Source organism: Variovorax sp. FG153, assembly GCF_057809595.1.
This window is the reverse complement of sequence record NZ_JBMDKG010000005.1, coordinates 55779-111375: the sequence shown is the minus strand read 5'-3', so window position 1 is coordinate 111375 and position 55597 is coordinate 55779. Positions and strand designations below refer to the sequence as shown.

53 protein-coding genes (2 of these 53 only partly in view) are annotated in these 55597 nt (G+C 70.9%); 36 read left to right on the top strand and 17 right to left on the bottom strand.

All coding sequences use genetic code 11. The features are described from left to right. A protein-coding gene (locus ACODT0_RS08415) for an FAD-dependent oxidoreductase (protein WP_489041054.1) crosses the window boundary here: on the bottom strand, positions 1–1675 show its 5' portion. It extends 26 nt beyond the left edge of the window; only the first 1675 of its 1701 coding nucleotides appear in the window; the start codon lies at positions 1673–1675; the stop codon falls past the left edge of the window. A gap of 101 nt (positions 1676–1776) precedes the next feature. Between ACODT0_RS08415 and ACODT0_RS08410 the strand changes: the two genes are divergently transcribed. Further along, the gene (locus ACODT0_RS08410) at positions 1777–2676 is read left to right on the top strand and encodes a LysR family transcriptional regulator (protein ID WP_489041053.1); all 900 of its coding nucleotides are present in this window, start codon (positions 1777–1779) and stop codon (positions 2674–2676) included. Positions 2677–2680: 4 nt separating this feature from the next. Here ACODT0_RS08410 and ACODT0_RS08405 read toward each other — a convergent pair whose 3' ends face one another. After that, positions 2681–3598: a LysR family transcriptional regulator gene (locus ACODT0_RS08405; protein WP_057592759.1), complete on the bottom strand. Its 918-nt coding sequence runs from the start codon at positions 3596–3598 to the stop codon at positions 2681–2683. A 112-nt stretch (positions 3599–3710) separates the two neighbouring features. Here ACODT0_RS08405 and ACODT0_RS08400 point away from each other — a divergent pair, with 112 nt between their 5' ends. The 5 genes from ACODT0_RS08400 (at position 3711) to ACODT0_RS08380 (ending at position 8814) form a co-directional block, all read left to right on the top strand. Further along, entirely contained in the window at positions 3711–4484 is a 774-nt protein-coding gene (locus tag ACODT0_RS08400) for a class II aldolase/adducin family protein (RefSeq protein ID WP_203203739.1), read from the top strand. Between the two features lie 37 nt (positions 4485–4521). Next, positions 4522–5523, top strand: a complete 1002-nt coding sequence (locus tag ACODT0_RS08395; protein ID WP_422099611.1) for a Bug family tripartite tricarboxylate transporter substrate binding protein — start codon at positions 4522–4524, stop codon at positions 5521–5523. Then, complete coding sequence (locus tag ACODT0_RS08390) at positions 5520–6473, top strand: D-2-hydroxyacid dehydrogenase (protein ID WP_489041052.1); 954 nt, start codon at positions 5520–5522, stop codon at positions 6471–6473. The genes ACODT0_RS08395 and ACODT0_RS08390 overlap by 4 nt, the downstream gene beginning before the upstream one ends. A gap of 52 nt (positions 6474–6525) precedes the next feature. Next, on the top strand, positions 6526–7917 hold the full coding sequence (radA, locus tag ACODT0_RS08385; protein WP_057592763.1) for a DNA repair protein RadA: 1392 nt from the start codon (positions 6526–6528) through the stop codon (positions 7915–7917). A 465-nt stretch (positions 7918–8382) separates the two neighbouring features. Continuing rightward, positions 8383–8814, top strand: a complete 432-nt coding sequence (locus tag ACODT0_RS08380) for a glycerate kinase (RefSeq protein ID WP_489041051.1) — start codon at positions 8383–8385, stop codon at positions 8812–8814. Here the strand turns inward: ACODT0_RS08380 and ACODT0_RS08375 are convergent. After that, entirely contained in the window at positions 8811–9758 is a 948-nt protein-coding gene (locus tag ACODT0_RS08375; RefSeq protein ID WP_057592765.1) for a LysR family transcriptional regulator, read from the bottom strand. The two genes, ACODT0_RS08380 and ACODT0_RS08375, sit on opposite strands and share 4 nt — an antisense overlap. 16 nt (positions 9759–9774) lie before the next feature. Then, positions 9775–10833, bottom strand: coding sequence for an asparaginase (locus tag ACODT0_RS08370; protein ID WP_261211936.1), 1059 nt, complete (start codon positions 10831–10833; stop codon positions 9775–9777). Between the two features lie 283 nt (positions 10834–11116). Here ACODT0_RS08370 and ACODT0_RS08365 point away from each other — a divergent pair, with 283 nt between their 5' ends. Together ACODT0_RS08365 and ACODT0_RS08360 are read left to right on the top strand one after the other, a co-directional pair. Next, positions 11117–12436 carry an MFS transporter gene (locus ACODT0_RS08365; protein WP_296738446.1) on the top strand — a complete coding sequence of 440 codons (1320 nt, stop codon included), beginning with the start codon at positions 11117–11119 and terminating at the stop codon, positions 12434–12436. A gap of 44 nt (positions 12437–12480) precedes the next feature. After that, complete coding sequence (locus ACODT0_RS08360; protein ID WP_489041050.1) at positions 12481–13692, top strand: M20 aminoacylase family protein; 1212 nt, start codon at positions 12481–12483, stop codon at positions 13690–13692. Positions 13693–13912: 220 nt separating this feature from the next. On the opposite strand, the gene ACODT0_RS08355 is transcribed toward ACODT0_RS08360, so the two are convergent. Next, positions 13913–14890: a recombination-associated protein RdgC gene (locus ACODT0_RS08355; RefSeq protein WP_489041049.1), complete on the bottom strand. Its 978-nt coding sequence runs from the start codon at positions 14888–14890 to the stop codon at positions 13913–13915. 214 nt (positions 14891–15104) lie between these two features. Here ACODT0_RS08355 and ACODT0_RS08350 point away from each other — a divergent pair, with 214 nt between their 5' ends. The 3 genes from ACODT0_RS08350 to ACODT0_RS08340 are packed head-to-tail and all read left to right on the top strand — an operon-like array spanning position 15105 to position 17440. Continuing rightward, positions 15105–16058, top strand: a complete 954-nt coding sequence (locus ACODT0_RS08350; RefSeq protein ID WP_057592769.1) for a branched-chain amino acid transaminase — start codon at positions 15105–15107, stop codon at positions 16056–16058. A gap of 5 nt (positions 16059–16063) precedes the next feature. Then, the gene (locus tag ACODT0_RS08345) at positions 16064–16273 is read left to right on the top strand and encodes a zinc-finger domain-containing protein (RefSeq protein ID WP_057592770.1); all 210 of its coding nucleotides are present in this window, start codon (positions 16064–16066) and stop codon (positions 16271–16273) included. Between the two features lie 42 nt (positions 16274–16315). Then, a complete protein-coding gene (locus tag ACODT0_RS08340) occupies positions 16316–17440 on the top strand; it encodes a DUF2827 family protein (RefSeq protein WP_489041048.1) in 1125 nt (374 codons plus the stop codon). On the opposite strand, the gene ACODT0_RS08335 is transcribed toward ACODT0_RS08340, so the two are convergent. The 9 genes from ACODT0_RS08335 to ACODT0_RS08295 all read right to left on the bottom strand — a co-directional run bounded on the left by ACODT0_RS08335 (position 17437) and on the right by ACODT0_RS08295 (position 27865). Next, the gene (locus ACODT0_RS08335; RefSeq protein WP_489041047.1) at positions 17437–18474 is read right to left on the bottom strand and encodes an NADP-dependent oxidoreductase; all 1038 of its coding nucleotides are present in this window, start codon (positions 18472–18474) and stop codon (positions 17437–17439) included. The genes ACODT0_RS08340 and ACODT0_RS08335 overlap by 4 nt on opposite strands. Positions 18475–18583: 109 nt before the next feature. Further along, positions 18584–19207: a TetR/AcrR family transcriptional regulator gene (locus ACODT0_RS08330; RefSeq protein WP_489041046.1), complete on the bottom strand. Its 624-nt coding sequence runs from the start codon at positions 19205–19207 to the stop codon at positions 18584–18586. 53 nt (positions 19208–19260) lie between these two features. Then, positions 19261–20532, bottom strand: a complete 1272-nt coding sequence (locus ACODT0_RS08325) for an O-antigen ligase family protein (protein ID WP_489041045.1) — start codon at positions 20530–20532, stop codon at positions 19261–19263. A gap of 80 nt (positions 20533–20612) precedes the next feature. Then, positions 20613–21797, bottom strand: coding sequence for an ATP-binding protein (locus tag ACODT0_RS08320; RefSeq protein ID WP_261211925.1), 1185 nt, complete (start codon positions 21795–21797; stop codon positions 20613–20615). An 85-nt stretch (positions 21798–21882) separates the two neighbouring features. Then, positions 21883–22605, bottom strand: coding sequence for a response regulator transcription factor (locus tag ACODT0_RS08315; protein ID WP_057592776.1), 723 nt, complete (start codon positions 22603–22605; stop codon positions 21883–21885). A gap of 66 nt (positions 22606–22671) precedes the next feature. Then, positions 22672–24321: an NAD(P)/FAD-dependent oxidoreductase gene (locus tag ACODT0_RS08310; protein WP_489041044.1), complete on the bottom strand. Its 1650-nt coding sequence runs from the start codon at positions 24319–24321 to the stop codon at positions 22672–22674. A 13-nt stretch (positions 24322–24334) separates the two neighbouring features. Then, the gene (locus tag ACODT0_RS08305; protein WP_413761785.1) at positions 24335–25156 is read right to left on the bottom strand and encodes a beta-ketoacyl synthase chain length factor; all 822 of its coding nucleotides are present in this window, start codon (positions 25154–25156) and stop codon (positions 24335–24337) included. Next, a complete protein-coding gene (locus ACODT0_RS08300; protein ID WP_261215284.1) occupies positions 25153–26358 on the bottom strand; it encodes a beta-ketoacyl-[acyl-carrier-protein] synthase family protein in 1206 nt (401 codons plus the stop codon). The genes ACODT0_RS08305 and ACODT0_RS08300 overlap by 4 nt, the downstream gene beginning before the upstream one ends. A gap of 127 nt (positions 26359–26485) precedes the next feature. Next, positions 26486–27865 carry an AmpG family muropeptide MFS transporter gene (locus tag ACODT0_RS08295; protein ID WP_489041043.1) on the bottom strand — a complete coding sequence of 460 codons (1380 nt, stop codon included), beginning with the start codon at positions 27863–27865 and terminating at the stop codon, positions 26486–26488. Between the two features lie 89 nt (positions 27866–27954). On the opposite strand from ACODT0_RS08295, the gene ACODT0_RS08290 reads away from it, so the two are divergent. The 16 genes from ACODT0_RS08290 (at position 27955) to ACODT0_RS08215 (ending at position 43846) form a co-directional block, all read left to right on the top strand. Then, complete coding sequence (locus ACODT0_RS08290; RefSeq protein WP_057592780.1) at positions 27955–28809, top strand: M48 family metallopeptidase; 855 nt, start codon at positions 27955–27957, stop codon at positions 28807–28809. Between the two features lie 273 nt (positions 28810–29082). Next, a complete protein-coding gene (atzF, locus tag ACODT0_RS08285) occupies positions 29083–30798 on the top strand; it encodes an allophanate hydrolase (RefSeq protein ID WP_489041042.1) in 1716 nt (571 codons plus the stop codon). Between the two features lie 38 nt (positions 30799–30836). Next, the gene (locus ACODT0_RS08280; RefSeq protein WP_489041041.1) at positions 30837–31838 is read left to right on the top strand and encodes an ABC transporter substrate-binding protein; all 1002 of its coding nucleotides are present in this window, start codon (positions 30837–30839) and stop codon (positions 31836–31838) included. 4 nt (positions 31839–31842) lie between these two features. After that, on the top strand, positions 31843–32673 hold the full coding sequence (locus ACODT0_RS08275) for an ABC transporter permease (RefSeq protein ID WP_489041040.1): 831 nt from the start codon (positions 31843–31845) through the stop codon (positions 32671–32673). Continuing rightward, a complete protein-coding gene (locus tag ACODT0_RS08270) occupies positions 32670–33503 on the top strand; it encodes an ABC transporter ATP-binding protein (protein WP_422099627.1) in 834 nt (277 codons plus the stop codon). The genes ACODT0_RS08275 and ACODT0_RS08270 overlap by 4 nt, the downstream gene beginning before the upstream one ends. A gap of 14 nt (positions 33504–33517) precedes the next feature. Beyond that, positions 33518–33724 carry a DUF4089 domain-containing protein gene (locus ACODT0_RS08265; protein ID WP_296732973.1) on the top strand — a complete coding sequence of 69 codons (207 nt, stop codon included), beginning with the start codon at positions 33518–33520 and terminating at the stop codon, positions 33722–33724. Next, positions 33721–35148, top strand: coding sequence for an AtzE family amidohydrolase (locus tag ACODT0_RS08260; protein WP_489041039.1), 1428 nt, complete (start codon positions 33721–33723; stop codon positions 35146–35148). Before ACODT0_RS08265 ends, ACODT0_RS08260 begins: the two co-directional genes overlap by 4 nt. Before the next feature lie 22 nt (positions 35149–35170). Continuing rightward, positions 35171–35557, top strand: a complete 387-nt coding sequence (gene hpxZ / locus ACODT0_RS08255) for an oxalurate catabolism protein HpxZ (protein WP_489041038.1) — start codon at positions 35171–35173, stop codon at positions 35555–35557. A 45-nt stretch (positions 35558–35602) separates the two neighbouring features. Then, positions 35603–36721, top strand: a complete 1119-nt coding sequence (locus ACODT0_RS08250) for a BMP family ABC transporter substrate-binding protein (protein ID WP_489041037.1) — start codon at positions 35603–35605, stop codon at positions 36719–36721. A gap of 117 nt (positions 36722–36838) precedes the next feature. After that, a complete protein-coding gene (locus ACODT0_RS08245; protein WP_296732960.1) occupies positions 36839–37915 on the top strand; it encodes an ABC transporter permease in 1077 nt (358 codons plus the stop codon). Further along, entirely contained in the window at positions 37912–38835 is a 924-nt protein-coding gene (locus tag ACODT0_RS08240) for an ABC transporter permease (protein WP_057592790.1), read from the top strand. Before ACODT0_RS08245 ends, ACODT0_RS08240 begins: the two co-directional genes overlap by 4 nt. Positions 38836–38878: 43 nt before the next feature. Then, the gene (locus ACODT0_RS08235) at positions 38879–39880 is read left to right on the top strand and encodes a formamidase (RefSeq protein ID WP_489041036.1); all 1002 of its coding nucleotides are present in this window, start codon (positions 38879–38881) and stop codon (positions 39878–39880) included. After that, the gene (gene biuH / locus ACODT0_RS08230) at positions 39877–40587 is read left to right on the top strand and encodes a biuret amidohydrolase (RefSeq protein WP_489041035.1); all 711 of its coding nucleotides are present in this window, start codon (positions 39877–39879) and stop codon (positions 40585–40587) included. The genes ACODT0_RS08235 and biuH overlap by 4 nt, the downstream gene beginning before the upstream one ends. A gap of 202 nt (positions 40588–40789) precedes the next feature. Further along, complete coding sequence (locus tag ACODT0_RS08225; RefSeq protein WP_489041034.1) at positions 40790–42364, top strand: ABC transporter ATP-binding protein; 1575 nt, start codon at positions 40790–40792, stop codon at positions 42362–42364. A gap of 13 nt (positions 42365–42377) precedes the next feature. Beyond that, the gene (locus ACODT0_RS08220; protein WP_489041033.1) at positions 42378–43046 is read left to right on the top strand and encodes a cysteine hydrolase family protein; all 669 of its coding nucleotides are present in this window, start codon (positions 42378–42380) and stop codon (positions 43044–43046) included. Between the two features lie 29 nt (positions 43047–43075). Beyond that, positions 43076–43846, top strand: a complete 771-nt coding sequence (locus ACODT0_RS08215) for a GntR family transcriptional regulator (RefSeq protein ID WP_479671324.1) — start codon at positions 43076–43078, stop codon at positions 43844–43846. Positions 43847–43981: 135 nt separating this feature from the next. Here ACODT0_RS08215 and ACODT0_RS08210 read toward each other — a convergent pair whose 3' ends face one another. Both ACODT0_RS08210 and ACODT0_RS08205 read right to left on the bottom strand, forming a co-directional pair. Then, positions 43982–44944 (bottom strand): tripartite tricarboxylate transporter substrate binding protein, encoded by a 963-nt coding sequence (locus ACODT0_RS08210; RefSeq protein ID WP_261215322.1) that lies wholly within the window; start codon positions 44942–44944, stop codon positions 43982–43984. Between the two features lie 35 nt (positions 44945–44979). Continuing rightward, positions 44980–46230, bottom strand: coding sequence for a flavin-dependent oxidoreductase (locus ACODT0_RS08205; RefSeq protein ID WP_489041032.1), 1251 nt, complete (start codon positions 46228–46230; stop codon positions 44980–44982). A 72-nt stretch (positions 46231–46302) separates the two neighbouring features. Here ACODT0_RS08205 and ACODT0_RS08200 point away from each other — a divergent pair, with 72 nt between their 5' ends. Then, complete coding sequence (locus ACODT0_RS08200) at positions 46303–47202, top strand: LysR family transcriptional regulator (RefSeq protein ID WP_479671326.1); 900 nt, start codon at positions 46303–46305, stop codon at positions 47200–47202. 1 nt (position 47203) lies between these two features. Here ACODT0_RS08200 and ACODT0_RS08195 read toward each other — a convergent pair whose 3' ends face one another. Further along, positions 47204–48109, bottom strand: a complete 906-nt coding sequence (locus tag ACODT0_RS08195; protein WP_413761773.1) for a LysR family transcriptional regulator — start codon at positions 48107–48109, stop codon at positions 47204–47206. Positions 48110–48264: 155 nt separating this feature from the next. On the opposite strand from ACODT0_RS08195, the gene ACODT0_RS08190 reads away from it, so the two are divergent. The 8 genes in view from ACODT0_RS08190 to ACODT0_RS08155 are tightly spaced (at most 38 nt apart) and all read left to right on the top strand, a layout consistent with a single transcriptional unit that may run on beyond the window. Then, the gene (locus ACODT0_RS08190) at positions 48265–49110 is read left to right on the top strand and encodes a cysteine hydrolase family protein (RefSeq protein ID WP_489041031.1); all 846 of its coding nucleotides are present in this window, start codon (positions 48265–48267) and stop codon (positions 49108–49110) included. Between the two features lies 1 nt (position 49111). Beyond that, the gene (locus ACODT0_RS08185; protein ID WP_489041030.1) at positions 49112–50152 is read left to right on the top strand and encodes an ABC transporter substrate-binding protein; all 1041 of its coding nucleotides are present in this window, start codon (positions 49112–49114) and stop codon (positions 50150–50152) included. Positions 50153–50190: 38 nt separating this feature from the next. Next, a complete protein-coding gene (locus tag ACODT0_RS08180) occupies positions 50191–50982 on the top strand; it encodes an SDR family NAD(P)-dependent oxidoreductase (protein ID WP_489041029.1) in 792 nt (263 codons plus the stop codon). A gap of 17 nt (positions 50983–50999) precedes the next feature. Continuing rightward, a complete protein-coding gene (allB, locus tag ACODT0_RS08175; protein WP_489041028.1) occupies positions 51000–52469 on the top strand; it encodes an allantoinase AllB in 1470 nt (489 codons plus the stop codon). Next, positions 52466–53620, top strand: a complete 1155-nt coding sequence (gene atzD, locus ACODT0_RS08170; protein ID WP_489041027.1) for a cyanuric acid amidohydrolase — start codon at positions 52466–52468, stop codon at positions 53618–53620. Before allB ends, atzD begins: the two co-directional genes overlap by 4 nt. Before the next feature lie 8 nt (positions 53621–53628). After that, positions 53629–54513: an ABC transporter ATP-binding protein gene (locus tag ACODT0_RS08165; RefSeq protein WP_413761769.1), complete on the top strand. Its 885-nt coding sequence runs from the start codon at positions 53629–53631 to the stop codon at positions 54511–54513. Continuing rightward, complete coding sequence (locus tag ACODT0_RS08160) at positions 54510–55292, top strand: ABC transporter permease (RefSeq protein WP_261215336.1); 783 nt, start codon at positions 54510–54512, stop codon at positions 55290–55292. Before ACODT0_RS08165 ends, ACODT0_RS08160 begins: the two co-directional genes overlap by 4 nt. A 17-nt stretch (positions 55293–55309) precedes the next feature. Then, positions 55310–55597: the 5' portion of a DUF3830 family protein gene (locus ACODT0_RS08155; protein WP_489041026.1), read on the top strand. The gene runs 129 nt beyond the window's last position; 288 of the gene's 417 nt are visible here — the first part of the coding sequence; it begins with the start codon at positions 55310–55312; the stop codon falls past the right edge of the window.

Here is a 55597-nt window from a genome sequence, read left to right as displayed (position 1 = left end):
TGGATTCGGAAGCAGCGGCTGGCGTCGCGCCACGCAGCAGGTCGACCAGCGCCTCGGGATCGGCCGGCACGGCATCGCCGCGCCAGGCCACGTGCTGGTCGGGGCGCGAGATCACGAGCGCGCGGTCGTAGAGCGCGGCGGCCTCGGGACCGTCGATGTCGAGCACGCGCAGCGGCAGTCCGCGCGCGGCGGCCGCTGCCACGAGCGGCGCGGTATCGATTGCCGGATCGCGGCGCAGCAGCACGTAGCCCTCGCCGAGCGCGGCCATCGCGTCGTAGAGCGAGCGGCCGTCGGCCAGCCACAGGTGCGGCACGCGGCAGCCGGGCACGGTGGACGGCTTGAAGTCGTACATGGTGTAGGCCGGCGCGGCCTCGCCGTCGTAGGCGATCAGCGGCGAGGCGTCGTAGAAGTAGCCGAAGTTGAGCCCGCCGCAGCAGTACTGCTGCACGTTGAGGTCGTACAGCGCCTGGCCGCGCGCGGCGCGCAGCGCGTCGCCCTCGGGGCCCGGTGCCTCGATGCCCTCGGGCACGCCCTCGCGCTGCTTCTGCAGGGCCAGCGCATGGTTCATCGCGAACTTCGAGACCTGCTCGGTGATCGGCTGGCGCTCGGCCTCGTGCGCGCCGAGCGCGGCCTCGGCGAGCCAGCCGCGCAGGTGGCCCGCGAGCAGCCACGACAGGTTCATCGCGTCGGCGATGCCGGCGTTCATGCCGTAGCCCGCCATCGGGATCCACAGGTGGGCCGCGTCGCCGCAGATGAAGACGCGGCGGTCGCGGAAGCGCTCGGCCACCAGGCGGCGGCCGATCCAGTCCTCCTTCGAGATCACCTCGTACTCGAAGTCCGGCCCCACGCCGAGGATCTGGCGGATCGCCCAGTCGCGGTCGATCGATTCGAAGTCGGTCTCGTCGGCCAGCAGGTAGTTGTGCAGCAGCCAGGTCTCGCGCCCGTCGATCGCATAGACGTTGCCGCAGCGCCGCGGATTGAGCGCGAAGGTGGCCCAGGCCGGCTTGTTCTTCAGCAGGCCCAGCAGCGCGGGCGCGCGGAAGTAGGTCGACTGCACGCGGCCCACCACGTCGGTGCCGCGCAGGTTGGCGCCGATCTTCTTGCGCACTGTCGAGCGCCCGCCGTCGCAGCCGATCAGGTAGCGGCAGCGGATGCGCACCGCGCTGCCGTCGTCGAGGTCGACGCCGGTCGCCCACACGCCCTCGTCGTCCTGCTCGAAGTCGTCGATGCGCGTGCGGTTGCGGATGCGCAGGCCCGGCGTGGCCTCGGCATGCGCGAACAGCACCGGCTCGAGGAAGATCTGGTTGATGCGGTGCGGCGGTTCGGCCGTGGGCCACCAGGTGTCGGGGCCGCCGGTGGCGGTGTAGCGCTCGCGCCGCGCGGGGATCGGGATGCGCGAGAGCTCGGGCCCCGTCACCGTGGTGCGGTAGGCCACGTCGTTCGGATAGTCGGCCGGCAGGCCCGCGTCGCGCAGTGCCTGCGCCACGCCGAGCCGGCGGAAGATCTCCATCGAGCGGGCCGACACGTGGTTGCACTTCACGTTCGGCGGCTCGCCGCGGTGGCGGATCTCGGTGACCAGCACGTCGATGCCGCGTTGCGCCAGGTCGATGGCCAGCGTGAGGCCGACCGGCCCGCCGCCGACGATCAGCACCTGCGCCTGCAGTGGTTCTGTCATGGGTTCGTTTGTCTCTCGTTGTGGACGGCGGCCATTACAGTGCCGAAGTGCCATCCGACAGAAGTGAAACTTTCATGGCCATTCATAAAAAGCCTTTATCAATGCGCGGAGTGCCCTCGGTGCGCCAGCTGCGCGCCTTCGCGGCCGTCTACCACAGCGGCCAGCTGTCGAGCGCCGCCGCGGCGCTGTCGCTCACCCAGCCGGCGGTCAGCGTGCTGCTGCGCGAGCTCGAGGACCGGCTCGGCGTGCGGCTGTTCGACCGCACCACGCGCAGCCTGCATCGCACCGCCGCGGCCGACGAGGCCATCGGCCATGCCGAGCGCGTGCTGGCCGAGCTCGACGCGCTGGGCAGCGGCATGGCCGAACTCGCGGCCGGGCGGCGCGGCCGCCTGCGCATCGCCGTCACCTCGACCATCGCGCAGACGCTGATGCCGCGCGCGCTGCGCCGCTACACGCAGCAGCATCCCGAGGTGAAGGTCGCGATCGACGATTGCGCGCCGAGCCAGTTCGTCGAGACCGTGCTGAGCGGCCAGGTCGACTTCGGCGTCGGCACCTTGCAGGCGCGCACGCCGGGCCTGGACGAGCGCGTGTTCGTGCACGACCACCTCGCCGTGATCGCCGACCGCGACCTGCCGCTGCCCGGCGGTGCCGCCGGCATCACCTGGCGACAGCTCGCGGCGCTGCGGCTCATCACGGTCAAGCCCGGCTACGGCGTGCGCAACAGCATCGATGCCGCGGCCGCCGAGGCCGGCGTGCGGCTCGAGATCGCCTACGAGGTGACGCTGCTGACCACCGCGCTCGCGATGGCCGCGGGCGGGCTCGGGCCGGCGCTGCTGCCGGCCTCGATCCTCGCGCATGCCGATCCCTCGCGGCTGGTCGCGCGCCGGCTGATCCGGCCGACCGTGGCACGCAACATCGCAGTGGTCACGCGGCAGGGCCGTTCGCTGTCGCCGGCCGCGGCGGCCTTCGCCGACCTGCTGGCGAGCGAATTCGCGATCTGAAGTTTCAGGCGCGCGGCCGCGCGAGATAGGCCTGCATGGTCTCGATGAAGGTCTTGGCCGCCACCGAGAGCGTGCGGTCGCGCTTGGCGACCACCGAGATGTTGCGCGTCACCACCGGCGCGTGGATCTTGCGCGCCACCAGTTCCTTGAAGCCGCACTGCGCCACCAGCTCGGCCGGCACGATCGACGCGCCCAGGCCCGAGGCGCTCATCGCGAGCGCGGTGGTCAACAGCGACACCTCCTGCTGGATGTCGAGTGCCACGTTGGCCGCGCGCGCGGTGCGGTCGATGGCATTGCGGATGCCGTAGCCGGCCTTCACCGTGATCAGCGCATGGCCCGCGAGGTCGCTCCAGCGCACCTGGCGGCGCCGCGCCAGCGGATGGCTGGGCAGGCACACCAGCGCGAGGTGGTCGTGGATCAGCGTGCGCTGGCTCAGCGCCGCCACCTCCTGGTCGGGCGAGCCGATGCCGAAGTCCACCTGCTCCGAGAGGATGCGCGGCACGAACTGCTCGGTCTCGCAGTCGACCAGCTGCACGCGCACGCCCGGATGCAGGTCGTTGAAATGCCGGATCACCGGCGGCACCAGCGTCAGCGCGATGGTCGGCGTGACCGCGATGCCGATGCGCCCGCTGGGCGCGGCCTGGCCGCGGAAGCCGGTCTCGAGCGAACGCACGTCGCGCAGGATGCGCTCCGCGATCGGCAGCATCTCGTGCGCGGCCTCGGTCGGGCTCAGCGAGCGCGTGGTGCGGTCGAACAGGCTGGTGCCGGTGGCGGCCTCGAGCTGGCGCACCAGCACGCTGACGGCCGAGTGCGTGAGGTAGAGCCGGTCGGCCGCGGCGCTGAGCTTGCGCCAGCGGTAGACCTCCACGAAGGCGCGCAGCTGGCGCAGGCTGGTGCCGGGGATCGAGCCATCGTGATTCATGAATTTATTTCGACGCTTGCAAAATAAGTTTCGATTCTCTCGCGCTGCGTCCTCCGCTCCAATCGCGCCCATGCCCTGCATCCGGAGGGCGCCAACGACAACAGGAGACTCGATGAACGGCTCGGGCTTTTCATTCGCGCACACGCGCGCCGCCGTGTCCGACGCGGAGTGGCAGCAGCGCGTCGATCTGGCGGCGGCCTTCAGGCTGGCCGGCTACTACCGCATGACGGACCAGATCTACACCCACCTCACGGCCAAGGTGCCGGGCACGCAGGCGCATTTCCTCATCAACCCCTACGGCGTGCTGTTCGACGAGGTCACGGCCTCCTGCCTGGTCAAGGTCGACATCGACGGCGAGGTGGTGTTCGACCCGACCGGCATCGGCATCAATCCCGCGGGCTTCCTGATCCACAGCTGCATCCACCGCGCGCGGCCCGACCTGCATGCGGTGCTGCACACCCACACCGCGGCCGGCATCGCGGTGGCGGCGCAGCGGCGTGGGCTGCTCAACCTGTCGCAGCACGCCATGCGCTTCCACCGCCGCATCGGCTACCACGACTACGAGGGCGTGGCGCTCGACTTCAGCGAGCAGGACCGGCTGGTGCGCGACCTCGGCCCGCACAACGTGATGATCCTGCGCAACCACGGCCTGCTGGCCGCGGGCGACACCATCCGCGAGGCCTTCGAGCGCCTCTACTACCTCGAGCGTGCCTGCGAGGCGCAGGTGCGCGCGCAGTCGGGCGGCGCCGAGCTCATCGAATGCAGCGACGAGATCGCCGAGAAGGTGGCGCAGGCGCTCGACCGGCCCGGCCGCTCGGCGCGCGACAACGACTGGCCGGCGCTGCGCCGGCTGCTGGACCGCATCGATCCGTCGTACGCGACCTGAAGCCGGCAGCCCCAACGAGAACGACAGGAGACACACGATGACGAAGAAGAAGACCGTTGGATGGCCGCGCCGCGCGGCCGCGCTGCTGGGCATGGCCGCCGTGGCCTTGCAACTGGCCGCGGGCGCCATGACTGCGAGCGCGCAGGCCGCCTGGCCGAGCAAGCCGATCCGCTGGGTGGTGCCCTACACGCCCGGCGGCGGCACCGACCAGAGCTCACGCATCATTGCCGAGAAGCTCTCGGTGGCGCTGGGCCAGCCGATCGTGATCGACAACCGGCCCGGCGGCAACACGGTGATCGGCGCGGCTGCTGCTGCTTCCGCGGCGCCCGACGGCTACACCGTGTTCTTCGCGGCGCTGTCGACCATGGCCGTGATCCCGAACCTCTACGACAAGCTGCCCTATGCGAGCGATGCGCTGACGCCGGTGACGCAGCTGGTGCACTTCCCGCTGTTCCTGATGGTCGAGGCCGGCGGGCCGCTCGACACCATGCCCAAGTTCCTCGCGGCGGCGCGCAGCCAGCCGCTGCTGTTCGCGATCGGCGGCAGCGGCAGCGGCGGCCACCTGGGCTCGGAGCTGATGAAGCGCCAGCTCAAGGCCGACATGACGGCGGTGCCGTTCAAGGCCATGGTGCAGGCCGCGCCCGAGGTCGCCACCGGCCGCGTCTCGTTCATGTTCGCCGACCTGCCGGCCGCGCTGCCGCACGTGCAGGGCGGCCGCGCGAAGATCATCGCGACCGCGGGCAAGACGCGCTCGGCGCTCTATCCCGAGGCGCCGACCCTGGCCGAGGCGGGCGTGGGCGAGATCGACTTCGACACCTGGGCCGGCCTGGCCGTGCCCAAGGGCACGCCGCAGCCCATCGTCGACCGGCTGGCGCTGGAGCTCAACAAGGTCATCGCCGATCCGGCCGTGCGCGCGAAGCTGGCGCTCATCGGCGTCGAGCCCGCGCCGTCATCGCAGGCCCGGTTCACCGAGTTCATCGCCTCGGAGAATGCCAAGTGGCGCGCCGTGATCCAGGCCGCCGGCATCAAGCTCGAATGACGGCGCCGCCGCTGCGCTCGCTGCTGGTTTTCAACGGCGAGGCCGGGTTCTATGCGCAGGCCCTGCGCGCGCGCTGCCCGGCGCTGGAAGTGCACGCCACCACCGAGCGGGCCGAGGCCCTGCGCCTGCTGGCCGAGGTCGAGGCGCTGGTCGTCTCGGGCCCGTGGGTCGACGACGCGATGCTCGCGGCCGGACCCGCGCTGCGCTGGGTCCACGCGCTGACCTCGGGCACCGACACCATCACCGGCTCGTCCGCGCTGCGGCCCGGCACGCTCGTGACCTCGTCGCGCGGCGTGCATGGGCCGCAGATGTCCGAGCTCGCGCTGTTGATGATGATGGCGCTGGCGCGCGACCTGCCGCGCATGCTGCGCGACCAGCGCGAAGGCGCCTGGAACCGATGGGCCCAGCCGCTGCTGTGGCGCCGGCACGCGGTGCTGGTCGGCACCGGCCACGTCGCGCGCGAGCTGGCGCGGCGCTGCCAGGCGATGGGGATGCGGGTCAGCGGCATCTCGGCCACGCCAGCGGCGATCGACGGCTTCGACGAAGTGCATGGGCGCGAGCGGCTGCAGCAGGTGGTGGCACAGGCCGACTTCGTGGTGGTGCTGACCGCGCACGATGCGCGCACCCATCACCTGATCGATGCGCCGGTGCTCGCGGCGATGCCGGCGCATGCGTTTCTCGTCAACCTCTCGCGCGGCGGCGTGGTCGACGAGCACGCGCTGCTCGCGGCGCTCGAGAACGGGACCATCGCCGGCGCCGGGCTCGACGTGTACGAGACAGAGCCGCTCGCGGCCGGCCATCCGCTGCGCCGGTTGCCGAACGTGATCGCCACGCCGCACATCGGCGGCCTGAGCGACGTCTATGCGCGGCAGGTGCTGCCGATGCTGCTCGACAACGCGGCGGCCCTGGCCGCGGGCGACGTGGGCGCGCTGGTCAACCGCGTGTGCTGAGCGAGCGTCCCCGCGCCCGGACGGCGCGGGGCCACGCCCTAAACTCCCGGCCATGGCCAAGGACAAATCCATCTACGTCTGCAGCGAATGCGGCGGCACCAGCGCGAAGTGGCTCGGCAAGTGCCCGAGCTGCGGCGCCTGGAACACACTGATCGAACAAGCGGCCGGCGGCGCGAACGCCCCGGCCAACAACCGCTTCGGCACGCAGTTCGCGTCGCTCGCCGGGGCTTCCGAACTCGCGGTGCTCTCGGAGATCGAGGCCAGCGACGTCGCGCGCACGCCCACCGGCCTCGACGAGCTCGACCGCGTGCTCGGCGGCGGCGTGGTCGCCGGCGGCGTCACGCTGATCGGCGGCGACCCGGGCATCGGCAAGTCGACCCTGCTGCTGCAGGCGGTCGATGCGCTGCAGCGCGCGGGGCAGAACGCGCTCTACGTCACGGGCGAGGAGAGCGGCGCGCAGGTGGCGCTGCGCTCCAAGCGGCTGGGCCTGGACCACTCGCAGGTGCAGGTGCTGGCCGAGATCCAGCTCGAGAAGATCATCGCCACGCTCGATGCCACGCGCCCGGCCATCGCGGTGATCGACTCGATCCAGACCGTCTACTCCGACCAGCTCACCTCGGCGCCGGGCTCGGTGGCGCAGGTGCGCGAATGCGCGGCGCACCTCACGCGCTTCGCCAAGACCAGCGGCACGGCCGTGGTGCTGGTGGGCCACGTCACGAAGGAGGGCGCGCTCGCGGGCCCGCGCGTGCTCGAGCACATGGTCGACACGGTGCTGTACTTCGAGGGCGACACGCACTCGAGCTTCCGGCTGGTGCGCGCGATCAAGAACCGCTTCGGCGCGGTCAACGAGATCGGCGTGTTCGCGATGACCGAGCGCGGCTTGAAGGGCGTGGCCAACCCGAGCGCGATCTTCCTGAGCCAGCACACCGAACCGGTGCCCGGCAGCGTGGTGCTGGTCACGCTCGAGGGCACGCGGCCGATGCTGGTCGAGATCCAGGCGCTGGTCGACGACGGCGGGCCGAGCCCGCGCCGGCTGTCGGTGGGCCTGGACCGCGACCGGCTCGCGATGCTGCTGGCGGTGCTGCACCGCCACGCGGGCGTGGCCTGCATGGACCAGGACGTGTTCGTCAACGCGGTCGGCGGCGTGCGCATCAGCGAACCGGCGGCCGACCTCGCGGTGATGCTGGCCATCACCTCGAGCCTGCGCGGCAAGCCGCTGCCAAAGGGTTTCATCGCCTTCGGCGAAGTGGGCCTGGCGGGCGAGGTGCGGCCCGCGCCGCGCGGCCAGGAGCGGCTGCGCGAGGCCGCCAAGCTGGGCTACAGCATCGCGGTGGTGCCCAGGGCCAATGCGCCGCGCAAGGGCTCGAAGGACATCGAGGGCCTGACGATCCACGCGGTGGACCGGATCGAGGAGGCGATGGACGTGGTGCGCGAGCTCGAGTGAGCGAGCGCCCCAAAAAAAAACGGGCCGCAACGGCCCGTGAAAAAACGCCTGGCGCATCGGTGGCGGCGCGCCCGGCGAGCTCCCAACCTCCTACCCCCTGATTCGTGCGTCGCTGCGTGGCGTGAACGCCGGGCCGCCGTCGCGTCGGCATTGGCCGCCGGGCGACGGGGCCGGGTTCATCGCGTTCCGGCCGCCGACGGCGGCCTCTCCCTAACAACGTGGGCCGCCGCGGCCGCCTTGTTCGTGCCGGGGGTCGCCGCTGCCGCGCAGGGCGGCGAGGCTGAGCCGGACGAAGGTGACGGAGCGTGGAATGTTCATCTGTGGTGTCTGCGGGGCCCGGGCCGATGCCCGTGCGGCGAAATGTGCCCGCGACGGCCCGCGGCGCGGGCGGCTTTGTGGCCCGGTAGCGCGAGATGCGCCTGGCGGTAGCCGGGCTCGCTACCCCGCCGCGCCGGCGCGGCGACAATGCGGGCCATGAATTTCCAGAAGTTTCTCGTGCCCGTGGGGGCGCTCGTCGTGCTGGGCGTGGCCTGGCGCAGCTATGGCTGGGGCGGCGTGGCCCTGGCGGCCGGCGCGATCGTGATGTTCCTGCTGATGCATTTCAATCGCGCGATGCAGGTGCTCAAGCGCGCGGCCGACCGGCCCGTGGGCACGGTGGCCAGCTCGGTGATGCTCAACGCCAAGCTCAAGCCCGGCGTGACGCTGATGCACGTGATCGCGATGACGCGCGCGCTCGGCGAACTGCGCTCGCCGCAGGACGAGCAGCCCGAGCACTACCGCTGGACCGATGCCGGCGGCTCGTACGTCGACACGGTGTTCAACGGCGGCAAGCTCCAGAGCTGGACGCTGACGCGCCCGCCGGCGCAGGACGACGAGGCCGAGACTCCCGCGGTCTAATCCGAGGCCTTGCGCGCGCCGCGTGGCGCGCGCCACGGCGGATTGGTGCGCGCATGGTGGCGCGCCTCCTTCGCGAACTCGGTGCACGCGTGCGTCATCAGGTCGGCCGAGCGGTAGACCAGGTAGACCTCGAAGTCGGGCAGCTCGTCGGTGATCGGCAGCCGCTCGAGCGCGTCGCCGCTCAGCCGCAGCGGCCCGGCGCCGTGGAACACCGCGTCCGACCACATGCTGACCAGGTCGGTCTGCGTGGCGAGCTGCAGGCCCAGCAGGTTCGAGGCGCTCTGCACCATGCGCCGCGGCATCTCGAGCCCGTGCAGGCGCATGGTGCTGACCAGCGGGCTGAACGGATCGTCGACCGGGTCGAGCACCAGCCAGTCGGCATCGAGCAGCGGCCGCAGCTTGCGCACGCGGCGCAGCGGATGGCCGGCGCGCACCGAGATGTGCATCGCCACCGAGAACAGCGGCTCCCACTGGAACACGTTCGAGCCGGGCCCGCTGCAGGTCGAGATCAGGCCGAGGTCGAGCCGGCCCTCGCGCAGGCCCTCGAGCATCTGCTGCGGCCGCATCTCGAAGGCGCGCAGCGCCACGTTCGGAAAGCGCTGGCGGAACGCCGCCATGGCCTCGGGCAGCGGGCCGTTCGAGGCCACCGCGGTGAAGCCGATGTCGAGCCGCGCCTCGTCGTGGCCGCGGATCGCCTCGATGTCCTCGAGCGCATGGCGCAGCTCCTGCTCGACCACGCTGGCGCGCTTGACCAGTGCCGCGCCGTAGGGCGTGAGGCTCACGCCGCGCGTGGAGCGCGACATCAGCGTGACGCCGAGTTCGCGCTCGAGTTCGGCGATCGCCTTCGACAGCGCCGGCTGGGTGGTGTGCAGGCCGCGCGCCGCCTCGTGGATGCTGCCGTGCTGCGCCACCGCGAGCAGCACGCGCAACTGCTGCAGCTTCATCGCTTCGCGGCGGGCATCAGCGGTCGAAGGCCGCCTGCAGGCCGGCCTTGTCGCTCACGCCCTGGTGCAGCTTGAGCATCAGCAGCAGGCGCGCCTTCTGCGGGCTCAGGTCGCCGGCCATCACGGCGCCGGCATCGAAGGTGGTCTTGCCGCCGCCGACGAAGCCGTACAGCGGCATGGTGCGGCCGTTGGGCACGCGGGTGGCGATCACCACCGGCACGCCGCGCCCGAGTGCGTACTTCACGGCCTCGTACATCGAGACGTTCATGTTGCCCATGCCCACGGCCTGCACCACGATGCCCTTCGCGCCCTGGTCCACCGCGTAGCGCAGCAGCGAGCCGTCGGCGCCGCCGAACATCGCGAGGATCTCCACGCGCGGCATCTCGGCGCTGCCGATGTCGATGTGCTGGCGGCGCAGCGCGGTGCGCGAGAACACCACCTTGTCGTCCCAGACCTCGCCGATGAAGCCGAAGTCGCCCGACTTGAAGGTCTCGACGTTGCCGGTGTGGGTCTTGGTCACGGTGCGCGCGGCATTGATCTGGTTGTTCATCGCGAGCATCACGCCCTGGCCCACGGCCTCGGGCGTGGTGGCGATGCGGATCGCGTTGAGCAGGTTGCGCGGGCCGTCGAAGTCCGGCGAGGACGCGTTGCGCTGCGCGCCGATCAGGATCACGGGCTTGTTCGACTTGACCGTGAGGTCGAGCCAGTAGGCCGTCTCCTCCATGGTGTCGGTGCCGTGCGCGATCACCACGCCCGCCACCTCGGGGCGCGCGAGCGCGTCGTCCACGGCCTGGGTCAGGCGCGTCCACCACTTGGGCTCGACGTAGTTGGCCGACATGGCCGAGAAGTTGTTGACCTCGATGGTGGCGTACTTGCCGGCGTCGGGCACGGTCTGCATCAGGTCGTCGCCCGAGATCGCGGGCACCACGCCCTTGGTGACGGGGTCGACCTTCATCGCGATGGTGCCGCCGGTGGCGATGAACTGCACGACGGGCCGGCTGCCCTGGGCCGAGGCGGCCATCATGCAGCAGGGCGCGAGGGCCAGCAGGCAGAGGCAGTGGCGGATGAGCTTCATGGTGTTGTCCTTGTTCTGGAGGCGGCGGTGCGCCGACGCGCCATTGTGAAGGCGGCACGCACGCGAATGGCGCGCGACGGGCCCTCTCGGTAGTTCCACCGATGGCTTCGCGGCCCCGCTTCTGCGGGGGATGCCTTTTGGTTATCGGCATGAAAATTTGTGATTCCTCGCCGCCGCGCTTTGCCTGAATACTCCGCCGCCACGGGTTCGGGGTGCCATGCGCCGCATGAAGTTCGCGCTTCGCGAATCCGTCGTCCGCACAACAACACCCCGTGGAGATCGAATGAGCGAAGCCGCCGCCCTGCCAGCCAGCCCCGTGCTGGGTTCCGCCCCGCCCGCCAATGCCGCCGCCACCAAGGGCGGCCAGAGCCAGTTCCGGCTGATCGCCGCCTGCTCGATCGGCAATGCGCTCGAGATGTACGACTTCACCGTCTACAGCTTCTTCGCGCTGCTGATCGGCAAGCTGTTCTTTCCCTCCGAGAGCGCCTTCGGTTCGCTGCTGCTCGCGGTCGCGACCTTCGGCATCGGCTTCGTGATGCGGCCGCTGGGCGGCGTGATCATCGGCAACTACGCCGACCGCAAGGGCCGCAAGGCCGCGATGACGCTGACCATCGCGCTGATGGTGGCCGGCACGCTGTGCATCGCGCTCGCGCCCACCTATGCCTCGGCCGGCGTGTTCGGTTCGCTGATGATCGTCGCGGGCCGGCTGCTGCAGGGCTTCTCGCTCGGCGGCGAGGTCGGCGCCGCGACCTCGATGCTGATGGAGGCCGGCGGCGTCAAGGGCCGCGGCTTCCGCGTCAGCTGGCAGCTCGCGAGCCAGGGCCTGTCGGCGCTGGCCGGCGCGCTCACCGGTGCGCTGCTCTATGCGCTGCTGCCGCAGGCCTCGCTCGAGAGCTGGGGCTGGCGCCTGCCCTTCCTGCTGGGCCTGCTGATCGCGCCGGTGGGCCTGTACATCCGCTCGCATCTCGAGGAAACGCACCAGGCCGAGAGCCATGAGTCGAGCCCGATCGGCCGGCTGCTGCGCGCGCACGGCGGCACCGTGTTCAAGGGCATCCTCGCGACCACCGCGGGCACGGCCACCATGTACCTGGTGGTGTTCTTCATGCCCACCTACATGATCCGCGTGCTCAAGATGCCGCCCTCGCTGTCGCTGCTGTCGGGCTGCGTCACCGGCATCACGCTGTTCGTGGTGTCGCTGGTGGCGGGCCGGCTGGCCGACCGGCTCGAGCGCCGCAAGCCGCTGGCGATCGGCTCGCTGCTGTTCAGCCTGGTCGCGGTGGGCCCGGTGTTCTGGCTCATCAGCCACCATCCGAGCGTGCCGCTGGTGCTGTGCCTGTCGGCGCTGCTCACGGCGAGCGTGAACATCGGCACCACGCCGATGTTCCTGATGCTGCTCGAGATGCTGCCGATCGGCGTGCGCGCCAGCGGCATCTCGGTGATCTACAGCGTGGGCGTCACGATTTTCGGCGGCTCCTCGCAGTTCATCGTGACCTGGCTGCTGGCGCAGACCGGCAACCCGCTCTCGCCGGCCTTCTACATGATGGCCTGCGGCGTGCTGAGCATCGGTGCGCTGCTGAGCCTGCGCGAACGGCGCGCCGATTGAGCGCCGCCTTCCTTCCCACCTTTTCCGCGAAACGATTGCCTCCCATGACCCGCGAACTCAGCCTCCAGACCACCAAGCTCCTGTCCCGCCTGCTGCCGCCGATCGAGATCGACACCGAGGCCTTCGTCGACATCCGGCGCCGGATCCATGCCGAGCCCGAACTCGGCTTCGAGGTGAGCGCGACCAGCGAACTGGTCGCGCGGCTGCTGCGCGAATGGGGCTACGAGGTGCACACGGGCATCGGCAAGACCGGCGTGGTGGGGCAGCTCAGGCTCGGCAGCGGCACGCGGCGCCTGGGCATCCGCGCGGACATGGACGCGCTGCCGATCGTCGAGGCCACGGGCCTGCCCTATGCGAGCCGGCAGCACGGCCGCATGCATGCCTGCGGCCACGACGGCCACACGGCGATCCTGCTCGCGGCCGCGAAGGCGCTCGCGAAGAGCCGCGATTTCGACGGCACGCTGAACCTGATCTTCCAGCCCGACGAGGAGAACCTCTGCGGCGCGCGCGCGATGATCGCGGACGGCCTGTTCGAGCGCTTTCCCTGCGACGCGGTCTATGCGCTGCACAACGCACCCGGCGTGCCGGCCGGCAGCTTCATCGTGCAGGCGGGGCCGGTCACGCTCTCGTCCGACGTGGCCGACGTGACGATCCAGGGCAAGGGCGGCCATGGCGCGATGCCGCACCGCGCGCAGGACCCGGTGGTGGCGGCCGCCGCCACCGTGACCGCGCTGCAGAGCGTGGTGGCGCGCAACGTCGCGCCCGACGACACGGCGGTGCTGTCGGTCGGCTTCATCCGCGGCGGCGCCACCCACAACGTGATCCCGCAGTCGGTCGCGCTCGGGCTCAACGTGCGCGCGGCCCGGCCCGAGACGCGCGCGCTGGTGGAGTCGCGCATCCGCGAGATCGTCGCGCTGACCGCGCAGGCGCATGGGGTGGAGGCCAGCATCGACTACCGGCCGCTGGTGCCGCCGGTGGTCAACACCGAGGCCGAGAGCCGGCTGATGACCGAGGTGTGCGCCGCGCTGGTGGGCGCGGACAAGGTGGCGGCGACGGTGCCGCGCGGCTTCGCGGGCAGCGAGGACTTCGCCTGGATGCTGGCCGAGCTGCCCGGCTGCTACGTGCTGCTGGGCAACGGCGAAGGCGAGTTCGGCGGCTGCATGGTGCACAACCCCGGCTACGACTTCAACGACGAGGTGCTGCCGCTGGGCGCGGCCTGCTGGGTGCGGCTGGCGCAGAGTTATCTGGTGGTCTGAAAGCGAACAGCCGGATGACCGGACGCAGAGGACGCGAAGGTTTCGCGAAGGACGCGAAAGAACAGCCTTGAAGGGGGCCGGGGTGATGCAAACGGCGCGGCCGGTCGGGACCGCGAAGAAGGCGCAAAGATCGCGAAGGAATGTCAGAAAACCTTTTTTGGTTTCTCTTTTGCGTCCTTCGCGAAACCTTCGCGTCCTCTGCGTCCGGCTGTCCGAATTTTCAGAACGGCGCGTCTTCTTCCTCTGCAGTGGCCACCGTCGCGGCGGCTTTCGGCGCCTCCTCGGCCGGCGCCGCGCTGAACGCAGCCTCACCGCCGAGCGCATCGAGCAGCGCCGGCACCAGCTGGCCCAGCTCGCCGGTGGCGATCGCCACGTCGGCATCGAAGTTGTCTTCCTTCTTGCCGCCGCCGGCGCCTTCGTCGGTGCCCTCGAGGAACACGATCTTGCGGATCTGCAGGCCGTGCGTGAGCTCGAAGGACACGCGGTCGTCCCAGGTCAGCGCGAGGCGGGTCGGGCGCTTGCCGTCGGCGATGTGCTGCTTGACCTCGTCGATGTCGAGCGGGTGCTTGGCATAGCGCACCACGGCCTTCGACTCGTCGGTGGCCTTGAGCTCGCACTCGCGGTCGATGGTGAAGCCCGCGGGCGGCTCCTGCGAGGCCAGCCATTCGGACATGGCGGCGGCCGGCTCGATCTGGGTGTTGAGCTGCATGGTGCCGAAGCCCGTGAAGTTCTGCACCAGGCTGCTGACCACCTCGTCGGCGCGCGCGGCGTTGGAGCTGTTGACCACCAGCCGGCGCTCGGCCTGGTCGACCCAGACCGTGACGCGCGCGGTGCGCGTGAAGGCCATCGGCAGCAGCTCGTGCGTGATGTCCTCCTTGAGGTCCTTCTTTTCCTTCTTGCCGGGCTTGCGGCCGGTGGTGACCTCGATCTGCGCGCAGCGCTCCTCGAGCTTGCGGCGCACCACCGAGCCCGGCACCGACTTGCTCTCGATCATGTACTCGAGCAGCCACTGGCCGTCGATGGATTCCACCAGCGGGCCGTGGGCCTCGCCGCGCGGCTCGACCCAGCCGGCCGACTTCTCCTGCGAGGCGCCGCAGGGCTCGAAGCGCTGCTTGCCCAGGCCTTCCTCGGCCTCGGCCAGCGTTTGCGACCAGCCGGGCTCGATGCGGTAGACGATGACGTTCTTGAATACGGACACGGAGAATCTTTCCCTTCAATCGCTTGTTTGGCGGAACCGGCCATTGTCGCGGCGTCGGGCCGGTTCGCGCCACCGGCGGTGCATGGCCCGGGGCGCCGGTCAGGCAAGAGCGGCACGGCGCCGTAAAATCGGCGGCTTTGGCGGCCTTCAGGCCGCACCCCCCAGCCTCCCCCCGCTGAAGGCTTTCTGCAAAAGCTCCCAAAGGAATCAGGAAATGAGCTCGATCCCCCCCTCGCTCGACGACCGTGACGGCAAGATCTGGATGGATGGCGAACTCGTGGACTGGCGCGACGCCAAGATCCACGTGCTGAGCCACACGCTGCACTACGGCTGCGGCGCCTTCGAGGGCGTGCGCGCCTACAAGACGGCCGACGGCGGCACGTCGATCTTCCGCCTGGCCGAGCATACCGAGCGCCTGTTCAACAGCGCCAAGATCCTGCGCATGAAGATCCCGTTCACGCAGGAACAGCTCAACGAGGCCCAGAAGCAGGTCGTGCGCGAGAACAAGCTCGAGAGCTGCTACCTGCGCCCGCTGATCTGGATCGGCTCCGAGAAGCTCGGCGTGAGCCCCAAGGGCAACAAGATCCACGCCATGGTCGCGGCCTGGTCCTGGGGCGCCTACCTCGGTGAGGAAGGCATGAAGCGCGGCATCCGCGTGAAGACCTCGAGCTACACGCGCCACCACGTCAACATCACGATGACGCAGGCCAAGACGGTCAGCAACTACACCAACTCGATCCTCGCCAACATGGAAGCGCTGGACGACGGCTACGACGAGGCGCTGCTGCTCGACGCGAGCGGCTTCGTGTCCGAGGGCGCGGGCGAGAACGTGTTCGTGGTCAAGAACGGCGTGGTCTACACGCCCGACCTGTCGGCCGGCGCGCTCAACGGCATCACGCGCAACACGATCCTGCACGTGTGCAAGGACCTCGGCATCGAGCTGGTGCAGAAGCGCATCACGCGCGACGAGGTCTACATCGCCGACGAAGCCTTCTTCACCGGCACCGCGGCCGAAGTCACGCCGATCCGCGAACTCGACCGCGTCGAGATCGGCAACCGCGGCGACGGCGGGGCGCGCGGCCCGGTCACCGAGAAGATCCAGGCGGCCTTCTTCGACATCGTGAACGGCAAGAACCCCAAGTACGCCCACTGGCTCACGAAGGTCTGAAGAACATGTCCACCACTGCAGTCGTCGAACTCCTCGCGAAGGAGCTCAACCACCAGGGCGGCGTGTTCTGCCCCAGCCCCAAGGCCGACATGAAGCTCTGGAACAGCCACCCCAAGGTCTACCTGGACGTGGCGCGCACCGGCGAGGCCAGGTGCCCGTACTGCGGCACCACCTACCGGCTCAAGGCCGGCGAGGTGGTTTCCGCGCGCCACTGACGCGGCGATAGAAGAAGAGACCGGGGGAGGCCCGGAACGTCCATGAAGATCAACGTCGCGATCACGATGGAGATCCGGGCCGATGCACGGCAATCGATCTGGTTCAACGGCGCCAACCAGCACTGCGTGTACCTCTACATGCTGTTGAAGCGCTTGCCGCTGGTGGGCGAGGTCTGGCTGGTGCACGGCGACGGCGTCGCCGCCTATGCCGAGGGCATGATGCTCGGCGAACTGGCCGGTGCGCTGCGGCCGCTCTCGGCGGTGGTCCACCAGACCGACCTGCTGATCGAGATGAACGCCTTCGTTCATCCGACGCATGTCGAGGCGGTGCGCCGGCGCGGCGGGCATTGCGTGTCGTACCGCTTCGGCAACGACTACGTGGTGGCGGTCGAGACCATCAACTTCCAGGCCAATCCATGGCTGCCGAACCCGCACCGCGTGCAGTTCGACGAGCTCTGGACCAACCCGCAGCACGCCCACACCTGCAAGAGCTACTTCGAGGCCGTGTACCGCGCGCCGGTGCACGTGCTGCCGCACGTGTGGTCGCCGTACTTCCTCGAGCAGAGCCTCGCGGCCCATGCCGAGCTCAAGGCACGCTTCGGCTACCGCAACCAGGGCCGGGCCAAGCGCATCGCCTTCTTCGAGCCGAACCTCAACGTGGTGAAGAGCTCGCTGATCCCGATGCTGGCGGCCAACGAATGCCATGTGCGGCGCCCCGAGCTCGTGCAGCACGTCTACATGACGAACACCTTCGAAAAGAAGGAGAACACGGCCTTCAAGCACATCGCGCTGGGACTGCGGATGGTGCAGGACGGCAAGGCCACGGCCGACCCGCGCGCGCCCTTCGTCGAATGGGCCGCGCACCACACCGACATCGTGGTGTCGCACCAGTGGGAGAACGGCCTCAACTACCTGCTGTACGAGGCGCTCTACGGCAACTATGCGCTGGTGCACAACTCGCCGTTCCTGCGCGAAGTGGGCTACTACTACCCCGAGTTCGAGGTCTTCGAGGCGGCCGCCGCGATCGAGCGCGCGGCCGAGACGCACGATGCGCAGCTGGATGCGCAGGCGCAGGCCAACGCGGCCTTCCTGCGCACGCTCGACCCGGCGCATGCGCCGAACATCGAGGCGCACGACGCGCGCATCCGCGCGCTGTTTTCGAACTAGTTCTCGTCGGCCACGCGCACCACGCGCTTGCCGAAATTGCGCCCCTGCAGCAGGCCGATGAAGCCGGCCGGCGCGTGCTCCAGGCCCTCGACGACGTCTTCCATCGGCCGCACTTCGCCGCGTTCGATCCAGTCGCCCATCTCGCGGCGGAAGGCCTCGAAGCGGTCGCCGTAGTGGTCGAGGATGACGAAGCCCTGCATGCGGATGCGCTTCTGCAGCAGCGAGGCCATCAGCAGTGGCAGGCGGTTCGTCCCCTGGGTTTCGCCGTCGGCGTTGTAGTCGGCGATGTGGCCGCAGACCGGCACGCGCGCGCCGATGTTGAAGAGCGGCAGCACCGCGTCGAACACCGGCCCGCCGACGTTCTCGAAATAGACGTCGATGCCCTTCGGGCAGGCCGCGGCGAGGCGCTCGGCCAGCGCGGGAGCGTGGCGGTCGAGGCAGGCGTCGAAGCCCAGCACCTCGACCGCGTGGCGGCACTTGTCCGCGCCGCCCGCGATGCCGACCACGCGCGCGCCCTTCAGCCGGGCGATCTGCCCGACCATCGCGCCGACCGCGCCGGTGGCCGCGGCCACGACCACGGTCTCGCCGGGCTTCGGTTGGCCGATGTCGAGCAGGCCGACGTGGGCGGTGAAGGCCGGCATGCCGAGCGCGCCGAGCGCGAGCGAGGGGCGCGCCATGTCGCCCAGCGGCATCAGGTCCTGGCCGTCGGACAGCGCGTAGTCCTGCCAGCCGGCATTGCCGAGCACGAGTTCGCCGGCGCGGAACCGCGGGTGCTTCGAGGCCACGACGCGGTTGACCGTGCCGCCCACCATCGGCTGGCCCAGCGGCACCGAGGCCGCGTAGATCGGCGCGACCTCGTCCATCAGCTGGCGCATGTAGGGGTCGAGCGAGAGGTACAGCGTGCGCAGCAGCACCTGGCCCTCGGCGGGCGCGGGCACGGCGCCCTCCTCGAGGCGGAAGTGCGCGGGCGTCGGCAGCCCGCGCGGGCGCGCGGCGAGGACGAGGCGGCGGTTGACGGTGTCGCTTTGGGGCATGGGCAGGGGCTCCTGGGTGGTGGAAGGGCGATGACCTGGCAGGTAATTAGACCGGTCGTCTAGAAGATGGCCGCAAAAAAGGCGGGAGCGACATCGGTCGTCCCGCCTCTCAGCCGACCGGGGTGGGAACGGGGGCCAGACCCAGCGCCTGCCGGGTGCCGGCCATGGTGCGGTCGAGCGGTGCGCGGTCGCGCGCGATCTTCGCGAGCAGGCTGGCGCCGAGCCAGCTCTGGTAGAGCGAGACGGCCTGGGCCTGCGCGGGATTGCCGGCTTCGGCGGCCGGCAGCGAGCCATCGGCGCGGCCGGTCTCGATGCAGCGCGCGAGCCGGTCGGTGATCTGGCGGATGCCGCGGTCCAGCGCCGCGCGCATGGTTTCCGACAAGTCGCAGACCTCGGCGCCGAGCTTCACCACGAGGCAGCGGCTCTGGGCGTCGTCGCCGGTCTGCGAGTCAAGCCAGTCCTGGAAATAGGCGACCAGCTGCTGCGCGCCCGTGCCCGACTCGGCCAGCAGGGCGTCGGTGCGCGCGAGGTAGTCGCTGAAATAGGCCTCGAGCACCGCCTCGCCGAAGGACTCCTTCGAGCCGAAGTAGTGATAGAACGAGCCCTTCGGCACCCTGGCCAGGCTCAGCACCTCGGCCAGCCCGACGGCCGTGAAGCCCTTGCGCAGCAACAGCGGATGCGCCACGTCGAGGATGTGGCGGCGAACGTCGGGAGGCGTGGCGACGGCAGTCATGGCGCCGGACTCTAGCGCCGATTAGACCAGTCGTCTAGTACGAGATTCCGGAGTCAGCCTGGTGCCGCCGCGCGCTTCGAGGCCTCGGATTCGCTGCCGATCCGCCGGCCCGGCCAGAGGTCGCGCCAGGGCTCGGGGTCCTGCCGCTCCTGCGCCAGCCGCAGGTAGACCATCGCGATCCACAGCAGCGCCAGCCCGATCTGGGCATCGCGCAGCGCCGAGTTCACGCAGGAGGCGATCAGCGCGATCAAGGTCGCCGCCAGCGCATAGCGGCCCGCGATGTCGGGCCGCTTCCAGGCCTGCCAGACGGCCGCGACCATGATCGCGAGCAGGCTCAGCAGCCCCGGCAGGCCGCCCTGCGCGCCCATCCAGAGGAAGTCGTTGTGCGGCATGTTCGAGTCGGCGAACAGCGCGGGGCCGCGCTGGTGCCATTGCTCGGTCCAGCCGCCGATGCCCCAGCCGGTGAGCGGCCGGTCGGCGATCATGCGGCCGGTGTCGCGGTACATGAAGTAGCGGATGACCATGCTGCCGTGGAAGATCTCGCCGGCCTGCGCCTTCTCGATCTCCTGGACGCCGAGCTCGACCTTCTGCTGCAGCTGCGGCAGCTGGTAGAGGCCCGCCCCGAGCACCACGGCGCCCACGATCAGCGCCGCCGACAGCGCCTTCAGGTGGCTGCGCCACTGGTGGATGCACACCAGCGGCAGCACCAGCAGCAGCGCCAGCACCGAGGTGCGCGAGGTCAGCGGCAGCGCCACCACCGCCATCAGCAGCAGCACCAGCGCGAAGGCCGGCAGCGCGCGCAGCGGCCGGTGCGCCGCGATCTGCGACAGGCCCCAGACCGCCGCCGTCGACGCCACCACGCTGAACAGCAGCGCATTGCTGATCGACTTGTTGCCGACCTCCATCACCACGCCGCGCAGCGGCCCCCAGATGTGGAAGCCGCCGACCGCGTAGAACACCACCACCAGCAGCAGGTTGAGCGCCGAGATCAGCAGGAAGCCGCGCAGCGCCCACATCGCCTCGTCGCGCGCGAGCGCCATCGCCATCAGCAGCGTGGCCGCGATGCGCAGCCCGTGCACCAGGTTCGAGGGGGTCTCGGGGTAGTGCGGCCGGATGGCCAGCACGATCAGGGTCCAGGCCACATAGGCCACGACCGGCCACCACAGCGGATTGGCGCGCAGCCGCGCGATGCGTTCGCGGCCGCTGCCCGCGACCAGCAGGGCGACCAGCAGCAGCAGGGCCGAGAGGTAGGTGACGCCGACCGGCATGTACACCGCGAGCCCCCAGAACATGGCCGCGGGCCGGACGATGTGCGATCTCTGCATAGGGCGCGGATTCTAGGGGGCCGCCTTCCGGCGCAACCTGACTTCACCCCCGGCGCGCGCGGGGCTTGGGCGCGCGTGCCTCAGCCGCGCGGCAGCCGGATCACGAAGCTCGCGCCGCCGCCGGGCCGGTCCTCGCAGCGCACCGTGCCGCCATGCCGCTCGGTGATCGACTTGACCAGCGCCAGCCCGAGGCCGACGCCGCCGTTGCGCTCGCTCGCGCCCGGCAGCCGGTAGAAGGGCTCGAAGATGCGGTCGCGCAGCGCGGCCGGCACGCCCGGGCCGCGGTCGTTCACGCGCACCGTGGCCTGGCCGTCGGCGCTGCCGAGTTCGACCGAGATCTCGCCGGCGCCGTAGCGGCGCGCGTTCTCGAGCAGGTTGCGGATCGCGCGGCGCAGCAGCCGCGAGACGCCGGGCACGGTCAGCGCCGCGTTGTCGGTGCCCGCCACCAGGTCGAGCTCGGCATCGACGCGCGCGCATTCCTCGGCGGCCAGGCCGGTCAGGTCGACCGCCTCGATGGTGCCCATATCGGCCTCGCTGGCGTCCAGGCGGCTGGCCAGCAGGATCTCGTCGATCAGCTGGTCGAGCTCGGCGATGTTGCGCGAGATCTCGGCGCGCGCCGCGGGGCTCGGCTGGTCGCCCATGAGCTCCAGGCTCATGCGGATGCGGGTCAGCGGCGAGCGCAGCTCGTGCGAGGCATTCGCCAGCAGCGACTTGTGCGAGCGCACCAGCTGTTCGATGCGCACCGCCGATGCATTGAAGCGCTTGGAGAGATCGGCCACTTCGTCCTGCCCTTCCTCGGTGACGCGCACCGACAGATCGCCCTCGCCCCAGCGCTGCACGCCGCGCTGCAGCGTCTCGAGCCGCTTGGTGAGCCGGCGCACGATCGGATAGACGCCGAGCGCCACCGCCACGCCGACCAGCGCGATCATCCAGCCCAGGCCGAAGGGCGTGCGCCAGGGCGCGAAGCCGCTGGTGCCGGTGGCGCGCTCGCGCGGTGCCACGCGCAGCGTGATCGCCTTGCCGTCGCTGAGCGTCACGTCGAACTCCAGCCCCTGGCCCGGCACGCGCAGCGCCTTGCCGGCGCCGATCTGCTTGTCCTGCGCGTCGAGCACCACCACCTCGCGCGGCACCGGCGCGAGTCGCTCGCGCTCGGCCTCGGCCGCCACGCGCACGATCCAGTTGGCCATCAGCGTGAGGATCACCACGCCGCCGACCACCGCGAGCCAGATGCGCACGTAGAGGTGGCGGGAATACAGATTGATCATGGGGAGGTGTGGGGCGCGGCGGCCGGGGTCGGCCGCGTTTTTCGGAGAGGTGCCGCGAGCGGGACGGACATGACCCGCCGGCCGTTCAGTCCTGCTGCTTGGCGAACACGTAGCCCACGCCGCGCACCGTGAGGATGCGCTTCGGATTCTTCGCGTCGACCTCGATCGCCGCGCGGATGCGGCCCATGTGCACGTCGATCGAGCGGTCGAAGGCCTCGAGCTCGCGGCCGCGCACGGCTTCCATGATCTGGTCGCGCGTGAGCACCCGGCCCGCGCGCTCGGCCATCGCGACCAGCAGGTCGAACTGGTAGGAGGTGAGGTCGGCGACCTGGCCGGCCACCGAGACGGTGCGCGCGTTGCGGTCGATCTCGAGCGTGCCGAAGCGCATCATCGACGCGGCCTCGGCCTCGGTGTTGCTCTCGCCGCGGCGGCGCAGCACGGCGCGGATGCGCGCCAGCAGCTCGCGCGGCTCGAAGGGCTTGGGCAGGTAGTCGTCGGCGCCGATCTCCAGGCCGATGATGCGGTCCATCGGGTCGCCCTTGGCGGTCAGCATCAGCACCGACACCTTGGAGATCGCGCCCGGCAGCGCGCGGATGCGGCGGCAGACCTCGAGGCCGTCGGTGTCGGGCAGCATCAGGTCGAGGATGACGAGGTCGGGCGCGTGCTGCTGCAGCAGCTCGAGGCCGCTGGCGCCGTCGCCCGCATGGTTGAAGCCGAAGCCCGACTGGGTGAGGTATTCGCCGACCATCTGCGCCAGGCGCTGGTCGTCTTCGATCATCAGGAGTTGAGGGGTGCTCATGCGCTTCATGGTGGTCCACCGGGAGCAAGCTGGCTTGAACGCTCCGTAAAGTTGCGTAAACCTCGTGCGGCCATGTCAACCGGCCGGCACTGCGAAAAGCATAGCGCCGTCCTCGTGCCGCGCCGCCGAAAGCCGCGGGGCGTCACGGTATTCGGGCAGCGCGAGCAGGGCCTCGAGCGCGACGGCCTCCAGCGCCGGATCGCAGGCGCGCGCCCGCGCGAGGATCTCGCCGGCCAGCCGGCGCAGCTGCGCGGTCGAGGCCCGGATGCGCGCCTTGAAGGCCGCGTCGTCGAGCCGGTCCTTGAGGCTGCGGTTGAGCTCGGCGAACCACGGCATCGAGGCCTGGTCGAGCATCGCCGCGCGGTTGCGCTTGTCGCTCGCGCCCGACCAGGCGCGCAGCAGCGCCTGCACTGCGATGTTGAGGCGCTGGCAGTGCTGCAGTTCGTCGCGCACGCTGCCCAGCAGCGCCAGGTCGGTGAGCCGGCCCTGGAAGAAGATCTGCGACAGCACGCCCCAGTAGTAGGCGTAGTCCCAGATCACCTTCACCGGCAGCACCTCGGGATCGCCGAACAGCGGGTACTGGTCCTGGTAGAGCGCCAGCGTGCTCTCGTAGAACGAGTGGTAGATCTGGTCGTAGAGCTGCGCGCGCGCCTCGATCGAGCGGCCGCGCCGGTCGTGCGCGATCAGGTCGGTGATGTAGGTGTTGCCGATCGCGATGAAGTCGCTGCCCGGCGAATAGAAGGGGTCGAGGAACAGGCCGGCCTCGCCGGTCAGCGCCCAGCGCCGGTCCGAGAACACCTGCTTGCAGCCGTACGAGAAGTGGCGCAGGAACGCGAAGTCCTGCAGCAGGTGGCGCTTGCCGTCGAGCGCCTCGTAAAGCCGCGGCTGGTAGGTCGCGAACCAGTCCATCGCCTTGTCGAAGGTGTCGATGGTGGCCAGCGGATGCAGCTTCTGGTCGGCCACGATGCCCACCGAGTGCGAGCCCGAGGCCAGCGGGATCAGCCACACCCAGTAGCCCGCGCCCACCAGGTGGTTGGTCGACAGCCAGCGCGCCTGCGGGTCGCAGCGCGCGCGCCAGGCCTCGTCCTCGCTCCAGTGGTCGATGGTGATGCGCTCGCCGATGCGGAACCACACGGCGTTCACGTCGTGGTCGTTGGGCTGCGCCAGCCCGAGCTTGCGCTTGAGCAGGCCCGCGCGCCCGCAGGCGTCGATCAGCCAGCGCGCCTCGGTGTCGCGGGTTTCGCCGCCCTGGGTCCATTGCAGCCGGTGGTGGGTGGCGCCGTCCTCGGCCAGCTCGATGCGGCGCACGAAGGCGTCGTCGGCGAAGTGCACGCCGTGGCGCGCGGCCTCCTGCGCGAGGTAGTTCTCGAGGATGCCGCGGTCGATCTGGTAGCTGGGCACCGACAGGTAGCGGCTGGCGCCGATCTCGGTCACGCCGTCGATGTCGCGCCGGCCCTCGCTGAAGAAGAAGCGGAAGCCGAACTTGCGCAACTGCTCGTTCTCGAAGTGCGGCTTCAGGCCCAGCACGGTGTCGAAGTAGTGGGCGCCGATCTCCACCGAGGATTCGCCCACCTTGTGCGCCGCGTGCGGCACCGGGTGCGCGCGGCGCTCGAGCACCAGCACCGAGAGGTCGTCGAAGCGCTGGCGCAACTGCAGCGCCAGCGTGAGCCCCGCCAGACCGCCACCCATGATCACTGCGTCGTAGCGCGGGGCGGTCTGCTTCATGCGGGTTCCTTCGTCAGTGTCCGCCGGGCCGCAGCCGCAGTCTCAGCGAGAGGGTGGGGGACAGCGGCAGCGCGACCTCGGCGCCGGCCGGACCGTCGAGCCGCGCGAGCGCCTCGAACAGGCCGAGCGCCTGCGCCATCGGATTGACCTGTGCGAGCGTCTGCGCCGCCTCGGACGTGGGCGGCGTGCCGGCCGCGCCGTCGCTGGCCAGCGACCAGTCGAGCGCCGCCACCGTGCGGTCGGTGGGCTCGGGCGCCAGCACCAGCGCCAGCGCGAGCTGGCCCTGGCTGCCCGTCACGGCCGCCAGCGGGCCGGTGGCGGGCGCGTCGTAGCCCACCAGCAGCACCGCCTCGCGGTCGGCCGCGCACTGCGCTGCGGCCTCGAGCAGGGCCGCGCCGAAGCTGCTGTCGTAGGCCGAGATCGAATTGCTCGCGGCCATGCAGCCGGTGCCGATGGTCCAGTAGCCCACGGCGGCGTTGTGCACCGAGTTGTGGAAGCGCGTGGGCGACAGCACCGAGGGATCGGTGGCGAGCGTGCTGCACATGTAGTCGTTGATCGACAGGTCGCCGTGCGCCGAGACGAACACGCAGGGCAGGTCGGCCGCCTGCCGGCCCGAGCCCGCGATGGCGGCGGCGGCCACTTCGAGCGCCAGCGCCACGGTGTCGGGCGCGCGGCGGCGCTCGGCCGGGGCCAGCACCTGCGGCGCAGGGCGCTTGGCCGGCGGATCGGCGAGCGCGCCCTCGCCGCGGAAGGCCGCGCGCGCTGCCTCCCAGCCGGGCAGGGTGGGGGCCCAGAAGGCCGGGCCCTCGATGTAGATCGTCGGCGCGGCGCTCATGCCTGCGCCGCCTTGCCGAACACCAGCGCGCAGTTGTTGCCGCCGAAGCCGAAGGAATTGGAGAGCGCGTAGCGCACCTCGCCGTGCGCCGGCGCGAGCCGGATCTGCGGGCCGAAGCCCGGGTCGAGCGCTGCCGAGTTGACCGTGCCCGGCATCAGGCCGCGCTCGATCGCCAGCAGGCTGATCACCGCCTCGACGATGCCCGCGGCGCCCAGCGTGTGGCCCGTGAAGCCCTTGGTCGAGCTCGCATGCGTGCGCGCTGGGAAGCGGCGCGCCACCAGCGCGCCCTCGACCTCGTCGTTCTTCTGGCTCGCGGTGCCGTGCATGTTGATGTAGTCGATCGCCTCGGGCGCGAGGCCGGCGCGCGCCAGCGCCTCGTCGAGCGCGCGCTCGGCGCCCAGGCCCTCGGGATGCGGTGTCGACATGTGGTGCGCGTCGCTGGCCTCGCCGTAGCCCAGCAGCTGCAGCCCCGAGCCGGAAGAAGCGTCGGCGCGCTCGAGCAGCGCGAAGCCCGCGGCCTCGCCCAGGCTGATGCCGTCGCGGTCCGGATCGAAGGGCCGGCACGGCCCGCCCGACACCAGCTCGAGCGAGTTGAAGCCGAACAGCACGCTGCCGCACAGCGTGTCGACGCCGCCGACCACGGCCGCGTCGACCAGGCCCAGGCGGATCAGCCGCTCGGCCGAGGCGAACACCTTGGCGCTCGACGAGCAGGCGGTGGAGATGGTCTCGCTCGGCCCTTCGAGGCCCAGCACTTCCTGCACGAACATCGCGAGCGAATGCGGCGTGTGCACCGCCGGGCGGCGCTGCGCGGGCGGGAAATGGCCGTCGGCGTCGAGCTGGGTGTAGGCCAGCTCGGTCTCGCCGATGCTCGAGGTCGAGGTGCCGAGGATCAGTGCGATGCGCGCCGCGCCATGGCGCCGGCGCGCCGCGGCCACGGCCTCGAGGAAGCCGTCGGCCGAAAGGCCGAGCCAGGCCAGCCGGTTGTTGCGGCAGTCCCAGTGCGCGAAGGCTTCGGGCAGGCGGATCTCTTCGAGGCCGTCGACGCGGCCGATCCAGGTCGGCAGCGGCGCGGGGCCGAAGTCGTTGGCGCGCAGGCCGCTGCGCGAATGTTCGAGCGCTTCGGCAAGCGGCTCCTTGCCGACGCCGACGGCCGAGGTGGCCGTGTAGGCGCTGATCTGGAGGGGAGGAATGCGGGCGGGCACGGTGTGGACGTGGCTGGGCGGTGACGCGGTTGGAGGAGTAGTTCTAGTGGTCGGGGCTGGGGGAAGCAGCGCAAAGCCTACCAGTTGCGGGGGTGGGGCCGTGTCGGCGGTTTCCTATGGGGCCGGGTCAGGATTTCCCGCTGTCCGGGCGCGCGGCCAGCGTGCGCGAGGCCAGCGCCACCAGCACCAGCACCGGCACGCCGAGCAGGGCGGTGGCATAGAAGAAGGTGCTGTAGCCGTAGGCGTCGACGAACACGCCCGAGTAGCCGGCGATGAACTTCGGCAGCAGCAGCATCAGCGAGCTGAACAGCGCGTACTGCGTGGCCGAGTAGCTGATGTTGGTGAGGCTCGAGAGGTAGGCGATGAAGGCCGCCGAGGCGATGCCGCCCGCGAGGTTGTCGGCCGAGACCACGGCGATCAGGGCCGTCAGGTCGTGGCCGCGCGAGGCCAGCCAGGCGAACAGCAGGTTGCTCGCCGCGCTGAGCACCGCGCCCAGCATCAGCACCCGCATCACGCCCAGGCGCATCGACAGCACGCCGCCGACGAAGGCGCCCACCAGCGTCATGACCACGCCGTAGATCTTGCTGACCGTGGCCACCTCGTCCTTGGTGAAGCCCATGTCGACGTAGAAGGGGTTGGCCATGATGCCCATCACCACGTCGCTGATGCGGTAGATCGCGATCAGCGAGAGGATCAGCACCGCCTGCCACTTGTAGCGGCGGATGAAGTCGGCGAAGGGCTCGACCAGCACGTCGCGCAGCCATTCGGCGGCATTGCGCGGCGCCGACAGCGAGCGCTTCGCGGGCTCGGGCGACAGCAGCACCGTGAGCACGCCCACGAGCATGGAGCTGGCCATCACGAGGTAGGCCGTCTTCCAGGCGCCGTTCTGGTAGGCCGCGCCGGCCGCCGCGCCCACCGCCGGCGCGGCCGGCGCGACCTCGGCCCAGGCCGCCACCCACAGCACGCCGGCCCCGGCCCAGATCATCGCGAGCCGGTAGCCGGTCTGGTAGGCCGCGGCCAGCGCCGCCTGCTTGCGGGTTTCGGCCGACTCGATGCGGAAGGCGTCGAGCGCGATGTCCTGCGTGGCCGAGCCGAAGGCCACCAGCAGCGCGCACCAGACCATCGGCACGAGGCCCTGGCGCGGATCGTTGACCGCCATGCCGACCAGCCCCGCGATCACCATGCCCTGCGCCAGCAGCAGCCAGCCGCGCCGGCGTCCGAGCAGCGTGGTCAGCGGCGGCAGCGGCAGCCGGTCGACCAGCGGCGCCCACACCCATTTGAAGCCGTAGGCCAGGCCGACCCAGCTCAGGTAGCCGATGGTGGCGCGGTCGATGCCGGCCTCGCGCAGCCGGAAGCTCAGCGTGCCCAGCACCAGCAGCAGCGGCAGCCCGGCCGAGAAGCCCAGCGCCAGCATGCGCAAGGTGGCGGGTTCGAGGTAGACCTTCAGGGCGTCGCGCCAGGGCGGCGAACCGGCGGCGGTGGATTCGGCGGGCGGGACGGAAGACATGTGGGAGCGATTGTCCATGAGTGCCGCGCCGGTCGGCCGCCGGGTCATCCACCAAGGCGTCTTCATTTGTTCCTATCATCCGGCCCCATATGTGCACACGCTGCGATCGCTCCGCCCCGGTCCTCTCCCATGCCTCGGCCTGGCAGCCGCGGCGCGCCTTCCTGCTGGCCGCGGCCGGCGCGGCATTGAGCGGGCCGGCGCTGGCGCAGGTCGACGTCGGCAATGCCTCGGTGGCGCGCAACCTGGTGCCGGCCGACCGCATCGAGGCCGCGGGCGGCCAGCAGTACGGCGAGCTGCTGGAGCAGGCGCGCGCCAAGAACGCGCTCGCGGGCGACGGCAATCCGCAGCTGCAGCGGCTGCGCGCCATCGCCAACCGGCTGATCCCCTTCGCCACGCCCTGGAACAGCCGTGCGCGGCAATGGAAGTGGGAGGTCAACCTGATCGGCAGCAAGCAGATCAACGCCTTTTGCCTGCCGGGCGGCAAGATCGCCTTCTTCACCGGCATCCTCGACCAGCTCAAGCTCACCGACGACGAGGTCGCGATGGTGATGGGCCACGAGATGGCCCATGCGCTGCGCGAGCATGCGCGCGCCCGCATGGCCAAGAGCGCGGGCACCGGCGCCGCGCTCTCGATCGGTGCGCAGCTGCTCGGCCTGGGGCAGGTCGGCGACCTCGCGGCGCGCGCGGGCACCCAACTGCTCACGCTCAAGTTCAGCCGCGGCGACGAGACCGAGGCCGACCTCGTCGGCCTGGAGCTCGCGGCGCGCGCCGGCTACGACCCGAAGGCCTCGGTCTCGCTGTGGAACAAGATGGCCACGGCCTCGAAGAACCAGGGCGGGCTGAGCTTCCTCTCGACGCACCCGAGCGGGCCGGACCGGATCGCCAAGCTGCAGGCGAATTTGCCGAAGGTGGAGAACCTGTACCGGGACGCCAAGAAGAGCTGAGCGCCCTGTCTTCCTCCTTCCCCCCTCTGGGGGAAGGCCGGGATCGGGGCACTGGGCGGTCGATGAGGCCGTGACCCGATCCACCGCCGCAGGGGGCGCCCCCCCCCCCCCCCCCCCCCCCCCCGCATGCCCCCACCCCAACCCTCCCCCAGCGGGGGAGGGAGCCACACATAGATAACTGAGCGACTGACGCCGCGGGCGCCCCACCAGCGGCCCGCGCGCGCTGGCACGCCACTTGCATCTCGACTTGTACACAAGTTTGGATGCCTGATCATGGTGCATGACGAGAAAGACCCGGCCGCCGCGGCGTGGATCCTGCGTTTCGCGCAGCCGCTGACGCGCGAGAACGACGACACGCGGGAAGCCACGCCCGCTACCACCCCCGCCCCGCTCGCGGGCCTGCGCTTCGCCGTCAAGGACAACATCGACGTCGCCGGCGTGCCCACCACCGCCGCCTGCCCGGCCTTCGACCGCCTGCCGGCCGCCCATGCGGCCGTGGTGCGGCGGCTGCTCGACGCCGGTGCGTCGCTGCTCGGCAAGACCAACCTCGACCAGTTCGCCTGCGGCCTCAACGGCACGCGCTCGCCCTATGGCGAGGTCGGCAATGCCTTCGATGCCAGCTATGTCTCGGGCGGCTCGAGCTCGGGTTCGGCCCGCGTGGTCGCCACCGGCGAGGCCGACTTCGCGCTCGGCACCGACACGGCCGGCTCGGGCCGCGTGCCCGCGGGCCTCAACAACATCGTCGGCCTCAAGCCCTCGCGCGGGCTGCTGAGCACCGCCGGCGTGGTGCCGGCCGCGCAGAGCGTCGACTGCGTCTCGATCTTCGCGCGCACGGTCGCGCTCGCGGTCGAGGTGCTGCAGGCCGCGCTCGGCTTCGATGCGCGCGATCCCTACTCGCGCGACCTCGCGCTCGATGCCGAGCCCTTCCCCGCCGCCTTCCGCTTCGGCGTGCCCGACCGCCTCGCCTTCTTCGGCGACACGCTCGCCGAGGCCGCCTTCGCCGACGCGCGCCGGCGCCTCGAGGCGCTGGGCGGCACGGCCGTCACCGTGCCCTTCGCGCCGCTGGCCGAGGCCGCCGCGCTGCTCTACGACAGCGCGCTGGTGGCCGAGCGCTATGCCGCGGTGCGCGCCTTCTTCGACCGCCACGAGGCCGAGGTCGTCGAGCCCGTGCGCGGCATCCTCGCGCAGGGCCGCGGCTACAACGCGGCCGACGTGTTCGAGGCCCAGACCCGGCTGCGCGCGCTCGCGCAGCAGGCCGAACCGATGTGGCGCGACATCGACGTGCTGCTGGTGCCCACCGCGCCCACGCACTACACGCGCGACGCGATGCGCGCCGACCCGGTGGCGCTCAACCGCAACCTCGGCGCCTACACCAACTTCGTCAACCTGCTCGACTACGCCGCGCTCTCGGTGCCCAGCAGCCTGCGGCCCGACGGCCTGCCCTTCGGCATCACGCTGATCGGCCGCTGCGGCAGCGACCTCGCGCTGGCCGAGCTGGGCCAGCGCTACCACCACGCCACCGGCCTCGCGCAGGGCGCGACCGGCGAGCCGCTGCCCGCGCCGCGGCCGATCCGTGGCCTCGCCCCGGCGCAGGCCGCGACGCTGCCGATCGCGGTGGTCGGCGCGCACCTCAGCGGCATGCCGCTCAACGGCCAGCTCACCGAGCGCGGCGCCGTGCTGCGCGAAGCCATCCAGACCGCGCCGCGCTACCGGCTGTACGCGCTGCCCGGCACCGTGCCGCCCAAGCCCGGCCTGCAGCGCAGCGCCGAGGGCGGCGCCGCGATCGCGCTCGAGGTGTGGGACCTGCCGCTGGCCGAGGTCGGCGGCTTCCTCGCGCTGATCCCCGCGCCGCTGGGCCTGGGCAGCGTCGAGCTGGCCGACGGCCGCTGGGTGCACGGCTTCATCTGCGAGGGCCATGCGCTGGCCGGTGCGGAAGAGGTCACGCGCCATGGCGGCTGGCGCGCCTATCTCGCGAGCCGCGCCGCCTGAATCCCTGTTGTCTTCGAACCCAGACCGAGGAGTCTTCCATGTCCATCTCCGACCTTCCTTCCTCCGCCTCGCGCCGACAGTTGCTGCAGGCCGGCGCCGCCGGCCTCGCGGTGCTCGCCGCGCCAGCGATCGTGCGCGCCCAGGCGGCGCCGAAGATCCGCGTCGGCTTCTGGCCGGTGGCCGCGGGTCTGCCTTTCTTCGCGGCGGTCGAGCGCGGCTTCTTCAAGGACGCGGGGCTCGACGTGGAACCGCAGAAGTTCGCGGGCGCGCAGCAGGTGATGGAAGCCATGCTCGCGGGCCGCTGCGACGGCAGCGCCAACGGCACCGGCTCGGCCAACCTCGCGATCGGCGAGATCGCGCAACCGGGCCTGTTCAAGATCTTCTGCACCAACCCGAGCAACGCGAAGTTCGTGCTCGACGAGTTCATCGTCGCGAAGGACAGCCCGATCAAGGCCATGGCCGAGCTCGCGGGCAAGAAGGTGGCCTCGGGCCCGGGCATCCAGAACGTCACGCTGTGCAAGACCATGCTCGAGCGCGCGGGCGCCAAGGGCGTGTCGGTCAGCGAGCTGCCGATCGGCCAGCACGTGGCCGCGCTGGTGGCGGGGCAGGTCGATGCCTGCTACACGCTCGAGCCCACCGGCACCGTGGGCCGCATGAACGGCACCACGCGCGTGCTCGAGGCCGGCGTGGTCGCGCGCTACATCCTCGGCGACCCGATGGCGCCCTGGCATGGCGGCGCCGCCAGCCTCACGACCGAGTTCCTCAAGAAGAACCCCGATGCCGCGAAGAAGTACATCGCCGCCTATGCGCGCGGCGTCGAGCTGGTGCGCGGCCAGCCCGACGAGGCGCGCCAGTACATGAAGGGCTACACCGCCATCGAGGGCAAGCTCACGGCCGAGGTGCCGCTGGCCTCGTACATGCTCTACAACGAGTTCAAGCCCAGCGACGTCGCCTACTTCCAGAAGTTCTACGACCTGTTCACCGAGAAGGGGATCTTCGAGAAGAAGGTCCTGGTGGACGGCCTGCTCTACAAGGCCTGACGCCATGGCCGACAGCAGCACCACCGCCTCCCCGTGGGCGCCGCCCGCGGGCAACGCCGCCGCCGCCGCGGCACCGAAGGCGCCCGCCTGGGAGCGCTGGCTGCCGGCCATCGGGCCGGTCGTCCTGTTCATCGTCTGGGACCTGGTGGTGCGGCTCGGCTTCATCAAGCCGATCCTGCTGCCCTCGCCGGCCGACACCGTGGCCGCGCTCATCACCGGCCTGGCCGGCGGGCCGCTGCTCGTCGACTTCGCCGTCACCGTGTGGCGCACCGTGCAGGCCTTCGCGATCGCCGCCATCGTCGGCATGCCGCTGGGCGTGCTGCTGGGCAGCAACGAGCGCGCCTACCGCAGCGTCGAGTTCCTGATCGACTTCTTCCGCTCCACGCCCTCGTCGGCGCTGATCCCGCTGTTCCTGCTGATCTTCGGCGTGTCCGACATCAACAAGGTGGCGATCGCGGCCTTCGGTGCGCTGCTGATCGTGGTGTTCAACAGCGCCTACGGCGTCATCAACGCGCGCAAGCAGCGCGTGATGGCGGCGCGCGTGATGGGCGCCTCGCGCTGGCAGATCTTCAAGGACGTGCTGGTGTGGGAGAGCCTGCAGCCCAGCTTCGTGGGCCTGCGCTCGGCGGTCTCGATGGCGCTGGTGATCGTGATCGTGGCCGAGATGTTCATAGGCTCCGACAACGGCCTGGGCCATCGCATCATCGACGCGCAGCAGGTGCTCAACGTCAAGAGCATGTATGCAGCCATCCTCGCGGCCGGCGCGCTGGGCTACGTGCTCAACATCCTCTTCCTCGTGGCCGAGCGCCGCATCGTTCACTGGAGCGGCCGATGAAAGCCACGCCCGACATCGTCGTCAACGGCCCGGTGTATGCCGACGTGCCCAGGCCGGTGTTCAAGCCCGGCCCGGCCGGCACCCACATCACGATCCGCGGCCTCACCAAGTACTTCGCGGGCTGGCCGCTGTACGAGAACTTCGACCTCGACATTCCCAAGCACCGCATCGTCTCGGTGTTCGGGCCCAACGGCTGCGGCAAGTCCACGCTGATCAACATGATCGCGGGGCTGATCCCCATCGACAGCGGCGAGATCCTGTTCGACGGGAAACAGCGCAAGGACACCAAGATCGGCTACGTGTTCCAGAACTACCGCGAGGCGATGTTCCCGTGGATGCGCACCATCGACAACATCGCCTATCCGCTGAAGCTCGAAGGCCGCAGCAAGGCCGAGGTCGATCGCCGCATGGAGGAGCTGGTCGCCTCCTTCGACGTCAAGTTCGACCTCAAGCGCTTTCCCTACGAGCTCTCGGGCGGCCAGCAGCAGACCGCGTCGATCATGCGCGCGCTCGCGCCGAATCCCGAGGTGCTGTTCCTCGACGAGCCCTTCTCGGCGCTCGACTTCGAGATGACGCTGTTCATTCGCGAGAAGCTGCAGGAGGTGTTCATGCGGACCGGCACCACCATGCTGCTGGTCTCGCACGACCTCGAGGAGGCCGTGTACCTGGCCGACGAGGTGCTGCTGCTGACCAAGCGCCCGACCAAGGTGGCCGAGATCCTGCGCTATGGCGATGCGCGCCCGCGCACGGTCGAGACCCTGAGCACCGAGAGCTTCGTCGCGATGAAGAAGCTGAGCCTCGACATCTTCCAGCGCGAAGTGCGCCGTTGAGAGGAGCCGACGCCATGACGCCCGAACAGATCGAACGCCACGTCGACGCGGCCGCGGCCGCGCTCGGCCTCCCGCTCTCGCCCGCCCACCGCGAGGGCGTGCTGCGCTACTTCGCGCTCGCGGCCGGCTTCGCGGCCACCGTCGAGGCGGTGCCGCTGTCGGTGCACGACGAGGCGGCGGTGCAGTTCGTTCCGGTCTCGCCTTCGGAGGCCGGCCGATGAACGCCGCCAGCCTGATCGCCAGGGACGCGAGCGCCATGGCCGAGGCGGTGCGCCGCGGCGAGGTCAGCGCCAGTGCGCTGGCCGAGGCCAGCCTCGCGCGCATCGAGGCCACCGACGGCCGCGTCAACGCCTTCACCGCCGTGCTGCGCGAACGCGCGCTGCGCCGCGCCGCGCAGGTCGATGCCTCGCTGGCCTCGAACGCGGCCGAGCGCACGCGCGAACTGCCGCTGCTCGGCGTGCCCTTCGCGGTCAAGAACCTGTTCGACATCGCGGGCATCGCCACGCTGGCCGGCTCGAAGATCGAGCGCGAGGCCGCGCCCGCGAACGCCGACGCGCTGCTGGTGCGCCGGCTCGAGCGCGCGGGCGCGGTGCTGGTCGGCGCGCTCAACATGGACGAGTACGCCTACGGCTTCACCACCGAGAACAGCCACGAGGGCCCGACGCGCAATCCGCACGACCTCTCGTGCATCGCGGGCGGTTCCTCGGGCGGCTCGGGCGCGGCCGTGGCCGCGGGGCAGGTCGGGCTCACGCTGGGCTCGGACACCAACGGCTCGATCCGCGTGCCGGCTTCGCTGTGCGGCGTGTTCGGCCTCAAGCCCACCTTCGGCCGGCTGCCGCGCAGCGGCAGCTATCCCTTCGTCTCCAGCCTCGATCACCTCGGGCCCTTCGCGCGTTCGGCGCGCGACCTCGCGCTGGCCTACGACGCGATGCAGGGCCCGGAGGATCCCGCCGGACGGCGCGACCCCGGCTGCACGCAGCGCGCGGTCGAACCGGTGGCGCCGCTGCTGGTGCGCGGCACGCAGGGCCTGCGCATCGGCGTGCTCGGCGGCTACTTCCGCGCCAACGCCGGCGCCGAGGCCAACGCCGCGGTCGACCGCGTGGCCGATGCGCTGGCCGCGCACGCCAGCGTCGAGCTGCCGCTGGTCGAGGCCGGCCGCGCGGCCGCCTTCCTGATCACCAACGCCGAAGGCGCGGCGCTGCACCTCGACGACCTGCGCCGCCGCGCGCACGACTTCGAGCCGCTGTCGCGCGACCGCTTCCTCGCGGGTGCGCTGCTGCCGGCCGCCTGGATCGCGCGCGCCCAGCGCGTGCGCCGCGCCTATGCCGAGGCGGTGGCGCGCGTGCTCGGCCGCTTCGACGTGCTGCTCGCGCCCGCCACGCCGAGCGCCGCCACGCCGGTGGGCGCCGAGCGCTTCGAGATCAACGGCCAGAGCCTGCCGGTGCGGCCCAACATGGGGCTGCTGACGCAGCCGATCTCGTGCATCGGCCTGCCGGTGTGCAGCGTGCCGGTGTGGGGCGCGCATGCGCGGCTGCCGATCGGCGTGCAGCTGATCGCCGCGCCCTGGCGCGAAGACCTCGCGCTGCGCGTGGCCGCGGCGCTCGAGGACGCGGGCGTGGCGCGCGCGCCCGTGGCCACCCTTTGACGACCGACGGACACCCAGCTTCATGACCACTCCCGAGATCAACCTGCCCGACGTGCTCGCCGAAGTCGAGGCCGTCTTCGCGCGCTACGAGCACGCACTGGTGCACAACGAGGTCGAGGTGCTCGACGAACTGTTCTGGGCCAGCCCGACCACGCTGCGCTACGGCGCGACCGAGAACCTCTACGGCTACGAAGCGATCCAGGCCTTTCGCGCATCGCGCCCCGCGCAGGGGCTCGCGCGCGAGCTGCTGCGCGTCGCCATCACCACCTACGGCCGCGACTTCGCGACCGCCCACTGCGAGTTCCGCCGCGAAGGCAGCGAACGCACCGGCCGCCAGAGCCAGACCTGGATGCGCACGGCCGAAGGCTGGCGCGTGGTCGCCGCGCACGTGAGCCTGCTCGGCGCCTGAGGCCCATTTCTTGCACCCCCACCTCCACCCTCCCGAAAGCACAGCATGACGAGCCAACCCAATCGCCGCGATTCCCTCAAGACCCTGGCCGCCCTCGGCGCGGCCGGCACCCTCGGTGCGCTGAGCCCCTTCGCTCGCGCGCAGGCCAAGCCGCTCACCGTCGGCGTGATCTACGTCGGCGCGCGCGACGACTACGGCTACAACCAGGCGCACGCGCAGGCCGCGGCCGAGATCAAGAAGCTGCCCGGCATCAAGCTGGTGGAAGAGGAGAACGTGCCCGAGACCGCGGCCGTGCAGAAGACCATGTCGGGCATGATCGCGCAGGACGGCGCCAAGCTGCTGTTCCCGACCTCCTTCGGCTACTTCGATCCGCACATCCTGGCCGTCGCGCCCAGGAACCCCGACGTGCGCTTCTCGCACTGCGGCGGCCTCTGGACCGAGGGCAAGCATCCGAAGAACGTCGGCAGCTTCTTCGGCTACATCGACGAGTGCCAGTTCCTCAACGGCGTGATCGCCGCCCACATGACGAAGAGCAACAAGATCGCCTTCGTCGCGGCCAAGCCGATCCCGCAGGTGCTGCGCAACATCAACGCCTTCACGCTCGGTGCGCGCTCGGTCAAGCCGAACATCACCTGCAGCGTGATCTTCACCGGCGACTGGTCGATGGCCGTGAAGGAGGCCGAGGCCACCAACAGCCTGGCCGACCAGGGTTGCGACGTGTTCACCATGCACGTGGACGGCCCCAAGGTGGTGGTCGAGACGGCCGCCAAGCGCGGCAAGATGGTCTGCGGCTACCACGCGAGCCAGGCCAAGCTCGCGCCGAACGCCTACCTCACGGGCGCCGAGTGGAACTGGCTCACCGCCTACAAGACCGCGATCGAGGCCGCGCAGACCGGCAAGCCGCATCCCAACTTCCTGCGCGGCGGCCTGAAGGAAGGCTACGTGAAGATGTCGGCCTACGGCCCGATGGTGCCGGACGCCGCGAAGAAGCAGGCCGATGACATCAAGGCGAAGATGATCGCGGGCACCTTCGACATCTTCAAGGACGGCATCAAGGACAACAAGGGCGCGGTGGTGGTGCCCGCCGGCAAGGTGCTCAAGCAGACCGACCTCGAGCTCGAGAAGATGAACTACCTGGTCGAAGGCGTGCTCGGCTCGGTCTAGCAATGTTGGCCCCCCGGCTTGCCACTGCGTGTGCTTCGCCACCCCCCGAGGGGGAGGCTCGGCCCGCCTTGGGGCGGCCCGGCGGCGGCCGATTCTCCCCCTTTCGAGAAAGCGGTCATGCGTAGCGCATTCAAGGAATTCGCCCTCCCGGTCTTCGCCATCGCGGCGGCGCTGCTGGTCTTCGGCCTGGTCGTCGCCTTCGCGGGCGTCGATCCGGTGGAGGTCTGGACCACGCTGTTCAAGGGCGCCTTCGGCGACTGGTTCTCGTGGCAGAACACGCTGCAGCGCGCGGCGCCGCTGATGCTCACGGCCCTGTGCGTGGCGCTGCCCGCGCGCGCCGGGCTGATCGTGATCGGCGGCGAGGGCGCGCTGGTGTTCGGCGGCCTGGCCTGCGCGGCGCTCGCGCATGCGCTGCCGTTGCCTTCGGGCGTGGTCGGCATCACGCTCCTGTGCATCGCGGGCGCGGCGGTCGGCGCGCTGTGGATCATGCTCGCGGGCTGGCTGCGCCAGTACCGCGGCATCAACGAGACCATCAGCAGCCTGCTGCTGGCCTACATCGCGATCGGCATCTTCAAGCACCTGGTCGAGGGGCCGCTGCGCGATCCCGCGAGCCTCAACAAGCCCTCGACCCACACCTTGCCCGACGGCCTGCTGATCGGCGGCATCGGCGGCTCCGACGTGCACTGGGGCCTGGTGGTCGGCATCGTCGCCTGCCTGGGCCTCGCGGCCTGGCTGCGCGCTACGCCCTCGGGCTTCTCGGTGCGCGTGGTGGGCGGCAACCCGCGCACCGCGCAGCTCGTGGGGCTGCCGGCCACGCGGCTGATCCTCGGCGCCTGCGGCCTCGGCGGTGCCTGCGCGGGCGTGGCCGGCGCGATCGAGGTGGCGGCGGTGCACACCAACGCCAACGCCTCGCTGATCGCGGGCTACGGCTACGCGGGCATCCTGGTGTCCTTCATCGCGCGCCACAACCCCGCGGCCATCGTGCCGGTGGCGATCCTGTTCGGCGGCTTCGGCGCCGCGGGCAGCCTGCTGCAGCGGCGCGTCGGCCTGCCCGATGCCTCGGTGCTGGTGCTGCAGGGCATCGCCTTCGTGCTGATCCTCGCGAGCGAGGGGCTGCGCACGGTCAACTGGAAGAAGTTCGGCGACCGCATGCTGCCCGAAGCCAAGAGCTACGACAGGAGTTCCGTTGCATGACCGCTGACCAGTGGATCGCGCTCGTGGCCGGCATCGTCGGCGGCGCGCTGCGCGTGGGCGCGCCCTTCCTGTTCGTGAGCCTGGGCGAATGCCTCACCGAGAAATCGGGCCGCATCAACCTCGGCCTCGAAGGCGTGCTGGTGCTGTCGGCCATGGCGGCCTTCGGCGGCGCGTACCTCACCGATTCGGCCTGGCTCGGCGTGCTGATCGGCGCGACGGCGGGCGCGGCGCTCGCGCTGCTGCACGGCCTGTTGTGTTCGCTCGACCGCGTCAACGACGTGGCCACCGGCATCGCGCTGATGCTGCTGGGCACCGGACTCGCGTTCTACCTCGGCAAGCCGCTGATCCAGCCGCAGGCGCCGCAGATTCCCGCGATCCCGCTGGGCTTCTGGAGCGACAACCCGGTGGTGCGCTCGGCGCTGCAGCTCAATGCGCTGGTGCCGGTGGGCCTGGCGCTGGCGCTGCTGCTGTGGTGGGGCTTCGCGCGCACGCGCATCGGCCTTTTGGTGCGCATGGCCGGCGATTCGGCGCAGGCCACGCGCGCGCTCGGCTATTCGGTGTCGGGCCTGCGCATCGCGGCCACCACCGCGGGCGGCTTCATCGCGGGGCTCGGCGGCGCCTCGCTCACGCTGTTCTATCCGGGCAGCTGGAACGAGGGCATCTCGAGCGGCCAGGGCCTGATCGCGGTGGCGCTGGTGATCTTCGCGCGCTGGAGCCCGCTGCGCTGCGTGGGCGCGGCCTTCCTCTTCGGCGGCGCGGGCGCCATCGGTCCCGCGCTGCAGTCGATCGGCATCGGTTGGGGCTACCACCTCTTCAACACCGTGCCCTACGTGCTCACGCTGGCGATCCTGGTGCTGACCTGCCGTCCCGGCAGCGCGGCCGCGGGCAGCCCCGGCGAGCTGTCGGCCACCAGGAACTGAACCTCGACATGACTCCAAACCCCATCACACAAGGACATCGCCCATGAGCGGCCTCGGCGGACTCAACAAATCGGCCAACGGCGTCGTCGTCGGCCTGGTGCAGCTGCAGCTGCCCAACGTGAAGACGCGCGCCGAGCTCGCGGCGCAGACCGCGCGCATCTGCGAGCTGGTGGGCAAGGCCCGCCGCAACCAGTCGACCATGGACCTGGTGGTGTTCCCCGAGTACGCGCTGCACGGCCTCTCGATGGACACCAACCCCGAGATCATGTGCACGCTCGACGGCCCCGAGGTCGCGGCCTTCAAGCGGGCCTGCATCGAGCACCGCATCTGGGGCTGCTTCTCGATCATGGAAGCCAACCCGCGCGGCAACCCCTACAACAGCGGGCTGATCATCGACGACCAGGGCGAGATCCGGCTCTACTACCGCAAGCTGCATCCGTGGGTGCCGGTCGAGCCCTGGGAGCCCGGCAACCTCGGCGTGCCGGTGTGCGACGGCCCCAACGGCAGCAAGCTCGCACTGATCATCTGCCACGACGGCATGTTCCCCGAGATGGCGCGCGAGGCCGCGTACAAGGGCGCCGAGATCATCCTGCGCACGGCCGGCTACACCGCGCCGATCCGCCATGCCTGGAAGATCACCAACCAGGCCAATGCCTTCTGCAACCTCGCGTACACGGCCAGCGTGTGCCTGAGCGGCAGCGACGGCAGCTTCGACTCGATGGGCGAGGGCATGTTCTGCAACTTCGACGGCACGGTGCTGGTCGAGGGCGGCGGCCGCGTCGACGAGATCGTCACGGCCGAGCTGCGGCCCGACCTGGTGCGCGAGGCGCGCACCGGCTGGGGCGTGGAGAACAACATCTACCAGCTCTACCACCGCGGCTACGTGGCGGTGAAGGGCGGGGCGCAGGACTGTCCCTACACCTACATGCGCGACATGGCCGCGGGCACCTACCGACTGCCCTGGAGCGCCGAGGTGAAGGTGACCGACGGCACGCCTTGCGGCTTCGCGCCGCCCGAACGCAGCTACGCAGGACCCGGACAATGAGCACCAACTACACCGCCGCCGTGCAGCGCCACGTCGCGGCCGAACCCTATGCCTGGCCCTACAACGGCCAGCTTCGGCCCGACAACACGGCGCTGATCGTGATCGACATGCAGACCGACTTCTGCGGCAAGGGCGGCTATGTCGACGTGATGGGCTACGACCTGTCGCTGGTGCAGGCGCCGATCCAGCCGATCGCGCGCACGCTCGCGGCGCTGCGGCCGCTGGGCTATCACGTGATCCACACGCGCGAGGGCCACCGGCCCGATCTCGCCGACCTGCCGGCCAACAAGCGCTGGCGCTCGCGCCAGATCGGCGCCCACGGCGTGGGCATCGGCGACGACGGTCCCTGCGGGCGCATCCTGGTGCGCGGCGAGCCGGGCTGGGAAATCATCCCCGAGCTCGCGCCGCTGCCCGGCGAGACCGTGATCGACAAGCCCGGCAAGGGCTCGTTCTATGCCACCGACCTCGAGCTGATCCTGCGCACGCGCGGCATCGAGAACCTGATCCTCGCGGGCATCACCACCGACGTCTGCGTGCACACCACCATGCGCGATGCCAACGACCGCGGTTTCGAATGCCTGCTGCTGTCGGACTGCACGGCGGCGACCGACCACGGCAACCATCTCGCGGCGCTCAAGATGATCACGATGCAGGGCGGGGTGTTCGGGGCGCATGCTTCGTCGCAGGCTTTGCTGGCGGCTTTATGAGCGCGGGTCATTCGGTTCGTGTCACGGGGACTGGCTTTCGACGGCCGGGGCGCGATCACGCCACTGGGGTGCCTTGCTCCGCGAATGTCCCCCGGCCTTCGGCCTCCTCCTTGATTTCGCTGCGCAAGGCACCCCAGCGACGTGATCGAGGGGCGCTGTGGTCGTACCGGCCGCGCCCCGAACGACCCCTTGGAGTCCGGATATGAGCACAACATCCCCTCACGCCATCGGCGGCCTCCCCCCAGGCACCGGCGCGCTCGCGCTCGACACCTACCGCCTCACCAAGCGCTTCGGCGCCTTCACCGCGATGGACAGCGTGACGCTGCGCGTCGAACCCGGCAGCGTGCATGCGCTGCTCGGCGAGAACGGCGCGGGCAAGAGCACGCTGGTGAAATGCGTGGCCGGCTTCCAGCGCGCGGAGGAGGGCAGCATCCTGATCGACGGCCGCGAGCAGGACATCGCCAACCCGATCGTCGCGCGCGCGCTCGGCATCGGCATGGTCTACCAGCACTTCACGCTGGCGCCGGGCATGACCGTGGCCGAGAACCTGCTGCTGGCCGGCGGCCGCACGCCCGCGGTGATCGACTGGAAGGCCAAGCGCGCCGAGCTCGAGGCCTTCCTGGCCACCACGCCGTTCCGCCTCGACCTCGATGCGCGGCCGTCCGAACTGGCCGCGGGCGAGAAGCAGAAGCTCGAGCTGCTCAAGCAGCTCTATCTGAAGCCGCGCCTCTTGATCCTCGACGAGCCGACCTCGGTGCTCACGCCGCAGGAGGCCGACGAGGTGCTGGGCCATGTGCGCGAGTTCGCGCGCAGCGGGCTGTGCACCGTGCTGATCATCACGCACAAGTTTCGCGAGGTCATGGCCTATGCCGACGGCGTGACGGTGCTGCGGCGCGGCAAGGCCGTGCACCATGGCCGCGTGGCCGACACCAGCCCGGCGCTGCTCGCCGCGACCATGATGGGCGCGCAGCAGACCGCCGCGGCCCCGGCGCAGGCAGCAGCCTCCACGCGCCGCGCGCCGGCCGCCGATGCGCCCGTCGCGCTCGAGGTCGAGGGCCTGCGTGCGCTCGGCGACCGTGGCACGCTCGCGCTGCACGACCTGAGCCTGTCGGTGCGCGCGGGCGAGATCCTCGGCGTGGCGGGTGTCTCGGGCAACGGCCAGCGCGAACTGGTCGAGGCGCTGGTGGGCCAGCGCCCGCGCCTCGCGGGCCGGGTGCGCGTGATGGGCGCGCCCTACCGCGCAAGCCGCGCCGAGAACCGCGAACTCAGGGTGCGCAGCCTGCCCGAGGAGCCGCTGCGCAATGCCTGCGTGGGCGACCTGAGCGTGGCCGAGAACATGGCGCTGCGCGACTTCGACCGGGCGCCGCTCGCGGCCGGCGGCCTGCTGCGCTTCTCGCGCTGGCGCGCACGGGCACGCGAATGGATCGCCGAGTACGGCGTGAAGACCCAAGGCGAAGGCGCGCCCATCCGCAGCCTCTCGGGCGGCAACGTGCAGCGCGCCGTGCTCGCGCGCGAACTCGCGGGCGACATCAACGTGCTGATCGCGGCCAACCCCGTGTTCGGCCTCGACTTCGCGGCCGTGGCCGAGATTCACGAGCGCATCGTGCAGGTGCGCGAGAAGGGGGGGGCGGTGCTGCTGGTCAGCGAGGACCTCGACGAGCTGCTCGAGCTGTCGGACCGCATCGTCGTCATGAGCGAGGGCCGCGTGGTCCACGAGACCGCCGCCGCGGGCGCCGAGCGGCACGTGATCGGCGCGCACATGGGCGGCGGCCACTAGAAGGACATCGAACATGCAGATCGCACAGGCCTTGCCTTTCCCTTACGACTTCGATCCGAAGTCCACCGCGCTCGTGCTGATCGACATGCAGCGCGACTTCATCGAGCCCGGCGGCTTCGGCGAAACCCTGGGCAACGATGTCTCGCTGCTCGAGGCCATCGTGCCGGCCACGCAGCGCGTGCTCGCCGCGTGGCGCGCGGCCGGCGGCCTCGTCGTCCACACGCGCGAGGCGCACCGGGCCGATCTCTCGGACTGTCCACCGGCCAAGCGCAACCGCGGCAATCCCACACTGCGCATCGGCGACGAGGGACCGATGGGCCGCATCCTCGTGGCCGGCGAGCCCGGCAACCAGATCATCGAGGCGCTCGCGCCCGTGGCCGGCGAGATCGTGATCGACAAGCCCGGCAAGGGCGCCTTCTATGCCACCGAGCTGCACGAGTTGCTGCGTGCACGCGGCATCACCCACCTGCTGTTCGGCGGCGTCACCACCGAGGTCTGCGTGCAGACCAGCATGCGCGAGGCCAACGACCGCGGCTACGACGGCCTGCTGCTCGAGGACTGCACCGAGAGCTACTTCCCGGCCTTCAAGACCGCCACCGTCGAGATGGTGCGCGCCCAGGGCGGCATCGTCGGCTGGACCGCGACCGGCGGCCAGCTCATCGAAGCGCTCGGCGGCGCATGAAGCGCGCCGCAGCGACTACCATTCGCCCCGTGTCGACCATCGCCCGTCCCCGCCACGGCACCGAAGCCGCCGAACCCACCGCCCCCGCGTCCACCCCCGTGGCCGCCGACGCGGTCGTGTTCCGCACGCGCGCCGACGAGGTCTATGCGCAGCTCAAGCGCGACGTGGCCGAGTTCATCCTCGTGCCGGGCGACCGCTTCACCGAGAACGAGATCAGCGACCGCCTCGGCGTCTCGCGCACGCCGGTGCGCCAGGCGCTGTTCCGGCTGCAGCAGGAGGGCTTCGTCGAGGTGCTGTTCCGCAGCGGCTGGCGCGTGCTGCCCTTCGACTTCGAGCAGTTCGAGCAGCTCTACGACCTGCGCATGATCCTCGAGACCTCGGCCGTGCACCGCCTGTGCGAGGCCGACCGCCGCGTCGACCGCAGCCTGCTCGACGAGCTCGCGGCCATCTGGCTGGTGCCCGCCGCGCAGCGCAGCACCGACATGGCGCAGGTCGCGGCCTGGGACGAGACCTTCCACTGCTCGCTGGTCGCGGCCGCGGGCAATGCCGAGATGGCGCGCGTGCATCGCGACGTCACCGACCGCATCCGCATCATCCGCCGCCTCGACTTCACGCAGCAGCCGCGCATCGACGCCACCTACGACGAGCACGCCAAGATCCTCAAGGCCGTGCGCGCCAACCGCGGCGACCAGGCCGCGATGCTGCTGCGTGCCCACATCGAGACCAGCCAGGCCGAGGTGCGCAAGATCACGCTGCACCAGGTGCATCTGGCGCGGCACGCGGGGCGCGCGCCGCGTTGAAGGCATTTGCCCCTTCCCCCGCTGGGGGAAGGTCGGGATGGGGGCACCGGGCGGTCGATGAGGCCGCGACCCTGTCCACCGCCGCATGCCCCCACCCCGGCCCTCCCCCAGCGGGGGAGGGAGAAAGACGCCGGCTCAATCCGCCGTGATGTTCCCCTTCTTCACCACCGCCGCCCAGCGCTGCGCATCCTTCTGGATCAGCGTGCCGAACTCCGCCGGCGTCGAGCTCGCGGGCACCATGCCCTGCGCCTCGAAGGACTTGGCGACCTCGGGCGACTTCAGCACCGCGGCGATCTCCTTGTTGAGCCGCGCCACCACGTCGGCCGGCGTGCCCTTGGGGGCGAGCACGCCGTACCACATGTCGACGTTGTCGGCGGTCACGCCGGCCTCGGCCAGGGTGGGCACGTCGGGCAGTTGCGGCAGGCGGTGGCTGCTGCCGGTGGCGAGCGCCTTGAGCTTGCCGGCCTGGATGTGCTGCAGCGCCACGTGCACCGGCAGGAACATCGCGTCGATGCGCCCGCCGAGCAGGTCGGTGACGGCGCCCGCGGTGCCCTTGTAGGGCACGTGCAGCAGCTCGGTGCCGGTGCCCTGCATCAAGAGCGCCATCGACAGGTGGTGCGGCGTGCCGACGCCGGGCGTGGCGTAGGTCAGCTGGCCCGGATGCGACTTGGCCGCGGCCACGAGCTGCGCGAGCGTGCCGGCCTTCTGCGTGTTCGGGTTGGTCACCAGCAGCAGCGTGCCCCAGGAGGTCAGCGTCACCGGCGTGAAGTCCGCCACCGGGTCGTAGGCCAGCGTCTTGTAGAGGCTCTTGTTCATCACCAGCGTGTTGACCTGCACCATCAGCGTGTAGCCGTCGGGCTTGGCGCGCGCCACCTTCTCGCTGCCGATGTTGCCGCTGGCGCCGGCCACGTTCTCCACCACCACCGGCTGGCCCAGCGCCGCGGGCAGCCGTGCCGAGAGCTGGCGTGCGATCAGGTCGATGCCGGTGCCGGGCGTGTAGGGCACGACCAGCGTCACGGCCTGGTCGGGCCAGGCATGGGCGGCCATGGCGCTGGCGGCGGCGAGCAGGGTGGCGAGGGTCTTGGTCAGAAGGCGCATGGTGTCTCCGGGTGCATGTTCTTGGGGGGATGGGGTCAAAGGTACGGGGCGCGCTGCTTGAGCGCGGCCGGGTCGTAGCCGGCCACGCGCTTGTAGTGGTCCGAGATCGCCTGCAGCTCCTGCTGCGTCACGATCTCGTCGAGCCTGTCGAAGCGCTTGCCGCCCGAGCGCTCGAACACCTCGCGCAGGATGGTGTCGGGCGGATTGCTGCGGTTGGTCAGCACCACCTCGGTGGTGGCCTTCACGCGCACCCGGTCGTAGCTCTCGAGCGCGGCCTGGCCGACGCCCTCGCGCTTCATCGCGCCCGCGAGAAAACGCGCGTCGATGATCGCCTGGCCCGCGCCGTTGGAGCCGCGCGGCACCATCGGATGCGCGGCGTCGCCCAAGAGCGTGAGGCGGCCGTGGGTCCAGCGCGGCAGCGGGTCCTGGTCGACCATCGGGTACTCGAGGATGGTGTCGGAGGCCTGGATCAGCGCCGGCACGTCGAGCCAGTCGAAGTGCCAGTCGGCGAAGGCGGGCAGGAAGTCCGCGAGCCGGCCGGCGCGGCTCCAGTCGCGCATCGCGGGCTGCGGCGCGTGGATCTCGGCCACCCAGTTCACGAGCTGGCGGCCCTGCGCGTCGATGTCGTTGCGGATCGGGTAGATCACCATTTTGCCGACCGTGAGCCAGCCCGCGCGCACCATGCTGCCGCCCGTGAGGAACGGCTGCCACGCGGCCGTGCCGCGCCACATGTTGATGCCCGAGTAGCGCGGCGCGCCTTCGTTGGGATAGAGCTGCTTGCGCAGCGCCGAGTGGATGCCGTCGCAGCCGATCGCCACCGCGCCGCGCACCGGCGCGCGGCCGTCGGCGAAGTGCACCGTCACGCCCGCGTCGTCCTGCTCGACGCCGGTGCAGCGGTGGCCGCAGCGCACGCTGTCGGGGCCGAGGCGCTTCAGCGTCTCCTCGAGCAGCACGGTCTGCAGGTCGCCGCGGTGGATCGAGTACTGCGGCCAGTCGTAGCCCGCATGCCGGCCCGCGGGCTCGCGGAACACCAGCTGGCCGTGCTCGGTGAAGAACACGGCCTCCTGCGTGCGCACGCCGACCCGGTCGAGCGCCTCGAGCAGGCCCAGTTCGGACAGCTCGCGCACCGCGTGCGGCAGCAGGTTGATGCCCACGCCCAGCGGGCGCAGCTCGGGCACGGCCTCGTAGACGCGGCAGGCGATGCCGGCCTGGTGCAGGCTCAGCGCGAGGGTCAGGCCGCCGATGCCGGCGCCCAGGATGATGACTTCGTTGGATGCGGTGCTCATGGGGGCCGTATTGGGACCTGAAATGAGCCATAGGGGAAATTTAGATGTGATATGGATTTATGATGAATTCTTATGAACCTGAGCACGCGCCAGATGCGCGCCTTCCTGCAGGTGGCGCGCATCGGCAACTTCACGCGCGCGGCCGAGCAGGCGCACATCACCCAGGCCGGCCTGAGCATCCTGATCCGCGAGATGGAGAAGCAGCTCGGCTGCCGCCTGTTCGACCGCACCACGCGCATGGTGAGCCTCACGCCGGCCGGCCGGCGCCTGCTGCCGGTGGTGGAGCGGCTGCTGACCGACCTCGACGACGTGGCGGCCGAGCTCGGCGCCGAGGGCGACGCGGCGCGCCAGACCCTGCGCATCGCGGCCACGCCGCTGGTGTCGTCGCACCTGCTGCCCTGGGTCTTCGCGAGCTTTCGCGAGGCGCACCCGCAGGTCGCGCTGCGGCTGTTCGATGCCGACCTGCGCGATGTCGAGGCGATGGTGGAGGCGGGCGATGCCGACCTCGGCCTGGGCTTCTTCTTCAGGGCCGCGCCCGGCCTCGACCGCACGCCCGTGGGCCGCTTCGAGCTGATGCGCGTGACGCAGGCCGCGGCCGACGGCGAGCCGGTCGGCAGCGCGCCTTGGTCGGCGCTGCGCGGCGCCGCGCTGATCGGCCTGCCGCCCGGCAACCCGATCCAGAAGGTGATCGACCGCCAGCTCGGCGAGATGGGCCTGGCCGACGCGCAGCGGCCCGCCTTCAATTTCTTCGGCACGCTGATCTCGATGGTCGAGGCCGGCTTCGGCACCGCCGTGATGCCCACCTTCGCGCTCGCGGCCTGCCGCCGCCACCGCGTGCGGACCGACGTGCTCGTGAAGCCGCGCGTGGGCATGGACTTCTTCCGCGTGACCAGGCGCGGGGTGCACGAGACCGAGGCGCTGCGGGCGTTCAGCGAGACGCTGAGGAAAGCGCTGCCGGCGCTCTCGCACTGAGTCAGTCGAGCGCCGCCAGCCGCTTGCCCAGGAACTCCGCGAACGCATAGGCGATCACCGGCAGTTGCCGCCCGCGCAGGTTCGCGAGCACCAGCTCGCCGCGCGGAAAGCCGCGGTCCTCGATCTCGCGCACCACCACCTCGCGGTCGTCGGGCAGGGCGCCGATCGCCATCTGGAACGAGATCGAGCGGCGGTCGTAGACGCAGCCGCGCAGGAACTCGAAACTGTTGCTCTCCACCATCGCGTCGATGCGTATCGAGCTGCGCGCGAGGAAGCGCTCGATCAGCTGGCGCCCGCCGGTGTCGCGGTTGGGCAGCACCACCGGGTACTCGGCGCAGTCGCGCAGCCGCACGCCGGTGGCCGTGCCGGTGGCGATGGCCAGCGGATGACGCGCATGCATCAGCGCCATCAGCCGCTGCTCGACCGAGGTCAGGCGCTCGATGTCGCTCTCGGGCGCGAGGTTGAACACCAGCGCGAGGTCGGTGCCGAAGCTGCGCAGCGCCTCGGCCGCCTGCACGTGGTCGCCGATGCGCACCTCGAAGGCCACCAGCGGATGGCTCCGGCGGAAGTCGTGGATCGCCGCGGGCAGGAAGCGCGGCGCCAGCGCCTGGCTCGCCACCACCCGCACCGTGCCGCGGCGCAGCCCCTTGAGCTCCTCGATCTCGGAGCGCACGCGCTCGAGGTCGGCCGCGCGCCCGCGCACGTAGCGCATGAACAGCTCGCCCGCGGTGGTCAGCCGCATGCCGCGCGGCAGCCGCTCGAAGATCGGCGTGCCGAGCTCCTCCTCGATGTCCTGGATGCGGCGGTTCACGGCCGAGGGCGCGACATGCAGCCGTTCGGCGGCCTGGCGGATCGAGCCCGCGCGGGCGACCTCGTCGGCATAGCGCAGGAAGCGCAGGTGGTTCATGGCGGATCGTTGGCTGAGGGATGTGGCCGCGACCGGTTGCACGATCCGGGCCAATGGCGGCACAGGAGGTGCGTTGCCGTTGCGGCAACGCAGGGTCCGCGAAACGGTATGGATTCGGAGCACCTTCTGGCACGGTGACTGCGTAGTGATCGGGCATGAAACGCCCATCGCCGCCCCCACGCACCAAAGACGAACAGCCGGCACGCTTCGGCCCCGCCGCGCACAACGCCTGGACGCTCGACGCGCAGGGCGTGAGCCTGGTACGTGCACCAAGGCGACCCGTTCCGGTGCGCATCGATGCACAGCCGCAGCCGGTGCAGTTCGACCTCGCGCGCAGCGCGCTCGTGGTGGTCGACATGCAGAACGACTTCTGCCACCCCGAAGGCTGGTTCGCGCAGAAGGGCCTGGGCACCAAGGCCGCGCGCAAGCCCATTCCCGTCATCGCGCGCCTGTTGCCCGCCTGGCGCGCGGCCGGCGGCGCGGTGGTGTGGCTCAACTGGGGCATCCGCGCCGATGCGCGCAACCTCAGCCCCACCATCCACTTCAAGGGCAAGCGCAGCGCCGATGGCGTGGGCTATGCCGAGCGTTCGCCGATCGACCACGGCCCCTCGCTGGTGCGCGGCGAATGGGGCGCGCGCGTGGTCGACGAGCTCGAGGTCGCCGCCTCCGACATCACCGTGCACAAGCACCGCCTGAGCGGCTTCTGGGACAACGAGTTCGACAGCCTGCTGCGCCAGCAGGGCATCACCACCTTGCTGTTCGCTGGCATCAACACCGACCGCTGCGTGTTCTCCACGCTGCAGGACGCGGCCTTCCTCGGCTACGACTGCGTGCTCTTGAAGGACGCCTGCAACACGCCGTCGCCGGCCTACGTCACGCGCGGCATCCATTTCATCGTGCAGCAGCTGCACGGCTTCGTCGCCACGGCCGAAGCGCTCATGGCCTCGCTGCCGAAGCGTTCGCGCCGCACCGCATCCACCCCGCCCCACCAGGAGTCCTGACATGTCCCTCTTCCGCCTCTCCATGCCCGCGCTGCTCTCGGCCTGCGCGCTCGCGCTGGCCGCCACCGGCGCCGCCGCCCAGACCTCGGTCAAGATGGTCCTCAACTGGAAGTACGAAGGCGCGCAAGCCTGGTTCTTCACCGCGCAGGACAAGGGCTACTTCAAGGCCGAGGGCCTCGATGTCGAGATCGACCAGGGCGAGGGCTCGGCCGCCTCGATCCCGAAGGTGGCCGCGGGCGCTTACCAGGCCGGCTTCGGCGACGTCAACGCGCTGATCGACCTGGCCTCCAAGCGCCCGGCCGATGCGCCGGTGGCGGTCTACATGCTCTACAACACGCCGCCCTTCACGCTGGTGGTGAAGCAGGACAGCCCGATCCGCACGCCCAAGGACCTCGAGGGCAAGACCATCGGCGGCCCGGCCAACGACGGCGCGCTCAAGCTGTTCCCGGCCTTCGCGAAGATCGCGAACGTCGACCCCGCCAAGGTCAACATCACCAACATGGCGCCGAACCTGCGCGAGCAGATGTTGAGCCGCGGCCAGATCGACGCCGCCTTCGGCTACGTGACCACCGTGAGCTTCAGCGCCAAGGCCATGGGCCTCGATCCCGCGAAGGACCTGCGCTTCATCCGCTACGGCGACCACGGCATGGACCTCTATTCGAACGCCGTGTTCTTCTCGCGCGCCTTCGTGAAGGACAACCCGAAGGCGGTGCAGGGCTTCGTGAAGGCGCTCAACCGCGCGATCAAGGACGTGATCGCCGATCCCGATGCCGGCGTGGCCGCGGTGATGAAGCGCGAGCCGCTGCTCAAGCGCGAGGTCGAGAAGGAGAAGCTGCTCGCCACCCTGCGCAACGACATGAGCCATCCCGAGATCGCGCGCATCGGCCTGGGCGACATCGACGAGGCGCGCATGCAGCGCGCGATCGAGATCGTGGCCGATGCCAACAAGCTGCCGCGCAAGCCCACGGTGGCCGAGGTCTTCGACCGCGGCTTCCTGCCCGCGCGCGCCGAGCGGCCCTCGAGCCTGGACCGCCAGCCCTGAACCCCGCCACGACGACACGAACAGAGAAAGACACGAACATGGACCTGCAACTCAAGGACAAGGTGGCGCTCATCACCGGCCCCGCCAAGGGCATGGGCCGCGCCGTGACGCTGGCCTTCGCGCGCGAAGGCGCGAAGCTGGTGCTGGCCGGCCGCGACACCGCCGCCATCGAGCCCGTGGCCACCGAGGCCCGCGCGCTCGGCGTGGCCGCCATCGTGGTGCCCTGCGACCTCACGCAGAGCGCCCAGACCGAGGCGCTGGCCGCGCATGCGCTCGAGGCCTTCGGCCGCATCGACATCCTGGTCAACGTGGCCGGCGGCTCGGGCCCGATCGGCAAGACCGGTTGGGAGACCACGAGCGAGGAGTTCGACGAGATCGTGCAGCTCAACATGACGGGCTGCTTCAACACCATGCACGCGGTGCTGCCCTCGATGATCGAGCGCAAGAGCGGCAAGGTGGTCAACGTCGGCGGCACCTTCGGCATGCGCGGGCGCGCCGGCCGGCTCGCCTACTCGGCCTCGAAGTGGGGGCTGCGCGGCATCACCAAGAGCTTCGCGCTCGAGGCCGGCCCGCACGGCATCAACGTCAACTGCGTCGCGCCGGGCATGGTCGACGGGCCGCGCTTTCGCGAGAAGGTGTGCGCCAACATGGCCGAGAAGCTGGGCATCACGCTCGAGGAGGCGATGACGCGCCATGCGGCCGACTACGCGCTGCGCCGCGTCTCCACCGACGCCGACGTGGCCAACGCCTGCCTGTTCATGGCCAGCGACGTCTCGCGCCAGATCACCGGCGTCGACCTGCCGGTCGATGGCGGCTGGGCCATGCTCTGAACGCGAGGGAACGAAGCATGAAGGAAGTCGACCTCGTCATCCGCGGCGCCCAGGTGGTGTCGCCGGACCGCATCTTCGAAGCCGCCGTCGCGATCGCCGGCGAGCGCATCGTGGCCGTCGGCCACGACGACACCATGCCGAGCGCGCGCGAGGAGATGCGCGCCGACGGCCTGCACCTGCTGCCGGGCGCCATCGACAGCCACGTGCATTTCCGCGATCCCGGCTATCCGAACAAGGAGACCTGGAAGACCGGCTCGGCGGCCGCCGCGCTCGGCGGCGTGACCACCGTGTTCGAGATGCCCAACACCAACCCGCCGACCGGCACCGTCGAGGCGCTGCGCCTCAAGCAGAAGGCGGCCGAGTCCTCGTACGTGGACTTCGGAATCCACGGCCTGCTCGGCGACGACACCGTCGAGCGGCTCGAGGAACTGCTCGACGCCGGCGTGACCAGCTTCAAGGCCTTCGTCGGCAACACCTTCGGCAACCTGCCCGCGCCCACCGACGGCGCGCTGCTCGAGGGCTTCGAGAAGCTCGCGCCGCTGGGCATCCGCACCGTGGTGCATGCCGAGAACTCCTCGATCCTGTTCCGGCGCCAGAAGAAGATGCAGGCGGCCGGGCGCATCGACGCGATGGCGCACCTGGCGGCGCGGCCCGCGGTGGCCGAGATCGAGGCCATCGGCCGCGTGCTCACCCTGGCCGAATGGACCGGCGCGCGCGTGCACATCGCGCACCACAGCGCGGCCGATTCGCTCTACCTGCTGCGCGCGGCGCGCGCACGTGGCGTCGACGTGACGGCCGAGACCTGCCCGCAGTACCTGCTGCTCAACACCGACCACATGCGCACGCTCGGTGGCGTGATGCGGCTGAACCCGCCGATCCGCGAGCCGCGCCACAACCAGCCGCTGTGGGACGCGCTGCTCGACGGCACGCTCGACATGATCGCCACCGACCACGCGCCGCACGCGCCCGAGGAGAAGACGCGCGAAAGCATCTGGGACTGCGACTGCGGCTTCCCGGGCGTGGAGACGCAGATGCCGCTGATGCTGACCGAGGTCAACCGCAGCCGAGCCTCGCTGATGGACTACGTGCGCTGGAGCTCGGTCAACCCGGCCAAGGCCTGGGGCCTGTACGGCACCAAGGGCGTGATCGCGCCGGGCGCGCATGCCGACATCGCCTTCGTCGACATGAACCGCGCGGGCGTGCTGTCGCAGAACAAGCTGCAGAGCATCAGCAAGATCTCGCCGTGGAACGGCCGCGCGGTGCGCGGCTATCCGCTGCACACCCTGCTGCGCGGGCGCTTCGTGATGCGCGACGGCCGGCTGGTGGCCGAGGCCGCGGGCTGGGGCCGCTCGGTGAAGGGCGTGCAGCGCATGCCGGTGGCCAAGCCGCGCAACACCGAGCACTACAGCAGCGCGATCCTCGAGACGCCGCCGGGCGTGCCCGTGAATGCGGTGCCGGTCGGCGAGATCGACTGGAACGCGGCATGAGCGGCGGCCGCATCCAGGAAGTGCGCGTCTGGCGCATCCCGTGCAGCGGGCCCGGCGACCTGCGCGGCGCGCGGGCGCTGATCGACGCGGGCGAGCTCGTGCCGTCCGAGATCGTCGCGGTGATGGGCAAGACCGAGGGCAACGGTTGCGTCAACGACTTCACGCGCGAGTACGCCTCCGCGGCCTGGTGCCAGCTGCTCGCGGGCGCGCTCGGCTGCACGCCCGAGGCCGTGCACCGCCAGGTGGCGCTCGTGATGTCGGGCGGCACCGAGGGCGTGCTCTCGCCGCACTTCACCGTGTTCGCGCGGCGCTGGCGCGACGAGGCCGTGCCCACGCATGGCGAGAAGCGGCTGGTGGTCGGCGTGGCGCACACGCGCGACTTCCTGCCCGAGGAGATGGGCCGCGCCGCGCAGATCGACGCCACCGCCGAGGCCGTGGCCGCGGCGATGCGCGACGCGGGCATCGACGGCACGCACGACGTGCACTTCGTGCAGGTCAAGTGCCCGCTCTTGACCTCGGCCAAGGTGGCGGCCGCGCTCGCGCGCGGTGCCGCGCCGGTCACGCACGACAGCTACGAGTCGATGGGCTACTCGCGCGGCGCCTCGGCGCTCGGCGTGGCGGTGGCGCTCGGCGAGGTGGCGCGCGCCGATATCGGCAACGCCAGCGTGATGGCCGACTGGAGCGCCTACTCGGCGCGCGCCTCGGCCTCGGCCGGCATCGAGCTCGAGGGCAACGTGGTCATCGTGCTCGGCGAGGCGCGCGCCAGCGCCTCGGCGCTGCGCATCGCCCATGGCGTGATGCGCGACGCGATCGACGGCCACAGCGTGCGCGCGCTGCTACGCGATGCCTTCGGCCTCGATGCCGAGCGCGACGCGCAGGCCGTCTCGCGCCGGCTCGTGAACCTGCTCGCCAAGGCCGAGGCCAGCCCCGACGGCCGCGTGCGCGGCGAGCGCCACACCATGCTCAACGACTCCGACATCCATGCCACGCGCCATGCGCGCGCGGTGGTCGGCGGCGTGCTGGCCTCGCTGGCCGGCCACACCGCGCTCTATGTCTCGGGCGGCGCGGAGCACCAGGGGCCCGCGGGCGGCGGTCCGGTGGCCGCGATCGTGCGCGTCGAGGACGCGCACGCGTCCTCTCCTTCTTCCTGAAAGCGACCATGGAACGAGCCTTCATTCAACTGTCGGACGTGATGCTGCGCTACGGCGGCGGCACCATCGCGCTGGACCACACCACGCTGGGCATCGACAAGGGCGACTTCGTCGCGCTGGTCGGCCCCAGCGGCTGCGGTAAGTCGACCATCCTCAAGCTGGTGGCCGGGCTGCTGCGGCCCAGCGCCGGCGCGGTGATCGCGGGCGGGCGCGAGGTGGGCGCCGTCGGCGTGCGCACGCCCGCGGGCAGCCATGCCTCGGCCGCGCCGCGGCTGCGCATCGGCCTCGCGTTCCAGAACCCGACCATGCTGCCCTGGCTCACGATCCGCGAGAACGTGATGATCCCGCTGAAGATCGTCGAGCCGTTTCGCCAGGACTACCGGCGCAAGAAGCGCGGCGAGTACGCCGAGCGCGCCGACGCGCTGCTGGCCCAGGTCGGCTTGAAGGGCTTCGGCGACAAGCGGCCCTGGCAGCTCTCGGGCGGCATGCTGCAGCGCGCCTCGCTGTGCCGCGCGCTGGTGCACGAGCCCGAGCTGCTGCTGCTCGACGAGCCCTTCGGCGCGCTCGACCAGTTCACGCGCGAGGAGCTGTGGGACATCATGCAGTCGCTGTGGATCGCGCGCCGGCCCACGGTGCTGCTGGTGACGCACGACCTGCGCGAGTCGGCCTACCTGGCCAACCGCATCTGCGTGATGAGCGCGCGGCCGGGCCGCATCCTCGAGACGCGCGAGGTCGGCTTCGCGCGGCCGCGCACGCTCGAGAGCAGCTACGCACCCGAGTTCGCGGCGCTGGTGCAGCAGCTGCGCATGCGCATCGCGCAGGCGCGCCGCGGCGGCGACGCGGTGCCCGAGGCCGTGGCGGCCGAGCCGCTGGTCGCGGAGGTGGCGGCATGAGCGCGATCTCCCCCGTGCTGCGCCAGCGCCTGCTGTCGACCGGCGCGCTGCTCGGCTTCTTCGTGCTGTGGGAGCTGGCCTGCCTGGCCGGCGGCATCTCCGACCTGGTGCTGCCGCGGCCGAGCCAGATCGCCCACGTGCTGCTCGAGAAGATGCCGCTGCTGTGGCCGCACACCGTGCAGACGCTCTACACCACGCTCGCGGGCTTCGTGCTCGGCGTGGCCGCGGGCGTGCTGATCGGCGTGGCCATCGGCTCCTCGAAGCTGGCCTACGACGTGACCTATCCGCTGCTGGTGGGCTTCTCGAGCATTCCGAAGGTGGCGGTGGTGCCGCTGTTCGTGGTGTGGTTCGGGGCCGGCACGGTGCCCGCGATCCTGACCTCGATGGTGATCAGCATCTTCCCGGTGGTGGTCAACGTGGCCACCGGCCTCGCGAGCACCGAGCCCGAGCTCGAGGACGTGCTGCGCGTGCTCGGCGCGCGCAAGCGCGACATCCTCTGGAACGTGGGCCTGCCGCGCACGCTGCCCTACCTGTTCGCCTCGCTCAAGATCGCGATCACGCTGGCCTTCGTGGGCACGGTGCTCAGCGAGACCGTGGCGGCCAACAAGGGCATCGGCACCGTGATGATGATCGCCAGCGGCAACTTCGACGTGCCGATGGTGTTCGCGGGCCTGTTCCTGCTCGCGGCGATGGGCGTGCTGCTCTATGCGGTGTCGGCCCTCGTCGAACGGCGCATGACGGGCTGGGCCCAGCGCAAGACCGACATGGCCATGGCCTGAACCAAGGACGACCCCCCATGACTTCCACACGCATCCTCATCACCGCGGGCGACCTGCGCTTCGTGGCCCAGACCCATCCCGACGCGCCGCTCACCGTGGCCGCGTTCTCGAAGCTGCTGCCCTACCGGCAGAAGCTCATCCACGTGCGCTGGAGCGGCGAGGGCTGCTGGGTGCCGCTGGGCGACTTCCAGCTCGGGGTGGGCTTCGAGAACCACACCAGCCATCCCTCGGTGGGCGACATCCTGTTCTATCCCGGCGGCTACAGCGAGACCGAGATCATCCTGGCCTATGGCGCCTGCAGCTTC

Coding starts and splice junctions, on each gene's coding strand:
- ACODT0_RS08410 (WP_489041053.1), top strand. CDS start 1,777: ATGCGCGGAGTGCCCTCGGTGCGCCAGCTGCGCGCCTTCGCGGCCGTC.
- ACODT0_RS08405 (WP_057592759.1), bottom strand. CDS start 3,598: ATGAATCACGATGGCTCGATCCCCGGCACCAGCCTGCGCCAGCTGCGC.
- ACODT0_RS08400 (WP_203203739.1), top strand. CDS start 3,711: ATGAACGGCTCGGGCTTTTCATTCGCGCACACGCGCGCCGCCGTGTCC.
- ACODT0_RS08395 (WP_422099611.1), top strand. CDS start 4,522: ATGACGAAGAAGAAGACCGTTGGATGGCCGCGCCGCGCGGCCGCGCTG.
- ACODT0_RS08390 (WP_489041052.1), top strand. CDS start 5,520: ATGACGGCGCCGCCGCTGCGCTCGCTGCTGGTTTTCAACGGCGAGGCC.
- radA (WP_057592763.1), top strand. CDS start 6,526: ATGGCCAAGGACAAATCCATCTACGTCTGCAGCGAATGCGGCGGCACC.
- ACODT0_RS08380 (WP_489041051.1), top strand. CDS start 8,383: ATGCGGGCCATGAATTTCCAGAAGTTTCTCGTGCCCGTGGGGGCGCTC.
- ACODT0_RS08375 (WP_057592765.1), bottom strand. CDS start 9,758: ATGAAGCTGCAGCAGTTGCGCGTGCTGCTCGCGGTGGCGCAGCACGGC.
- ACODT0_RS08370 (WP_261211936.1), bottom strand. CDS start 10,833: ATGAAGCTCATCCGCCACTGCCTCTGCCTGCTGGCCCTCGCGCCCTGC.
- ACODT0_RS08365 (WP_296738446.1), top strand. CDS start 11,117: ATGAGCGAAGCCGCCGCCCTGCCAGCCAGCCCCGTGCTGGGTTCCGCC.
- ACODT0_RS08360 (WP_489041050.1), top strand. CDS start 12,481: ATGACCCGCGAACTCAGCCTCCAGACCACCAAGCTCCTGTCCCGCCTG.
- ACODT0_RS08350 (WP_057592769.1), top strand. CDS start 15,105: ATGAGCTCGATCCCCCCCTCGCTCGACGACCGTGACGGCAAGATCTGG.
- ACODT0_RS08345 (WP_057592770.1), top strand. CDS start 16,064: ATGTCCACCACTGCAGTCGTCGAACTCCTCGCGAAGGAGCTCAACCAC.
- ACODT0_RS08340 (WP_489041048.1), top strand. CDS start 16,316: ATGAAGATCAACGTCGCGATCACGATGGAGATCCGGGCCGATGCACGG.
- ACODT0_RS08335 (WP_489041047.1), bottom strand. CDS start 18,474: ATGCCCCAAAGCGACACCGTCAACCGCCGCCTCGTCCTCGCCGCGCGC.
- ACODT0_RS08330 (WP_489041046.1), bottom strand. CDS start 19,207: ATGACTGCCGTCGCCACGCCTCCCGACGTTCGCCGCCACATCCTCGAC.
- ACODT0_RS08325 (WP_489041045.1), bottom strand. CDS start 20,532: ATGCAGAGATCGCACATCGTCCGGCCCGCGGCCATGTTCTGGGGGCTC.
- ACODT0_RS08320 (WP_261211925.1), bottom strand. CDS start 21,797: ATGATCAATCTGTATTCCCGCCACCTCTACGTGCGCATCTGGCTCGCG.
- ACODT0_RS08315 (WP_057592776.1), bottom strand. CDS start 22,605: ATGAAGCGCATGAGCACCCCTCAACTCCTGATGATCGAAGACGACCAG.
- ACODT0_RS08310 (WP_489041044.1), bottom strand. CDS start 24,321: ATGAAGCAGACCGCCCCGCGCTACGACGCAGTGATCATGGGTGGCGGT.
- ACODT0_RS08305 (WP_413761785.1), bottom strand. CDS start 25,156: ATGAGCGCCGCGCCGACGATCTACATCGAGGGCCCGGCCTTCTGGGCC.
- ACODT0_RS08295 (WP_489041043.1), bottom strand. CDS start 27,865: ATGTCTTCCGTCCCGCCCGCCGAATCCACCGCCGCCGGTTCGCCGCCC.
- ACODT0_RS08290 (WP_057592780.1), top strand. CDS start 27,955: ATGTGCACACGCTGCGATCGCTCCGCCCCGGTCCTCTCCCATGCCTCG.
- atzF (WP_489041042.1), top strand. CDS start 29,083: ATGGTGCATGACGAGAAAGACCCGGCCGCCGCGGCGTGGATCCTGCGT.
- ACODT0_RS08280 (WP_489041041.1), top strand. CDS start 30,837: ATGTCCATCTCCGACCTTCCTTCCTCCGCCTCGCGCCGACAGTTGCTG.
- ACODT0_RS08275 (WP_489041040.1), top strand. CDS start 31,843: ATGGCCGACAGCAGCACCACCGCCTCCCCGTGGGCGCCGCCCGCGGGC.
- ACODT0_RS08270 (WP_422099627.1), top strand. CDS start 32,670: ATGAAAGCCACGCCCGACATCGTCGTCAACGGCCCGGTGTATGCCGAC.
- ACODT0_RS08265 (WP_296732973.1), top strand. CDS start 33,518: ATGACGCCCGAACAGATCGAACGCCACGTCGACGCGGCCGCGGCCGCG.
- ACODT0_RS08260 (WP_489041039.1), top strand. CDS start 33,721: ATGAACGCCGCCAGCCTGATCGCCAGGGACGCGAGCGCCATGGCCGAG.
- hpxZ (WP_489041038.1), top strand. CDS start 35,171: ATGACCACTCCCGAGATCAACCTGCCCGACGTGCTCGCCGAAGTCGAG.
- ACODT0_RS08250 (WP_489041037.1), top strand. CDS start 35,603: ATGACGAGCCAACCCAATCGCCGCGATTCCCTCAAGACCCTGGCCGCC.
- ACODT0_RS08245 (WP_296732960.1), top strand. CDS start 36,839: ATGCGTAGCGCATTCAAGGAATTCGCCCTCCCGGTCTTCGCCATCGCG.
- ACODT0_RS08240 (WP_057592790.1), top strand. CDS start 37,912: ATGACCGCTGACCAGTGGATCGCGCTCGTGGCCGGCATCGTCGGCGGC.
- ACODT0_RS08235 (WP_489041036.1), top strand. CDS start 38,879: ATGAGCGGCCTCGGCGGACTCAACAAATCGGCCAACGGCGTCGTCGTC.
- biuH (WP_489041035.1), top strand. CDS start 39,877: ATGAGCACCAACTACACCGCCGCCGTGCAGCGCCACGTCGCGGCCGAA.
- ACODT0_RS08225 (WP_489041034.1), top strand. CDS start 40,790: ATGAGCACAACATCCCCTCACGCCATCGGCGGCCTCCCCCCAGGCACC.
- ACODT0_RS08220 (WP_489041033.1), top strand. CDS start 42,378: ATGCAGATCGCACAGGCCTTGCCTTTCCCTTACGACTTCGATCCGAAG.
- ACODT0_RS08210 (WP_261215322.1), bottom strand. CDS start 44,944: ATGCGCCTTCTGACCAAGACCCTCGCCACCCTGCTCGCCGCCGCCAGC.
- ACODT0_RS08205 (WP_489041032.1), bottom strand. CDS start 46,230: ATGAGCACCGCATCCAACGAAGTCATCATCCTGGGCGCCGGCATCGGC.
- ACODT0_RS08200 (WP_479671326.1), top strand. CDS start 46,303: ATGAACCTGAGCACGCGCCAGATGCGCGCCTTCCTGCAGGTGGCGCGC.
- ACODT0_RS08195 (WP_413761773.1), bottom strand. CDS start 48,109: ATGAACCACCTGCGCTTCCTGCGCTATGCCGACGAGGTCGCCCGCGCG.
- ACODT0_RS08190 (WP_489041031.1), top strand. CDS start 48,265: ATGAAACGCCCATCGCCGCCCCCACGCACCAAAGACGAACAGCCGGCA.
- ACODT0_RS08185 (WP_489041030.1), top strand. CDS start 49,112: ATGTCCCTCTTCCGCCTCTCCATGCCCGCGCTGCTCTCGGCCTGCGCG.
- ACODT0_RS08180 (WP_489041029.1), top strand. CDS start 50,191: ATGGACCTGCAACTCAAGGACAAGGTGGCGCTCATCACCGGCCCCGCC.
- allB (WP_489041028.1), top strand. CDS start 51,000: ATGAAGGAAGTCGACCTCGTCATCCGCGGCGCCCAGGTGGTGTCGCCG.
- atzD (WP_489041027.1), top strand. CDS start 52,466: ATGAGCGGCGGCCGCATCCAGGAAGTGCGCGTCTGGCGCATCCCGTGC.
- ACODT0_RS08165 (WP_413761769.1), top strand. CDS start 53,629: ATGGAACGAGCCTTCATTCAACTGTCGGACGTGATGCTGCGCTACGGC.
- ACODT0_RS08160 (WP_261215336.1), top strand. CDS start 54,510: ATGAGCGCGATCTCCCCCGTGCTGCGCCAGCGCCTGCTGTCGACCGGC.